54 protein-coding genes and 1 riboswitch (2 of these 55 cut by a window edge) are annotated in these 57,671 nt (G+C 42.0%); of the genes, 33 read left to right on the top strand and 21 right to left on the bottom strand.

Annotation, left to right across the window (positions count from 1 at the left end; all coding sequences use genetic code 11):
* Positions 1-214 carry the 3' portion of a signal peptidase I gene (gene lepB, locus AC3WTB_RS04505; RefSeq protein ID WP_492333385.1) on the top strand. Its footprint begins 299 nt before the window's first position, so 214 of the gene's 513 nt are visible here — the last part of the coding sequence; its start codon lies beyond the left edge, outside the window; the stop codon is at positions 212-214.
* Positions 215-252: 38 nt separating this feature from the next.
* On the opposite strand, the gene AC3WTB_RS04500 is transcribed toward lepB, so the two are convergent.
* Complete coding sequence (locus tag AC3WTB_RS04500; protein ID WP_492333436.1) at positions 253-1,398, bottom strand: AbrB family transcriptional regulator; 1,146 nt, start codon at positions 1,396-1,398, stop codon at positions 253-255.
* A 267-nt stretch (positions 1,399-1,665) separates the two neighbouring features.
* Here AC3WTB_RS04500 and AC3WTB_RS04495 point away from each other — a divergent pair, with 267 nt between their 5' ends.
* The 3 genes from AC3WTB_RS04495 to AC3WTB_RS04485 are packed head-to-tail and all read left to right on the top strand — an operon-like array spanning position 1,666 to position 3,388.
* On the top strand, positions 1,666-2,088 hold the full coding sequence (locus tag AC3WTB_RS04495) for a BlaI/MecI/CopY family transcriptional regulator (protein WP_024425495.1): 423 nt from the start codon (positions 1,666-1,668) through the stop codon (positions 2,086-2,088).
* Positions 2,081-2,920, top strand: coding sequence for a M56 family metallopeptidase (locus AC3WTB_RS04490; RefSeq protein ID WP_039177640.1), 840 nt, complete (start codon positions 2,081-2,083; stop codon positions 2,918-2,920). The genes AC3WTB_RS04495 and AC3WTB_RS04490 overlap by 8 nt, the downstream gene beginning before the upstream one ends.
* A 57-nt stretch (positions 2,921-2,977) precedes the next feature.
* Positions 2,978-3,388: a DoxX family protein gene (locus AC3WTB_RS04485; protein ID WP_039177642.1), complete on the top strand. Its 411-nt coding sequence runs from the start codon at positions 2,978-2,980 to the stop codon at positions 3,386-3,388.
* Between the two features lie 189 nt (positions 3,389-3,577).
* Here AC3WTB_RS04485 and AC3WTB_RS04480 read toward each other — a convergent pair whose 3' ends face one another.
* Positions 3,578-4,024 (bottom strand): ferritin-like domain-containing protein, encoded by a 447-nt coding sequence (locus tag AC3WTB_RS04480; protein WP_039177646.1) that lies wholly within the window; start codon positions 4,022-4,024, stop codon positions 3,578-3,580.
* A gap of 152 nt (positions 4,025-4,176) precedes the next feature.
* On the opposite strand from AC3WTB_RS04480, the gene addB reads away from it, so the two are divergent.
* The 5 genes from addB to hlpB are packed head-to-tail and all read left to right on the top strand — an operon-like array spanning position 4,177 to position 16,281.
* Positions 4,177-7,686 (top strand): helicase-exonuclease AddAB subunit AddB, encoded by a 3,510-nt coding sequence (gene addB, locus AC3WTB_RS04475; protein WP_247544379.1) that lies wholly within the window; start codon positions 4,177-4,179, stop codon positions 7,684-7,686.
* Entirely contained in the window at positions 7,664-11,368 is a 3,705-nt protein-coding gene (gene addA / locus AC3WTB_RS04470; protein WP_492333384.1) for a helicase-exonuclease AddAB subunit AddA, read from the top strand. The genes addB and addA overlap by 23 nt, the downstream gene beginning before the upstream one ends.
* Before the next feature lie 26 nt (positions 11,369-11,394).
* Positions 11,395-12,570: an exonuclease subunit SbcD gene (sbcD, locus tag AC3WTB_RS04465; RefSeq protein ID WP_410559731.1), complete on the top strand. Its 1,176-nt coding sequence runs from the start codon at positions 11,395-11,397 to the stop codon at positions 12,568-12,570.
* Entirely contained in the window at positions 12,567-15,962 is a 3,396-nt protein-coding gene (locus AC3WTB_RS04460; protein ID WP_492333383.1) for an AAA family ATPase, read from the top strand. The genes sbcD and AC3WTB_RS04460 overlap by 4 nt, the downstream gene beginning before the upstream one ends.
* 19 nt (positions 15,963-15,981) lie before the next feature.
* Complete coding sequence (hlpB, locus tag AC3WTB_RS04455; RefSeq protein WP_039177660.1) at positions 15,982-16,281, top strand: HNH nuclease-like protein HlpB; 300 nt, start codon at positions 15,982-15,984, stop codon at positions 16,279-16,281.
* Positions 16,282-16,328: 47 nt separating this feature from the next.
* Here hlpB and AC3WTB_RS04450 read toward each other — a convergent pair whose 3' ends face one another.
* The 8 genes from AC3WTB_RS04450 to AC3WTB_RS04415 form a co-directional block, all read right to left on the bottom strand.
* On the bottom strand, positions 16,329-16,547 hold the full coding sequence (locus AC3WTB_RS04450) for a spore germination protein (RefSeq protein WP_003211468.1): 219 nt from the start codon (positions 16,545-16,547) through the stop codon (positions 16,329-16,331).
* 22 nt (positions 16,548-16,569) lie between these two features.
* Positions 16,570-17,001, bottom strand: a complete 432-nt coding sequence (locus tag AC3WTB_RS04445; protein WP_024425504.1) for a spore germination protein GerPE — start codon at positions 16,999-17,001, stop codon at positions 16,570-16,572.
* Positions 17,001-17,177: a spore germination protein GerPD gene (locus AC3WTB_RS04440; protein WP_003210893.1), complete on the bottom strand. Its 177-nt coding sequence runs from the start codon at positions 17,175-17,177 to the stop codon at positions 17,001-17,003. Before AC3WTB_RS04440 ends, AC3WTB_RS04445 begins: the two co-directional genes overlap by 1 nt.
* Positions 17,174-17,788, bottom strand: coding sequence for a spore germination protein GerPC (locus tag AC3WTB_RS04435; protein WP_047202343.1), 615 nt, complete (start codon positions 17,786-17,788; stop codon positions 17,174-17,176). The genes AC3WTB_RS04440 and AC3WTB_RS04435 overlap by 4 nt, the downstream gene beginning before the upstream one ends.
* Positions 17,789-17,818: 30 nt before the next feature.
* Positions 17,819-18,052 carry a spore germination protein GerPB gene (locus AC3WTB_RS04430; protein WP_003210877.1) on the bottom strand — a complete coding sequence of 78 codons (234 nt, stop codon included), beginning with the start codon at positions 18,050-18,052 and terminating at the stop codon, positions 17,819-17,821.
* A 14-nt stretch (positions 18,053-18,066) separates the two neighbouring features.
* Positions 18,067-18,288, bottom strand: coding sequence for a spore germination protein (locus tag AC3WTB_RS04425; RefSeq protein WP_024425506.1), 222 nt, complete (start codon positions 18,286-18,288; stop codon positions 18,067-18,069).
* 127 nt (positions 18,289-18,415) lie between these two features.
* Positions 18,416-18,577, bottom strand: a complete 162-nt coding sequence (locus tag AC3WTB_RS04420) for an aspartyl-phosphate phosphatase Spo0E family protein (RefSeq protein WP_039177669.1) — start codon at positions 18,575-18,577, stop codon at positions 18,416-18,418.
* 122 nt (positions 18,578-18,699) lie between these two features.
* Positions 18,700-19,794, bottom strand: a complete 1,095-nt coding sequence (locus AC3WTB_RS04415) for a CotH kinase family protein (RefSeq protein WP_492333382.1) — start codon at positions 19,792-19,794, stop codon at positions 18,700-18,702.
* A 205-nt stretch (positions 19,795-19,999) separates the two neighbouring features.
* On the opposite strand from AC3WTB_RS04415, the gene AC3WTB_RS04410 reads away from it, so the two are divergent.
* The 3 genes from AC3WTB_RS04410 (at position 20,000) to AC3WTB_RS04400 (ending at position 22,140) form a co-directional block, all read left to right on the top strand.
* Complete coding sequence (locus AC3WTB_RS04410; protein WP_082672261.1) at positions 20,000-20,647, top strand: CotG/ExsB N-terminal domain-containing protein; 648 nt, start codon at positions 20,000-20,002, stop codon at positions 20,645-20,647.
* A 126-nt stretch (positions 20,648-20,773) separates the two neighbouring features.
* Positions 20,774-21,679 carry a fumarylacetoacetate hydrolase family protein gene (locus AC3WTB_RS04405; protein ID WP_064498271.1) on the top strand — a complete coding sequence of 302 codons (906 nt, stop codon included), beginning with the start codon at positions 20,774-20,776 and terminating at the stop codon, positions 21,677-21,679.
* 92 nt (positions 21,680-21,771) lie between these two features.
* Positions 21,772-22,140 carry a YisL family protein gene (locus AC3WTB_RS04400; protein ID WP_034282135.1) on the top strand — a complete coding sequence of 123 codons (369 nt, stop codon included), beginning with the start codon at positions 21,772-21,774 and terminating at the stop codon, positions 22,138-22,140.
* Between the two features lie 38 nt (positions 22,141-22,178).
* Here the strand turns inward: AC3WTB_RS04400 and AC3WTB_RS04395 are convergent, their stop codons facing one another.
* Positions 22,179-22,706 (bottom strand): DUF2777 family protein, encoded by a 528-nt coding sequence (locus tag AC3WTB_RS04395; protein WP_126682040.1) that lies wholly within the window; start codon positions 22,704-22,706, stop codon positions 22,179-22,181.
* Between the two features lie 154 nt (positions 22,707-22,860).
* Here AC3WTB_RS04395 and asnB point away from each other — a divergent pair, with 154 nt between their 5' ends.
* From asnB to AC3WTB_RS04375, 4 genes are all read left to right on the top strand, one after another.
* Positions 22,861-24,702, top strand: coding sequence for an asparagine synthase (glutamine-hydrolyzing) (gene asnB / locus AC3WTB_RS04390; RefSeq protein WP_106025290.1), 1,842 nt, complete (start codon positions 22,861-22,863; stop codon positions 24,700-24,702).
* 147 nt (positions 24,703-24,849) lie between these two features.
* Positions 24,850-26,367 (top strand): phytoene desaturase family protein, encoded by a 1,518-nt coding sequence (locus AC3WTB_RS04385; protein WP_492333381.1) that lies wholly within the window; start codon positions 24,850-24,852, stop codon positions 26,365-26,367.
* Complete coding sequence (locus AC3WTB_RS04380; protein WP_492333380.1) at positions 26,364-27,839, top strand: phytoene desaturase family protein; 1,476 nt, start codon at positions 26,364-26,366, stop codon at positions 27,837-27,839. The genes AC3WTB_RS04385 and AC3WTB_RS04380 overlap by 4 nt, the downstream gene beginning before the upstream one ends.
* Positions 27,832-28,671 carry a phytoene/squalene synthase family protein gene (locus AC3WTB_RS04375; RefSeq protein ID WP_339209272.1) on the top strand — a complete coding sequence of 280 codons (840 nt, stop codon included), beginning with the start codon at positions 27,832-27,834 and terminating at the stop codon, positions 28,669-28,671. The genes AC3WTB_RS04380 and AC3WTB_RS04375 overlap by 8 nt, the downstream gene beginning before the upstream one ends.
* Before the next feature lie 227 nt (positions 28,672-28,898).
* Here AC3WTB_RS04375 and AC3WTB_RS04370 read toward each other — a convergent pair whose 3' ends face one another.
* Positions 28,899-30,275, bottom strand: a complete 1,377-nt coding sequence (locus tag AC3WTB_RS04370; protein ID WP_341083480.1) for an MATE family efflux transporter — start codon at positions 30,273-30,275, stop codon at positions 28,899-28,901.
* A 113-nt stretch (positions 30,276-30,388) separates the two neighbouring features.
* Between AC3WTB_RS04370 and AC3WTB_RS04365 the strand changes: the two genes are divergently transcribed.
* From AC3WTB_RS04365 to AC3WTB_RS04350, 4 genes are all read left to right on the top strand, one after another.
* Positions 30,389-31,255, top strand: a complete 867-nt coding sequence (locus tag AC3WTB_RS04365) for an AraC family transcriptional regulator (RefSeq protein WP_286099025.1) — start codon at positions 30,389-30,391, stop codon at positions 31,253-31,255.
* 14 nt (positions 31,256-31,269) lie between these two features.
* Entirely contained in the window at positions 31,270-31,827 is a 558-nt protein-coding gene (locus AC3WTB_RS04360) for a GNAT family N-acetyltransferase (protein WP_058838824.1), read from the top strand.
* A gap of 62 nt (positions 31,828-31,889) precedes the next feature.
* Positions 31,890-32,165, top strand: a complete 276-nt coding sequence (locus tag AC3WTB_RS04355) for a hypothetical protein (RefSeq protein WP_059374898.1) — start codon at positions 31,890-31,892, stop codon at positions 32,163-32,165.
* Positions 32,166-32,199: 34 nt separating this feature from the next.
* Positions 32,200-32,457: a hypothetical protein gene (locus tag AC3WTB_RS04350; protein WP_039177699.1), complete on the top strand. Its 258-nt coding sequence runs from the start codon at positions 32,200-32,202 to the stop codon at positions 32,455-32,457.
* On the opposite strand, the gene AC3WTB_RS04345 is transcribed toward AC3WTB_RS04350, so the two are convergent.
* Positions 32,452-32,988 carry a serine O-acetyltransferase gene (locus AC3WTB_RS04345; protein ID WP_440602034.1) on the bottom strand — a complete coding sequence of 179 codons (537 nt, stop codon included), beginning with the start codon at positions 32,986-32,988 and terminating at the stop codon, positions 32,452-32,454. The genes AC3WTB_RS04350 and AC3WTB_RS04345 overlap by 6 nt on opposite strands.
* Before the next feature lie 387 nt (positions 32,989-33,375).
* Here AC3WTB_RS04345 and AC3WTB_RS04340 point away from each other — a divergent pair, with 387 nt between their 5' ends.
* From AC3WTB_RS04340 to AC3WTB_RS04315, 6 genes are read left to right on the top strand one after another with little or no spacing between them, the layout of a single operon-like run.
* On the top strand, positions 33,376-34,722 hold the full coding sequence (locus AC3WTB_RS04340) for an aspartate aminotransferase family protein (protein ID WP_039177704.1): 1,347 nt from the start codon (positions 33,376-33,378) through the stop codon (positions 34,720-34,722).
* Positions 34,709-36,196, top strand: a complete 1,488-nt coding sequence (locus tag AC3WTB_RS04335) for a pyridoxal phosphate-dependent decarboxylase family protein (RefSeq protein ID WP_492333379.1) — start codon at positions 34,709-34,711, stop codon at positions 36,194-36,196. Before AC3WTB_RS04340 ends, AC3WTB_RS04335 begins: the two co-directional genes overlap by 14 nt.
* Positions 36,193-37,974, top strand: coding sequence for an IucA/IucC family protein (locus tag AC3WTB_RS04330; protein ID WP_492333378.1), 1,782 nt, complete (start codon positions 36,193-36,195; stop codon positions 37,972-37,974). Before AC3WTB_RS04335 ends, AC3WTB_RS04330 begins: the two co-directional genes overlap by 4 nt.
* Positions 37,971-38,525, top strand: coding sequence for a GNAT family N-acetyltransferase (locus tag AC3WTB_RS04325; protein WP_492333377.1), 555 nt, complete (start codon positions 37,971-37,973; stop codon positions 38,523-38,525). The genes AC3WTB_RS04330 and AC3WTB_RS04325 overlap by 4 nt, the downstream gene beginning before the upstream one ends.
* The gene (locus AC3WTB_RS04320; RefSeq protein WP_492333376.1) at positions 38,500-39,849 is read left to right on the top strand and encodes a lysine N(6)-hydroxylase/L-ornithine N(5)-oxygenase family protein; all 1,350 of its coding nucleotides are present in this window, start codon (positions 38,500-38,502) and stop codon (positions 39,847-39,849) included. The genes AC3WTB_RS04325 and AC3WTB_RS04320 overlap by 26 nt, the downstream gene beginning before the upstream one ends.
* Positions 39,850-39,862: 13 nt before the next feature.
* Positions 39,863-41,677, top strand: a complete 1,815-nt coding sequence (locus tag AC3WTB_RS04315; RefSeq protein WP_492333375.1) for an IucA/IucC family protein — start codon at positions 39,863-39,865, stop codon at positions 41,675-41,677.
* Positions 41,678-41,894: 217 nt separating this feature from the next.
* Here the strand turns inward: AC3WTB_RS04315 and AC3WTB_RS04310 are convergent, their stop codons facing one another.
* The 4 genes from AC3WTB_RS04310 to AC3WTB_RS04295 all read right to left on the bottom strand — a co-directional run bounded on the left by AC3WTB_RS04310 (position 41,895) and on the right by AC3WTB_RS04295 (position 48,910).
* The gene (locus tag AC3WTB_RS04310) at positions 41,895-42,752 is read right to left on the bottom strand and encodes a GNAT family N-acetyltransferase (protein ID WP_492333374.1); all 858 of its coding nucleotides are present in this window, start codon (positions 42,750-42,752) and stop codon (positions 41,895-41,897) included.
* A gap of 134 nt (positions 42,753-42,886) precedes the next feature.
* The gene (metH, locus tag AC3WTB_RS04305; RefSeq protein WP_492333373.1) at positions 42,887-46,315 is read right to left on the bottom strand and encodes a methionine synthase; all 3,429 of its coding nucleotides are present in this window, start codon (positions 46,313-46,315) and stop codon (positions 42,887-42,889) included.
* A complete protein-coding gene (locus AC3WTB_RS04300) occupies positions 46,299-48,140 on the bottom strand; it encodes a bifunctional homocysteine S-methyltransferase/methylenetetrahydrofolate reductase (RefSeq protein ID WP_492333372.1) in 1,842 nt (613 codons plus the stop codon). The genes metH and AC3WTB_RS04300 overlap by 17 nt, the downstream gene beginning before the upstream one ends.
* A gap of 78 nt (positions 48,141-48,218) precedes the next feature.
* Positions 48,219-48,337: riboswitch (SAM riboswitch) on the bottom strand.
* 81 nt (positions 48,338-48,418) lie between these two features.
* Positions 48,419-48,910, bottom strand: a complete 492-nt coding sequence (locus AC3WTB_RS04295; RefSeq protein WP_012009527.1) for a YajQ family cyclic di-GMP-binding protein — start codon at positions 48,908-48,910, stop codon at positions 48,419-48,421.
* Between the two features lie 237 nt (positions 48,911-49,147).
* Here AC3WTB_RS04295 and AC3WTB_RS04290 point away from each other — a divergent pair, with 237 nt between their 5' ends.
* The 3 genes from AC3WTB_RS04290 (at position 49,148) to AC3WTB_RS04280 (ending at position 52,963) form a co-directional block, all read left to right on the top strand.
* Positions 49,148-49,996 (top strand): CvfB family protein, encoded by an 849-nt coding sequence (locus tag AC3WTB_RS04290; RefSeq protein ID WP_041089776.1) that lies wholly within the window; start codon positions 49,148-49,150, stop codon positions 49,994-49,996.
* Positions 49,997-50,339: 343 nt separating this feature from the next.
* Positions 50,340-51,317, top strand: a complete 978-nt coding sequence (locus AC3WTB_RS04285) for a BMP family lipoprotein (RefSeq protein ID WP_492333371.1) — start codon at positions 50,340-50,342, stop codon at positions 51,315-51,317.
* Positions 51,314-52,963 carry a methyl-accepting chemotaxis protein gene (locus tag AC3WTB_RS04280; RefSeq protein ID WP_144495216.1) on the top strand — a complete coding sequence of 550 codons (1,650 nt, stop codon included), beginning with the start codon at positions 51,314-51,316 and terminating at the stop codon, positions 52,961-52,963. The genes AC3WTB_RS04285 and AC3WTB_RS04280 overlap by 4 nt, the downstream gene beginning before the upstream one ends.
* A gap of 47 nt (positions 52,964-53,010) precedes the next feature.
* Here the strand turns inward: AC3WTB_RS04280 and AC3WTB_RS04275 are convergent, their stop codons facing one another.
* The gene (locus tag AC3WTB_RS04275) at positions 53,011-53,862 is read right to left on the bottom strand and encodes a DegV family protein (RefSeq protein WP_039177737.1); all 852 of its coding nucleotides are present in this window, start codon (positions 53,860-53,862) and stop codon (positions 53,011-53,013) included.
* A gap of 139 nt (positions 53,863-54,001) precedes the next feature.
* Here AC3WTB_RS04275 and AC3WTB_RS04270 point away from each other — a divergent pair, with 139 nt between their 5' ends.
* Both AC3WTB_RS04270 and AC3WTB_RS04265 read left to right on the top strand, forming a co-directional pair.
* Positions 54,002-54,844 carry a YitT family protein gene (locus AC3WTB_RS04270; RefSeq protein WP_039177740.1) on the top strand — a complete coding sequence of 281 codons (843 nt, stop codon included), beginning with the start codon at positions 54,002-54,004 and terminating at the stop codon, positions 54,842-54,844.
* Between the two features lie 14 nt (positions 54,845-54,858).
* Positions 54,859-55,314 carry a BsuPI-related putative proteinase inhibitor gene (locus AC3WTB_RS04265; protein ID WP_039177744.1) on the top strand — a complete coding sequence of 152 codons (456 nt, stop codon included), beginning with the start codon at positions 54,859-54,861 and terminating at the stop codon, positions 55,312-55,314.
* A gap of 50 nt (positions 55,315-55,364) precedes the next feature.
* On the opposite strand, the gene AC3WTB_RS04260 is transcribed toward AC3WTB_RS04265, so the two are convergent.
* From AC3WTB_RS04260 to AC3WTB_RS04250, 3 genes are all read right to left on the bottom strand, one after another.
* Positions 55,365-55,556: a DUF3813 domain-containing protein gene (locus AC3WTB_RS04260; RefSeq protein ID WP_024425070.1), complete on the bottom strand. Its 192-nt coding sequence runs from the start codon at positions 55,554-55,556 to the stop codon at positions 55,365-55,367.
* Entirely contained in the window at positions 55,553-55,702 is a 150-nt protein-coding gene (locus AC3WTB_RS04255; RefSeq protein ID WP_024425069.1) for a hypothetical protein, read from the bottom strand. Before AC3WTB_RS04255 ends, AC3WTB_RS04260 begins: the two co-directional genes overlap by 4 nt.
* An 88-nt stretch (positions 55,703-55,790) precedes the next feature.
* A complete protein-coding gene (locus tag AC3WTB_RS04250) occupies positions 55,791-56,603 on the bottom strand; it encodes a Cof-type HAD-IIB family hydrolase (protein ID WP_492333370.1) in 813 nt (270 codons plus the stop codon).
* A gap of 137 nt (positions 56,604-56,740) precedes the next feature.
* On the opposite strand from AC3WTB_RS04250, the gene AC3WTB_RS04245 reads away from it, so the two are divergent.
* Complete coding sequence (locus tag AC3WTB_RS04245) at positions 56,741-57,526, top strand: alpha/beta fold hydrolase (RefSeq protein WP_047201775.1); 786 nt, start codon at positions 56,741-56,743, stop codon at positions 57,524-57,526.
* A 46-nt stretch (positions 57,527-57,572) separates the two neighbouring features.
* Positions 57,573-57,671, top strand: the 5' portion of a protein-coding gene (locus AC3WTB_RS04240; protein ID WP_024425066.1) for a metal-sulfur cluster assembly factor. Its footprint extends 210 nt past the window's final position; 99 of the gene's 309 nt are visible here — the first part of the coding sequence; its start codon is at positions 57,573-57,575; its stop codon lies off the right edge, out of view.

Below are 57,671 nucleotides of genomic sequence, written 5' to 3'. Positions count from 1 at the left end.
GAAAGAACCCTATTTAAAAGAGCAGAAAAAAAATAAAATGGGGAATGTCCTGACAGGAGATTTTCAGCTGAAAGCACTCACAGGGCAAGATAAAATCAAAAAAAATCATTACTTCGTAATCGGAGATAACCGAATACATAGCTTCGACAGCCGGCATTTTGGAACGATTTCAAAGGATAAAGTAGTTGGTGTCAAAAGAAATCAGCATGAATAAAAAAAGAGACGCTCTGCACATGCAAAGCGTCTCTTTTTTTATTTTGCGGCTTTATAATCAGGATGTCTTTTTGCCCAGACATGATGTAAGAATCGAAAAAACGGTGGCAGCATAGCAATGACAAGAATGATTCTAACAACTTGTACAGCTACTACAAAGGTTGAGTCCTCATGGAGTGTGACTGCTGTTGTTGCCATTTCTGCAATACCGCCAGGCGAAAAGGCAAGAATGGCTGTAATGACAGAAATGCCTGTGACCTCTGCAATGGCAATTGAACTGAGAACCGTTGCAGCAATCAGTCCAGCTGAGCTGACGACGGCTACAATTAACGTGTTTTTAAGCCCGACAAACATCTGTTTATTCATTTTTGAACCGATGGTTGCACCTAGAAATACCTGTGATGCGATATTCGCTTGTGCTGGCCAATAAGGAATCAAATCATGACCTATGAGCGCACCTGCACCTACTTGAAGAGCTGCAACTCCTAACATGCTGCCGATCAGCCAAGGGGCAGGGAAATGAAGACGAACTGCCAGGCGTGACATAAGCCAGGCACCTAAAATAAGTGCAGCAGTCCACGAGATATTTGACAGGGTGAAAACGCCGGATGAAAAGGCGCTCCCTTGCACGCCTGCAGCTGCATCCGCTGGACTTTTTGTATTTAAATAGAACACCGTAAATGGGATGGTGAGTACCACCATTAATACACGTGTTGTTTGTACGAGACTGACAACGGCTGTATTTGCTCCAACCTCTTGGGCAATCCCTGGCATAGCTGATAGACCGCCTGGTGCTGTTCCGACAAAGCTGGTCAGCATATCTGTTTTACTCAGCTTCCATAAAGCAAAGCCAGAGAGCATCGCCAGTAGAATAGAAAAAACGAGCATGAAACTCACAGGGAGCCAATGTTCAGCGAAAATATGAAGAACTTTCATGTTCATTTTTTGTCCGAGTTCGATTCCGAGAATAAATTGACCAAGGAGTAGCCATCTGCTGTGAATACGCAAGGTGTTGTTTCCTTTACGCTGAAACAGGGTTGGACGTCGCATGGCAATAAATGCAGCTGTGATTAATGTACCGATCATCCAGCCAATAGACATTCCTGTTAAAGACAAAAGAAAACCACCTAAACCGCTTATTGCGATCAAAATGAGATCGGTTCGAAGGCTGTTTCCTTGTTTCATCACATGTAAACCTTCTTCCTATAATTTTGTTCAGTAAGTGAAATGTTGTTATCTTCACTATAATACAAAAGTCTCTATAAATAAAATACGAATTTTTTTACCATTTTCATAAGATTAACTTATCAAGAACCTGACAGCATCTTGATAAAAGTGAAGATATAATTTTTACCAAAAACAAAAACAAATATACAACGATTTTCCCCTATTTTTGTTATCAGTTGACTATCATTTTCAATTACACTACAATCCTTAGTGTGAGGTGATAACATGAAAATTCCTTCTTTTAAATATAATGAAAAGGGATTGAATCGTTTTTTCGGTCCTTTAGAGGGAAGAATTATGGAGATCCTTTATCAAGGTGAGGATATGCCGATTAAAGAAGTGCAGCAGAAGCTGTCAGATGAAAAGCCGATTAATTTCAACACGGTGATGACTGTGCTGAACCGCTTAACCGAAAAGGGAATTGTGGAGAAGAAAACAAAAGGGCGTTCATCTATTTATAATCCTATTTTAACAAAAGAAGAATTTCTAAATGAGCAGACAAAATGGATTACGCAAGGTCTGATGGACGATTTTGGTCCACTGGCAGTGAATCATATGGTGGATGCAATTGAAAGTGCTGACCCTGAATTACTCAAAGTGCTTGAAGCAAGGCTGGCATCCAAAAAAGAGGAGCAGCAAAATGAATAAAATGAAATCGAGCCTGCTATTTTTAGGCGGTATATTGATTGGTTTAACGATTTTTTATCAGATGGGGTATTACGTGCTTTCAAGCTTTTTTGGCTGGAATCAAGCATATAATCTCATTCATGTATGCCAATCTGTTCTCGAATTCTATGGATTCACTCCTTTGAAATATTTTCTAGATGCTTTAGTGCTCTATACACTGGGATTTGCGATTTTCTATATGACGAAGCAAATCAAAACGTACATTCAATTCAAGCAAAATCTCATGCTTGCAGTCAATCACGAGTCGACCGAATCTTTATCTGAGAAATATGCAAACGACATCGTTGTGTTTCATTGTCATGAACCGCTTGCTTTTGCCATGGGGATGCTTCACCCAAAGGTTTACCTATCAACGTCTCTCATGGACATGCTGGATGAAGAGGAGATTGACGCTGTTGTTCATCATGAATTGCACCACAAATACAGCTATGATCCTTTAAAGGCCTTCACATTCTCAATGCTCACAAAAGTTATTTGGTACATTCCAGTGTTAAAGCATATGAGACAAAGCTATTCCGTTTTTCGTGAAGTGATCGCAGATGACTATGCGATTCGGCAGACAGGCACTGAGCTTGGAGTAGGGCAAGCCCTTTTGAAACTCATTAAAAAGAGAACTCAGTTTCAAAAACAAACGAAGTTTGCGGTATCCTTTGGAGATCGGGCATTGAATTTAAGAATACAAAAGATCTTAAATCCAACATACAATATTCCTTTCAATGTACCCATCATTCCCATTGTCACATCAACCATTCTCATGGTGGTCTTGATGATTATGCTTAATCTAAATTACTAATTTTTTTTACTTATTAACATTACATTATGTAGTGTAAAAACAGGAGGAAATCACTATATGAAAACGAATCAAGAAATAGGAACACTTTTCGTGCGTGTTATTTTAGGTTTGATCTTCTTTCTACACGGACTTCAGGCATATCAAGGAGGTCTGGGAGGAACAGCGGCATTCTTTGGACAAATCGGTATACCGGAATTTATGGCCTATATTGTGAAGACAATTGAACTGGTCGGTGGTATCGCCTTGATTTTAGGTCTAGGAACACGTATTTTCGCAGCGCTATTTGTACCAATTATGGCTGTGGCGATTATGACGGTTGGTTTTTCTAAAGGATTTGTTGGCGGTTATGAATTTGAACTATCACTGCTTGTCATGGCGCTTTATTTAACACTTAGCGGCAGTAAGATGCTGTCCATTGATGGGCTGCTAAAACATCAGCAGCAAAGCAATGAAGCAAAATTTCATTAAACAATCATGAAAAAAACTCCTTCTGCTATGTGTGGCAGAGGAGTTTTTTTATTTATCAAATTGTCGTTTTCACGTTTGAAAAAGATGAGAGGTTTGCTGAAAATAGTCCTTTATTTTATAGATTGAATGAACAAAAAGACGATTTCATTTTTTGACGGAACATACGATCTCCTATTAAAATAGGACTATCTAAGACACATGGTGCGTTAAAAGATATAAAAACCATACAGCATGTTGCTGTTCATCTTGAGCAATACGTTTCATCAGCTCTTTTGTTCCTTGATCCCGGACATAATCTGATACCGTTAAGTAAAAATCGACCGTTCTTTGTTCATCTTTAAATGCGAAAAGAAGCCCTTCTCTAAATTGATCTGGACAAGGTTCTGTTACGCTTGGTTTGTGGTTTTTACCTGTTAAAGAATAATATAGCTTTGTAAATAGTTGATAGTGTCTGACTTCATCCTGGCGTATTTCTTGAATGATTTTTTTTGCCTCAGGAGTTTTTGCTCTTTGGGCAAGTTTTTCGTAGCATTGGATTGCAGAATATTCACCATTGATCGCTTTTTCAAGGTCAGAAATGATCCTTGTGTTTTGGCGCATGTCATATGGCGAGTAGTCATAATAACCGTAATACATGATATTGCCAGCCTCCTTTAAGTTCATGATGGTTTATGATATGAGAAGAGTTAGGAAAGGTGCCTATATCTTTTTAGGAAGGAGAAGGGGAAAATAGCTATTTAATTCTATTTTCGCTAGAATATGAGTACATAAGAAAGGTGTTGTGGAGCGTGGAGATTCAGTTTTTAGCAGGCAGATCGGGGAGTGGAAAAACGACTGCAATCTTAGAGGAAATCAAAGAACAGCTTCGGCTAGATCCGCTGGGTCCGCCAATCATTTTTTTAGTCCCGGATCAAATGACATTCTTAATGGAGTACGAGCTTGCAAAAACGTCTGAAGCTGGCGGGATGATCAGGGCCAAAGTATTTAGTTTCACGCGTCTTGCTTGGTCTATTTTACAGCAGACTGGCGGAGCGAACCGGCAATTTGTGACAAGCACAGGAATTCAAATGCTTTTAAGAAAAGTAATTGAAGAAGAGAAAGAAAAGTTTAAGGTATTCAAAAAAGCGAGTGATAAGCCAGGGTTTGTCGAGCAAATCGAAAAGACGATGGCTGAGTTCAAAAGATACTGCATGTTGCCGGAGGATATTGAAAAAATTTCATTATCGAGCATGCATTCAGAGTATACAGAAGAAAGACGGGCAGGCGAAAAATTGCATGATCTGCATGTTCTTTATCAGCAGATGGAGCAGCATTTACAAGATGAATATGTGCACTCAGAAGACTATTTGACGCTTCTCACGCAGCAAATTCCTCTATCTGAAGAAATAAAAGGAGCACATATTTATATAGATGGCTTTTATCAATTTACACCGCAGCAGCTTCTCGTCATTGAACAGCTTCTGCTTCATGCTGAGAAAATAACGGCTGCGTTCACAGTGGATCGTTCCTACCATGATAAGCAGCCAAATGAACTTGATTTATTTCGTATGACTGGTAAAACGTATTTCCAGCTCTATCAGCTTGCTAAAGAGTGCGGAGCGGCCATTTCTGAGCACATTTTGGAGAGAAATAACCGGCATCTTCATACGCCAGATCTTGCTTATTTAGAACGCCAATATGAGCAGAGACCGGTGCAGCCATATCAGGAAGTAACCCCTCATCTCACAGTGTCTAAAAGTGCGAGTAAACGAGCTGAAATTGAGGGAGTAGCGAGAGAAATTCTTCATTTAGTGAGAGAAGAAGGACTTAGACTGCGAGATATTTCAGTTGTCGCGCGGCATGTAGATGACTATAAAGATACGTTAAAAGAGGTTTTTCGAGATTACGATATTCCTTTTTTTATTGATGGAAATGAATCAATGCAGTATCATCCGCTCATTGAATTGATTCGTTCGAGCTTGGATGTCATAAAAGGAAACTGGCGGTATGAGGCCGTGTTTCGCTGCGTGAAAACAGAGTTCTTATTTCCGCTCGAACTTGCCAAAAACAAAGCGAGAGAACAGGCAGATCAGCTTGAAAACTACTGTATTGCTTATGGTGTAAAAGGAGAACGCTGGACAAACGGCTCCCGTTTCCACTACAGACGATTCCAATCTTTAGATGAGGATTTTGGACAAACAGATCAAGAAATTGAAATGGAACAGATGCTGAATGATGTAAAGGAATGGATTGCACCTCCGCTTTTCAAATTGCAAAAAAGGCTGAAAAAAGCGCAAAAGGTAAAAGACATGGTGGAGGCAGTCTATGTCTTTTTAGAGGAAATACAAGTGCCAGATAAACTTGAAAAAGCTAGGCTGGAAGCAGAAGAAGCAGGTAGATTAGCTGAAGCCATGCAGCATGGACAAGTATGGGATGCTGTTATTCAATTAATGGATGAATTTGTTGAAATGCTCGGTGAGGAGGAGCTCTCATTTCCTTTATTCCAGCAAATGATGGATACAGGATTGGCCTCTTTAAAATTCGCTTTAATTCCGCCTTCACTCGACCAAGTATTTATCGGAAGTATGGATTTATCAAGAATGTATCAAGTGAAGTGTATGTTTATCATTGGGGTAAATGATGGCGTTATTCCCGCACGCCCTTCTGACGAAAGTGTCTTGTCTGAGGATGACAGGGAATGGTTAAAGCGAGCAGGAGCAGAGCTGGCAGAGACAGGAAAGGAACGGCTGCTAGATGAGCAATTTTTAATTTACCAGGCGCTGTCGAGTCCATCTCATCATTTGTATCTGTCTTATTCAGTGTCAGATGAAGAGGGGCGCTCTTTATTGCCTTCAACTCTTATCAAGTATTGTCAGGAGCTTATGCCAAATCATCAGCATGCTTTGTATGTGTTAGACCCGGAACAGCTGGATGACGAGGAGCAATTAAAATTTGTAGCGAATGAGCATGTCTCGTTATCGTATACTGTCTCGCAGCTGCAGCAATGGCTCAACCAATATCCCATCAGTGGTGTATGGTGGAGTGTTTATAATTATTTGATAACGTCAACTCATCGGGATGTATCAAAAAACATCTTGTCGAGTTTGTTTTTTACAAATCGAGCAAAGCGCTTAAAACCAAACGTCACAAAAGAACTTTACGGTGATCACATTCAAGGCAGTGTTTCAAGAATGGAGAAATTCAATGCGTGTGCATTTTCTCACTTTGCTTCCCACGGGTTAAAACTAAAGGACCGGCAATTTTATAAATTGGAAGCACCCGATATCGGCCAGCTGTTTCACTCGGCTTTAAAGCATATTTCAGATACGCTTGTTGAACAAAAAAAGGATTGGAAAAACTTAACGAAGGATGACTGTGTCAACTATTCAAGACATGCAATCGAACAGCTTGCTCCGCGTCTTCAAAAGGAAATCCTCTTAAGCTCTAATCGGCATGCTTATATTAAAGAAAAACTCCAAAAAATCTTGATTCGGGTCTCTTCTATCTTAAGTGAGCATGCAAGAGTGAGTGGATTTTCTCCCGTTGGACTTGAGTTAGGGTTTGGCGGCCAAGGACCTCTTCCGCCGTTTACTTTTCAATTGAAAAATGGCTGCACGATGGAGCTTGTCGGAAGAATTGACCGCGTAGATAAAGCAGAAGGTTCAAAAGGGCTGTTGTTGAGAATCGTCGACTACAAATCGAGTGAGAAAGGTCTTGATCTAGCAGAGGTATACTATGGGCTGGCCTTGCAAATGCTCACTTACTTAGATTTAACCATTACGTATTCGAAGGAATGGCTCGGTGTAGAAGCAACGCCAGCTGGCATTTTATATTTCCATATCCATGATCCGCTTATTCAAGCACCGATTCCGCTTGCAGAGGATGAAATTGAGCAGGAAATATTCAAGAAATTTAAAATGAAAGGTCTATTGCTTGAAGATGTAGAAGCGGTAAAGCTAATGGATCAAACGCTTGAATCAGGAAGATCACAAGTCATTCAAGCCGGTTTGAAAAAGGACGGATCTTTCCGTTCTGACTCTGCTGTTTTAAGTGAAGATCATTTCCATATACTCACACAGCACGTTCGGCGCACATTTGAAGAAGCAGGCGAAAGAATTACAAATGGTGAAGTAGCCATTAATCCATATAAATTGAAGGATCAAACACCATGCCGCTTTTGTTCATTTAAGTCTATTTGCCAATTTGATGAATCGATAGAGGATAATGAATTTAGAGTGCTATCATCTGAAAAGGATGATGTTGTGATAGACCGGATCAAAAAAGAAGGGGATCAGTATGCAAATACCAAAACCGAATAACAGTACTTGGACGGATGACCAATGGGAAGCCATCGTTTCAGAAGGACAAGATATCCTTGTTGCGGCGGCAGCAGGGTCAGGTAAAACAGCTGTTTTGGTTGAACGGCTGATTCGAAAAATGACCCGTCCAGAAGATCCAGTTGATGTGGATCGTCTGCTCGTTGTGACTTTCACAAATGCATCTGCGGCAGAGATGAAGCATCGGATCACAGAAGCACTTGAAAAGGAATTAGCGAAAAACCCCGGGTCCCTTCATATGAGAAGACAGCTGTCGCTCATGAATCGTGCCAATATTTCTACCTTGCACTCCTTTTGTTTGCAGGTTCTGCGCACCTTTTATTATGAAATTGACCTTGATCCAGGCTTCCGGTTGGCTGATCAAACAGAAGGAGAATTATTAGGAGATGAAGTGTTAGATGAACTGTTTGAGGATGAATATAAGGCTGGAAAGCCATCGTTCTTTGAACTGGTTGATCGCTATACTTCTGACCGCCATGATTTAGACTTGCAATGGCTTGTGAAGAGAATTTATGAGTTTTCCAGATCTCACCCTTCACCTGAGCAATGGATGAGGGCATTTCTTTCTCTTTATGATGTAGATGCTCAAACAAAAGTAGAACAATTACCGTTTTACCCATATATCAAAGAGGATCTTTCTCTCGTTTTTCGAAGCTGTCTCGAACTACTCGAACGAGCTCTCGCCCTATCAAAAGAACCGGGCGGCCCGGCACCGAGAGCAGAAAATTTTATAGATGATTTAGAGCAAGTCAATGAATTAATCAGGCACCAAAATGATTTTGAAAAGCTTTACGAGCTTTTGCCAAACATCAATTTTAAAAGGCTCAAAACATGTAAAGGGGACGAATATGACCCTGTGCTGTTAGAAAAAGCCACAGATGCACGCAATCAAGCAAAAAAACAATTAGAAAAACTTAAAGATGAATACTTTATGCGCAGTCCAGCCCAGCATTTGAAAAGCTTAGCTGAAATGAAGCCGGTGGTCGAAACACTTGTGGAGCTTGTCATCCAATTTGGACAGCGTTTCGAAAAAGCGAAGCAAGAAAAATCAATCGTGGACTTTTCGGATTTAGAGCATTATTGCTTACGCATTTTAGCAGAGCAGGATGCGGAAGGAAATTTGATCGAAACAGAAGCGGCCAAGTACTATCAACAGCAGTTTGAAGAAGTGCTCGTTGATGAATACCAAGATACAAACCTTGTACAAGAAACGATTTTAAAACTTGTATCTAAAGGGGGACATGCCGCAGACGGCAACCTGTTTATGGTTGGTGATGTAAAGCAGTCCATTTATCGCTTTAGACTGGCTGAGCCCATGCTCTTTTTAAACAAATATAAACAATTTACACCAGACGGCAAAGAAACAGGGAAGAGAATCGATTTAAATAAAAACTTCCGCAGCCGTTCAGATGTGTTAGACAGTACGAACTTTTTGTTCAAACAGCTGATGGGGGAAACAGTTGGAGAAATTGAATATGATGAACAAGCTGAATTAAAGCTTGGAGCGAGTTATCCAGAAAGCGAAGATACAACGACAGAAATGCTTCTTGTCCATTTAGATCAACAGGAAGCAGAAACTGACGAAGAGCGAGAAGAACTAGAGACCGTACAGCTTGAAGCGAGAGTCATTGCTAAAAAAATAAGAGAATTGGTGGAGCAGCCATTTCAAGTGTACGATGCAAAACAGCAAATGACCCGTAACTTGCAGTATCGGGATATTGTGATTTTGCTTCGTTCTATGCCATGGGCCCCGCAAATGATGGAGGAATTGAAGAAACAGGGAATCCCTGTGTATGCGAATCTTTCTTCCGGTTATTTTGAAGCAACAGAGGTGTCTGTCATTCTTTCTCTGTTAAAAGTCATCGATAATCCATATCAGGATATCCCGCTTGCAGCTGTATTAAGATCACCACTTGTCCATTTAGACGAAAATGAAATGGCACTGATTCGCACGAGTGATAAAAAAGGCACTTATTATGATGCTGTGAAGGCATTTATGAGGGTGACTCATTCAGATCACCCTACATGCAAAAAACTAGAACGGTTTTTCAGGTTGCTGCGTAAATGGCGTGATTTCTCGATGAATCATTCAGTAGCGGAATTGATTTGGGAAGTATACCGCGATACGCATTATCTAGATTACGTTGGCGGGATGCCTGGAGGCAAGCAGAGACAGGCGAATCTCCGCGCTCTTTATGATCGATCAAAGCAGTATGAAAAAGCTGCCTTTAGAGGGCTGTTCCGTTTTCTTCGTTTTATCGAAAGAATGCAGGAGCGTGGAGATGATCTTGGTGCGGCAAAAACGTTCAGTGAAACAGAAGATGTTGTTCGCATGATGACAATTCACAGCAGTAAAGGGTTAGAATTTCCAATCGTCTTTACCGCAGGACTCGGCAGAAACTTTAATATGATGGACTTAAACCAGTCCTATTTACTTGATAAAGAGCTAGGTTTTGGAAGCAAGTATATCCATCCCGAGCTGAGAATTAGTTATGCAACATTACCGCTTGTAGCGATGAAAAAAAAGATGAGGAAAGAGCTGTTATCTGAAGAGCTGAGAGTTCTATATGTGGCGCTCACAAGGGCTAAGGAAAAATTATTTCTGGTCGGCTCTGTCAAAAATCAGGTGAAAGCATTAAGCAAATGGCAAAATGCTGCAACCGGAGAAGATTGGCTGCTCCCTGATTTTGAACGTTATCAATCGAAAACATACTTAGATTTTATTGGTCCTGCTCTCATCCGTCACCAAGCAATGTCATCTATTTTAGAAGAAACAGGTGATGTTGTTCTTTCGCATCCATCAGCATTCACAATCTCATTTACTCAAGCTTCCGATCTTCTAAAAGAAGATATGTCACTTGAAAAGGAGCAGCAAGACGAGGTGGTACAAGCTTTGATGGAGGGGCTGCCTGTTGAAGAATATGGTGATGCTGATGAGAAAGTAGCAGAGAGACTTTCATGGAGATACCCATATCTAGCGGCCTCACAAGTCGGCACAAAGCAGTCTGTTTCCGAGATAAAGAGAATGAAAGAAATACAGGATGAGTACAGTGTTCCTTCTTCTCTTCGAAAAGCTCGTGCCACGTTGTATGACCGGCCGGCTTTCATGAAGAAAAAAGCACTCACTGCCGCAGAGCAAGGCACCGCAATGCACACAGTCATGCAGCATATTGCGCTTCCTTCTGACGAGCCCTACGATGATTCACGTATACAGCAGCTGCTCGATTCCTTACAGCAGCGAGACTTGCTAACAAATGAGCAAGTCCAGTCAATTGATCAAGAAGGAATTGCAGCTTTCTTCTCTACTTCTATTGGTCAAAAGCTGCGAAAAGCGGACTGGGTAAAACGAGAAGTGTCATTTAGTATGGTATTACCTGTTAAAGAGGTATACAGCCATATTGATGCAGAGGGGGAGCCTGTCCTTATTCAAGGGATGATTGACTGTTTATTTGAAACGGACGGAAAGCTATATTTACTAGATTATAAAACCGATAGAGTGCAAGGCAGATTTACAGGCGGCCTTGAAGCAGCTGTGCCTATATTGAAAAAACGCTATGAAACTCAAATAGCGTTATATGCAAAAGCAGTAGAACGTTTAACAAACAGAACATTAGAGGAGAAAATTCTTTATTTCTTTGACGGGAATTTAGAAATTTCATTATAAATGTATCGGAATGAGAGGTGAATCACATGAGGATTCTGCATACGGCGGATTGGCATTTAGGAAAAACCCTTGAAGGTCGAAGCCGGCTTGATGAGCAAGCACAGTTTTTAGATGAGCTGTATCAAATCGTAAAAGACGAACACATTGATGTCATTGTCATGGCTGGAGACGCCTTTGATACAGTGAATCCGCCTGCTAGAGCAGAGCAGCTTTTTTATGAAAGTCTATCCGCCTTATCTGATAAAGGAAAACGTCAGGTCGTGGTCATCTCAGGCAACCATGATAATCCGGATCGACTATCCGCCGCATCTCCTTTAACAAATGATCAGGGGATTCATTTAATTGGATATCCGACAAATGATATCATCCGCGTCGATGTTCCTTCTTCGAGTGAACGTTTATCCATTGCAGCACTCGCTTATCCGTCTGAAGCGAGACTAAACGAGGTACTGGCTGAAACATTTGAAGAGAAAGTGCTTCGTGATCATTACAATTTAAAAATACAACAAGCATTCCAGCATTTAAGCACTCAATTTCAAGCCGATACGGTCAATATCGCGACGAGCCATATTTATGTGGCAGGAGGAAGTCAAACAGATTCAGAAAGACCGATTGAAGTAGGCGGTGCATATACCGTTGCGGCTGAAAGTCTGCCAGAAGCAGCCTGCTATGTGGCCCTTGGTCATTTGCACCGGCCGCAAACCATCAAGCGTGCCAAAACGATCGCCCGCTATTCCGGATCACCTCTTGCTTACAGCTTTTCTGAATCAGGATATGCCAAATCAGTCACGATTGTTGAAGCAAAACCTAATGAAAAAGCAAGATGGAAAGAAGTGTTGTTATCAAGCGGAAAACCACTTGTGAAATGGAAGGCGACAGAGGGACTAAGTCAAGTACACGAGTGGCTGGATGAAAAACGGGATCTTCAGGCATGGATTGATTTAGAGATTCATTTAACAGATCAGCTCTCTATAGAAGAGATCCATCAGCTCCGAAAGCAGCATAGCGGGTTTGTCCATATTAGACCAAAATTTAAAGAACTGCAGCAATTGGAAGAACAAAAGCAAATCGAAAAGCTCTCGATCGAAGAGCGGTTCGTGAAATTTTATGAGCGCCAGACAGGCGGCGGACTTCCTGATGAAAAAACAGTTAAGCTGTTTTTGGAGCTCGCCAATGAAATGCAAGAGGAGGAAGCGACTTGAAGCCGATTACGCTAACCATTAAAGGACTTCATAGCTTCAGAGAAGAACAAACAATTGACTTTAGCTCATTATGTGATGCAGGTGTGTTTGGCATTTTTGGACCGACAGGAAGCGGAAAATCGTCCATATTAGACGCGATGACCCTGGCACTCTATGGCAAAGTGGAACGGGCATTAAATAATACACATGGTATTTTGAACCAAGCGGAAGAGAAACTGTCAGTTTCCTTTACGTTCGCTTTGCAGAAGGAACATCATATTTCTTATAAAGTCGAACGTGCTTTTAAGCGGGCGGATGAAATGAAAGTCAGAACGACACTATGCCGTCTGATTGAAATTGGTGATACGCAGACAGTCCTTGCAGATAAAGCGAGTGAGGTCAATCGTAAAATAGAGGAATTACTCGGGTTAACCATCGATGATTTTACGCGTGCGGTTGTCTTGCCCCAAGGGAAGTTTGCAGAATTTCTTTCCTTAAAAGGAGCCGATAGACGACAAATGCTTCAGCGTTTGTTTAACCTGGAAAAGTATGGGGATCAGCTCGTCAAACGTTTGCGTGCAAAGGCGCAGAATCAGTATGGACAAAAAAATGAACTGCTTGCTGAGCTGAATGGTTTAGGTGAAGCTGGTCCAGAGGCGCTCGCAAAGGCAAAGGAAGCGGCAGAGCAGGCAAAGGCTATTTTTCATGAGAAAAAACAAGCGCGGGATGAGGCGTTCACTGCTTTTACAAAGGCGCAAACAATTTGGCATTATCAAAAAGAACAAGAAGCTTATGAGACGGAACTAAACCATCTGAATCAACTGGCACCATCAATGGAAGAAAAAAAGGCCAAGCTTCATATTGCTGAGCAGGCAGAGGCATTAAAGCCCTATGCGGATGCATTAACAAAGGCTGAAAATCAGCTTTCTCAAGCATTAAAAGAGAAGCAGGAAGCAGAAAATCAGCTTCTGCATCAACGAACGATCTATGATCAAATGACGCAGAACTATGAGCAAGCCAGACAAAAGAAAATAGAAACTGAGCCGGAACTTCTCCAAAAGAAAGAGCAGCTGATTCAGCTAAAGGAAATTGAACGAAAAAAAGAGGAGGCTCTTCAGGAAAAGACGGCAATCGAACAGAGAAAAAATAATACAGCGCAGCAATTATTACAAAAAAAAGAAGAAGCAGACAACCTCCAATCTTTGTTAGAACGTGCACTGGCAAAACAAACACAGCTGAAGCGTGAGCTGGAGCCATTACAAGTCTCTGTAAAAGAACGGAAAAGTGTACAGGATGCTTTGCGATTAAGCGAAAATGTTCAAAGAATACATCAAAGCATACACAAGGAAGAACAAAAGATGGAGGAGCTCAAAAAGCGATCAACACAGACCGCAGCAGCATTTGAAAAGCTTCAAAAACAGCAAAAAGACCATCATGAAAAAATAGACCAATCGTTTCAAGCGATTGAACAGCTCTATTTCTATGTATGTGAATTCGAACGGGCTTTTACAGAATGGAGTAAAAGAGAACAAAGTCAGAAGCTCGAAAAATTAAAACAGCGTGATGCTGTTAGGGCGGCGGAATTAAGAAAAGAATTAGCGGCAGAGCTTGTAGATGGTGAGCCATGTCCTGTTTGTGGATCGATTCATCATGACCCAAAGGCATTGGAAAACAATGACCATGAAGAAACAGTGGCACAAATCGATGAAGTGATTCAACGGATGGACACAGAGCTTAAGCAGGCAGAGGAATACACAAGAGACATGTATGCCGCAAAGCAGCTATTGGAAACGCACGCTAATCAATTAGTAAAACAATTTGCCTTTTTATCTCAGAAAGCTCCAGGTGCGGAAGTGGCAGCAGCAGTAGAAGCAGTGCAAAATCCGGAGTCCTTGCAGTATCTCATGCAAGAATGGAAAGGCTTGAAACAAGATATTCAAGAAGTTGATCGTAAACGAGCTCGTTTAATGGATGAAACACATGATCAAGCAGCAGAGATAAACAAGATAAAAGATCAAATGACATTTGAACAGCAGCGTATCGAAGAATTAGACGGGCTGATCAAGGAGCTTCAATCTGAGCTTTCAGAGCAAACATCTCAATTTGAACATGCCTTCCCGGACTTTACAGTGCATCAAGTACAAGAGATACAAAAGCAGATAGATGAAAAGGACCAGCAAGCGGAAGGCTATAAAGAGCGGATTGAGAAAAGTATTTCATTTTTGGAAGAAAAACAGCAGGCAAAAGAACAGCTGCAAACAGCCATATACGATGTGGAGAAGGAACTTGATAAACTAGCGCATCAGCTGGAAAGTCAGCAAAAGCTCATTCACCAATATGAAACAGATTTAGGGCGATATCCATTAAAAGCTGTCTCCATTTCTGAAGAGCTGATCGAGGTTGAACACACGCTTGCTCGTCTCAATGAAATGGAACAGCAATCGTTCAAGCAATTACAGCACGCGCAGGAGCTCTTTAGTCAGGCACAAAGCTATTTTTCAAGCAGTGAGCGTCAGCTTCAAGAGGCTGAACGAAGAAAACAAGAAGCACGAGCAGCATGGGATAAAGAATCGGAGTCTTCTCCTTTTGATAAGCCTCAAGAGATTGCATCTGCTTTCCTGAATCAGGCAGTACGTCAATCAGTTAAACAAGAAATTGATGAATTTGAGGATAAAAGAAAGCAATGTGCCGCAAACTTAAAGCGAATTTCTGAACTGCTGAAAGATGAGTCACTAGATGAAGAGCAGTGGACTGATATTCAACTGAGGAAAGAAGCGGCAGAAAAGGCATTAGAAGAAGCAACAGTGATGAGCGGCTCTGCTTATGAACATCTGCGTGTGACGGAAGAAAATCACCAGCGATTTGCAAGTATTCATGAACGCTTAGCGGAGCTGCAGCAAGAAATTGATCGGCTTGATAAGCTGCAAACCGTGTTTAAAGGAAATACATTTGTTGAGTTCTTAGCAGAAGAACAGCTGGAAAGTGTCAGTCGTGATGCATCTGCCCGTCTTGGTATTTTGACAAGACAAAGGTATGCGATTGAGGTGGATTCAGAAGGCGGCTTTGTCATGCGCGATGATGCGAATGGCGGTGTCAGACGTCCAGTGTCCAGCTTGTCCGGCGGGGAAACCTTCCTGACGTCGCTTGCGCTTGCACTAGCTCTTTCAGCGCAGATTCAGCTGAGAGGTGAGTTTCCGCTGCAATTCTTTTTCCTTGATGAAGGCTTTGGTACCCTTGATCAAGACTTGCTTGACACGGTCATTACCGCATTAGAGAAATTACAATCCCAAAACTTAGCTGTTGGTGTCATCAGCCATGTGGAAGAATTGAAAATGCGGCTGCCGAAGAAACTGATTGTCCATCCAGCAGATCCAAGCGGGAAAGGGACAACAGTCTCAATGGAATTAATGTAAATATTGAGGTGATGACACGGTGGCAAAGCAAACAATTGGATTATGTGAGCTGTGCGGAAGACAAGATGTCCTGCTCACAGAACATCACTTAACGCCAAGAGAAGAGGGTGGTGCTTTTTTACCGACTGCCTTCTTGTGCATCCCTTGTCATAAACAAGTACATGCCCTTTTTACAAACCAGGAGCTTGCCGCACGTTTGAACACAATTGATGCACTGAGGCAGGATGAAAAGCTTGCTTCGTACATCAAATGGATTCGGAAACAGCCGGCAAGCAAGCTGGTTAAAACAAAAAAATCGAGACAGCGCAGAAAGAAATAAGCATAAAAAAGCGCTCCTCTATTTGAAATGGGTGTAGAGGAGCTGCTTCATGCATTGCCTACCATATTCTGATCATTTAAGTCAGGATCCACATAGTTGGTGGCGCTAATGCCATTATTTAATATCAAGAAATCTCCGGTATTCCCCGCTCCAGAGCCTAAAGCAGATTTTGACGAACTTTTAGGCGACAGGTAGAATGAGTCACCGACGTTTACGACGCCTCCAGAAATAGAGTTAATGTAAATGGGTCCGACAATTGCTGGCATAATCGACATCCTTTATTCGAAGTCATATCACCATCATATGCGCAGGTAGGTCCATTTGTGAGTTTTGCGGACTTTCATCATTGCTAAATAGCTCCCTAATATGCTTCACTCGCGCAACGCCATTCATTCGACAAGTAGAGCCGATTTGATAGACAGAGGACGATGATACCCCTTCTACATGGATGGAAGACACTTTAATCACAGGCTTTTCGTGGTAAAAGGCTGTTCTCACTGATCGTTCTGGCAGCATCAATGGAATAGGCTCATAATACACTTCAAATTCTTTCGCATCTAAATTTTCTGCTTCATAGCCATAAAACAAACTAATGGTTCGTTGAACAGCTAACACCTTGACTTTCGGGCATAGCTCCTGAGTATCACCGATTTGAACCACACTCGAAATCCCGACAGAATTCACCTTTGAGAACTTCACTTGAGATGTGCGCTTGATCATTATCGAGGTGCTAGAGGAACAAACGGGCCAATAATCAGAGATTCTGGCGGTGTATCGAAAATTGAGGATAATTGTACATGATCTGTGTCCCCGATGATAAATAAGGAAGAAGATGATACCCCGACTACTTTAATGCTTCCGGTCTCAATATTGCGGTTGACAACTGTGAAATTCATCCGTTTTCCTCTCCTTTCGTTTCACTTGGAATATGGGCTAAAAAGTGCTCAATCGCCCGCTTTACATCATGCTTCACATATTCAGCAATTTGCTCTGAACGCTGCAACGGTGTCATATCTTCCCGGTGTGGCAGCTGTCCCGCATAGTATTTGATCCTGCTGTCAATTTGCTTGCGAATGTCCTCAATGATATGGTGTTTGTTGCTTTCATCGAGGGACCCTTCATATCGCTGCTCTAGTTCTTCAAGAAGTTCTGGAGCTTCTTCATTTAGAAATGCATCGACAAGCTGCCGTGTTTGATTGAAAAATTGATCAGCCATTTCTTGCTGCATCATTCCAATTCCCGGGGTTGTTGTTTGGCCCACTTCAAAGTTTTGAACACTGTTTGGATCAGATGGGTTGAGGCCGATATTCAGCGTCCCTTCCAGCCGTTCGATTTTCAGTTGATCAAATTGATAATCAATCCGTTCTATATTCGTTGTCGGTTTATCTTTGATCATTTGCATTTCCTGCTGAAGCTCGTTAAGCCTTTTTTCAAGCATCATGATTTGTTGCGATTGTTTTTGAATGATGCCATATACTTGTGAAGCGTTGCTCTGATAATCATACATTTACCTACACCTCCGGGGATTGCAGATGACTTAAGTTGTTGGTGACTGAAGCGGTACAAAAGGTGCTGTGCTTGCGCCTTGAGATTCTTCAATTCCTTGTGTACCTGCTGCGGCAGGCGCTGCTTCTACGTAGCTTCCCGTGTTATACAGGTTGGAAAGGGCTTTGATGGATCCAGCACTCCCAATTTGCAGAACAGAGGAGTTACTTACAGACTCCACACGTAAATAATTAATTTGTATCGCTTGATTAATATAGAAGTTCAACGGATCCTCACTCCTTACAAGTTACCAACAAGCGGTTGATCTATGACATCACTGTCGTACGTATTTGTCACACTTTTGTAGTTGCTAATTTGCAATTGATCACCTGTATTAAAACTGCCTGCGCCAGCAAACGTTTTAACCTGACTATTTGGAGAAATGGTGATACAGTCTCCAACATGAACGACTCCGCTCGTTCCGACGGCATTTACTTTAAAGGCTCCCACAATAGCCGGCATAGCGGTGCACATCCTTTATAAAATTAGGGCACTTTGTTTTTGGGCGTTTCACCATAGCTTATGATGGGTCTTTTAATGTGTGATTGTCTTTTTGAAAGCTTTTCATGAGAGGAATTAGATGTATGGCTTACCCTTTTTTTGAGCAATCTTTAGAGGTGGATTTGATGCCTTTATTTAAGAGCATGTCAAGCTCTTGACTGCATCTGATGGTTTCTTCGGCATTCATCCCGAATTTTTTTGCAGTCTCAATTAAATGTAATCTTTTTTGTTCAATTTCATAATTGATCATAACGGACGCCAACTCTCACATTTTTTATCAAATAGAAGGATATGGTTAGTATACCCTATTTTTCTATAAAAAAAGCTGTTTCGTCAATATGAGTAATAAAGTGACAAAATTCGAAAGTGTTCTTACGTGCCAAATTTCTCTTTTCTGATCTCAGCCTGTAAATAACGTCGTCTTTTGTTGATATACTGCCGGATTAAGTCTCGTTCAGATGGCAGGATGTCTTTTCGATCTTTCGTATATGGATCATCTCCAATTCGGTCCTCAATCGATTCATGCCATTTCTCGATGATTGGGCAGAGCCGGTCTTCTACAAAATGTGTATCGAGTACATGCTGGAAAAGTGTGTAATAGGCTTCTTTAAACGAAGGGATATCTAGTAATCTAGCAGTTAATGTATTAAAGCCGTTTACTGGGATGTAATCAAACGCCATTTCTTCACCATGAATGTCACGACCCCATGTTGCATCATAATCCCAAGGAAGTACTTGAAACCGTCCTTGTTCATTCACATAAAGAGCGTAGTTATGAACAAAACCATCAAAGTTTTGTGTGCATACCACACCGATGAGCCAGCGGAAATATTGTGTCACATCTAGGTATTGTTCAATTTTTTCTGCAAAAGTGTCATCTCTTGCTGTGTTGAGAAAGTAAATAAATTCACTCAGCTGCTGATCATGTTGAGACATCCCCGTTTTTTTCTCGTATCCGAGAAGAAGGTGCTTTTTTGGCTTTTTATCAAAAGAACTCAAAAGGGAGAAGTTCGCGTCGTCATCAACCGCATAATAAATGCCGCCTCCTGAAAGCTGCCGTTTTTGAAGAAAGAACTCATCGACGGATTCTATTTTCAAATAAATGCCTTCTTTTCTTCCGTTTATGGTGAGAAACACATGAGAAGCGGCTGGACTAAGCACCCCCATCTGCTCAAAGAAATAAAAAGATAGTCTGTTTCGGATAAACGAAGGGTCATTGTACTCTGCATTTAAATGAAAGATGGATTCGCCTTGTCTTTGTTTTGGCTTTCGGTATTCAATTTGATAGGATTTTTTCTTAAGCTTTCTAATGTGTGAACCGCGGTATGAAGCATAAATATGTGATTTGGTTTGGCCTGTTTTCAGAATAGCTTCAACAGGTTCATCGTTCCAAATGTCTTTTTTTAGTTCAATCAGGTCCTTTGGATGAATCCACATATCAAGTTGTTTTAAAGGTTCCGTGTTCATACGTTCATCAGCCTCCTATATGCTCTTCTTTACAATATGAAAGTGAAGGAATGTCCTGTACCGGCTGGTAGGTATTCATGGAGTTTTAAAGGAAAGAGGCATTCGTCACGAACACTTGTCTACCGAGTCTCGTAACATAAAGCAGAGAAGATAAACAGCTTTGTCTGTTTGTTTTGTCGAAGCATAGACTGGAGGGGAATTGTTCGTGAGTACATTTGATCATTCGCACATTGAACATGCAGTGGCTTCACTTCGAAGTGAGGGACGTGATCATCACTTAGATCGTGAACCAGAATCGAAACGTTCGCATAAGTCAGCTCGTTCTCGTCATTCAAATCGCGGTCATTGGTTCTTTGGCGGTGGTGGACGCCGTAAATCACGCCGTAGTAAAAAAAGCTACAGAAGCTATCGTTCAAAGAAAAGTTATCGCTCTAAGAAAAGCATGAAGAGTAAAAAGTCATATAAAAGCAAAAAATCTTGCAGAAGCAAAAAGAGCGAACCGAAAAAGTCATGTCGCAGCAAACACAGATCGCATCATAAGAAGAGCTGCCGCAAATCACATCGCAGTAAGCACAGATCGCATCATAAGAAAAGCTGCCGCAAGTCACATCGCAGCAAGCACAGATCGCATCATAAGAAAAGCTGCCGCAAGTCACATCGCAGCAAGCACAGATCCCATCATAAGAAGAGCCGCAAGTCACGCCGCAGTCATCGATCTAAACGTTCTCATCACCATAAACGCAGCCGATCTTGCCATAGATGTGGAAAGAAAAAGCATCGTTCTCAAAGAACAGGAAATGTTGAGCGTAAATGGGACCAAGGAAATATGTGGGAATACCGCCGTTTCCGCTAGGCATTCAATCATCATTTTTGAAACCCTTTTTAAAAGAGAGTATGATAAAAAAGGGTTTTTTTTATTTCATAGAGAAATAAAATGAGACATCATAACTTAGCGAAATGAAGATTGTGAGGGGAAGACATGAAGTTTTTTACAGGTGAGATACATAGCAGCATGTTTATTGGGGTAGTCATTGATGATGAATGGGTGATGGACGTCAAAAAGGCAGAAGCCAAATTATTTGAGCTTGAGACACTGCCAAACTCTTTATCTGAGTGCATCAAAATGGGGGACAAGTTTGTAGAACATGTGGGGCAGCTTCTTGATTGGGCTGAGAAAAAAGAAGAAGACCGCGGCTCTTATGTATATCCGCTTTCGGACGTGAAACTCCATGCCCCGATTCCAAAGCCGTCTAAAAACATCATGTGTGTCGGAAAGAATTATCAAGATCATGTTATGGAAATGGGAAGTGCGGCGGATATTCCTAAAGACGTGATGATTTTTACAAAGGCACCTACTTCTGTCATTGGACACGAAGATGAGATTCTTCTTCATGAAGATGTGACAAGTGAATTGGATTATGAAGGAGAGCTTGCTATCGTGATGGGCAAATCAGGGAAAAACATTGCTCCTGAAGAGGTACAAGATTATATATTCGGTTACACCATTTTAAATGATGTGACGGCAAGAGATTTGCAGAAAAAACACAAACAATTTTTCATTGGCAAAAGCTTAGATACAACCTGCCCGATAGGACCTTATATCGTTCATAAATCAATGATCGAGGATCATGGTGCGCTCCATGTGGAAACAAAGGTAAACGGAGAGGTTCGTCAGTCTGCCAGTACGGAATTAATGATCTTCACAATTGAGAACATCGTCTCCACTCTTTCAAAAGGGATGACGCTAGAAGCTGGTGACATCATTGCAACAGGTACACCTTCTGGGGTAGGGAAGGGCTTTGAACCGCCTAAGTTTTTAGCTTCTGGAGATCGAATTGACATCACGATTGAACCGATTGGGACGCTGACAAATCACGTCAAATAAAGCACATGATGACACAGGATTGTCGCTTTGTGTTCGACTTATTTCGTGGTACGATGAGAAGGTACTTGTTCTGATAAAGGGGGAAATCACAAATGGGAACACATTTACATATCACAGCATGGGTGCTGGGGATTATTTTATTCTTCGTAGCCTTTGCTCTAGCAGGTAAAAACGACAAAGGCGCTAAAATTGTGCACATGATCGTTCGCTTATTCTACTTGATCATTATCGCAACAGGCGTAGAGCTGTATGTTCGCACAGGAATGAAAATTCCAGGTTTCGGGGGCGAGTATATCGGAAAAATGATTCTCGGTATCCTAGTGATCGGTTTCATGGAAATGGTCCTAGTGCGCAAGAAAAAAGGAAAATCGGTGACTGGTGTGTTGATTGGTTTTATCGTATTTGCGATTGTGACCATTCTTCTCGGTTTACGTCTGCCGATCGGTTTCCATATCTTTTAATATAAAAAGGACATTGCTTATACGAAGCAGTGTCCTTTTTATGTGGCATCAAATTGTGAAACGATCCGTTGTCCATCTGAAGTGGTCCATTCAAAACGAATGTGACTGGAGGCAGGGTCATGGTGACATTGAAGTGCAAGTGATTGCGTATCTGCCGAAAACTGAAAGAAAGAGACGCGCTGCAATGAATGAAAGGAAGAGAAGACACAATCATAGACGGAAAAACCAAGCTGCTCTACCTGCTCAAGGATGTGATCAAAGACGTTCTCCGGTACGAACATGAGAAGATCGAGCCAGCCTTTGGCAAGGGACGCCGTATATTGAATTTTTTCTCCTCCTTGTACTTCTATTAGCTGCCCGTTTTCATGAAGAACCATGGAACCAAGCAATTCTCCTTTTGTCCATCGGTCATTTTCCTTCAAACAGATCATTGTGCTTTGAAGACTTTCTGGCAGCATGATCTCTCCTTCTTCATCTTCAATCAGACAATGTCCGTTTTCAATGAGCAAATACCCGTTACACCATCTTCTGCTGCAGCGTTCAAGCTGCTTCATTCGATTCTCCATTTGCAAAAGCTCCTTTCCTCTTTCTTTTCTTACCAAATCAAGCCTGTCCTATACGCCGGGAAAAAAGGACAAATCAACTATCAAGGAGACGATGCATAAACTAAGAAAGGCTGAATGAGAACACTTGAGGAAAAACGGATGGGAGCTGATGATGATGTGTGGAATTACAGGCTGGGCAGACTTTAAAAAGCAGCTCATCCAACAGGATCATGTAATCAATCAAATGACAGATACATTATCTAAAAGAGGGCCAGATGATACAAATACGTGGAAAAGTGAGCATGTTCTTTTCGGGCATAAAAGGTTAGCGGTGGTAGATGTAGAAGGCGGAAAGCAGCCGATGACATATACACATCAAAACCATGCTTATACGATTGTATACAATGGAGAGCTCTATAACACGGAGGATATAAGAAAAGAATTGTTAAAAAGGGGGCACCGCTTTCTTGGGCATTCTGATACAGAAGTTCTTCTTCATGCCTATACAGAATGGAAGGAAGAGTGTGTCTCCCATTTTAATGGCATTTTTGCATTTGTGATCTGGGATAGTGAGCGTGAATTGTTATTTGCAGGGAGAGATCGGCTCGGTGTCAAGCCATTTTTCTATACAGAACGTCATCATTCCTTCTTATTTGGTTCAGAGATTAAAGCACTTCTTGCTCACCCTGATATCAAAGCAAAAGTCGATCATGAAGGGCTGTCGGAGATCTTTGGCTTAGGGCCGTCAAGAACACCAGGCCAAGGAGTGTTTAAAGGGGTAAAAGAGCTGAGACCTGCACATGCCTTGACCTTTTCAAAAGACGGCCTGCGCGTGTGGAGATACTGGAATGTCAAAAGCAAGGAGCATACTGACTCACTTGATGACACCGCACAGCACATTAAGCATCTCTTTACAGATGCTGTGACAAGACAGCTTGTCTCTGATGTGCCTGTATGTACATTTTTATCTGGCGGCGTCGATTCTAGTGCCATTACTGCCATTGCCGCTAAGCACTTTGAGAAAATAGGGAAAGCACCGCTTCATACGTATTCCATTGACTACGAAGAAAATGATCAATTCTTTGAAGCAAGTCAATTCCAGCCGAATGCTGATGGCCCATGGATTGATCAAATGACCAAAGCGTTTCAAACGAATCATCACAACTGTATCATCGGTCAAAAAGAGCTGGCTGCTTATTTGAAGGAAGCTGTTGAGGTTCGAGATTTACCTGGGATGGCAGATATCGATTCTTCTTTACTTATATTCTGCCGAGAAATTAAAAAGGATTTCGTTGTTGGTTTATCAGGTGAGTGTGCTGATGAGATTTTTGGCGGCTATCCTTGGTTTCACATGGCAAATGAAACAAATAGTTTCCCTTGGATGAGATCGACAGAAGCAAGAACGCAGCTCCTGCAAGACTCTTGGCAAAAAAAGCTGTCACTTAAGGAATACGCACAAAGCAAATATGAAGAAACGGTGGCAGAAACGCCTCTTTTAGATGGAGAAACTGGAGTCGATAAAGCCCGGAGAGAACTTTTTTACTTAAATATGATCTGGTTTATGACAACACTGCTTGATCGAAAAGATCGAATGAGTATGGGTGCTAGTCTTGAGGTACGTGTGCCATTTGCAGATCATCGCCTTGTCGAATATGTGTGGAATATTCCTTGGGAAATGAAAATGCATGGAAATCGTGAAAAAGGGGTTTTGCGAAAAGCATTAGAGGGAATTTTACCGAATGAAGTGCTTTATCGAAAGAAGAGTCCTTACCCGAAAACACATCATCCAGCCTATACTCAGGCTGTGAAAGAGATGCTAACAAACTGTCTCGTGCAAAAAGATTCTGTACTTCACGAATTTTTAGATCCACATCAATTAAAGCAGCTGATTGAAACGGAAGGAGCTTCCTTTCATGTGCCTTGGTATGGCCAGCTCATGAAGGGCCCGCAGTTGATTGCCCATCTAGCACAGATTCATCATTGGTTTGAAACGTATCGAATTGATATAGAAGCGTAATAAAGGGTCGGCTTTCTTGTACTTGTTGAAAGGAAGCCGGCTTTTTTGATACATAACATGAGACTTTTTGAGCACATCAAAAGTTGATCTAGTCTTTCTAATTTGTATAATTAACTTAAAGTGAATTAATTTGGAGGAAAAAGGATAATGAAAATCATTGTGATCGGAGCGGGACCAGGGGGACTTGCGGCAGCTATGATGCTTCAAAGCAAAGGATATGAAGTTCATGTATACGAAAAACAGTCCTTTGTCGGCGGACGTAATGCTAAGTTTCAGCTTGGTGATTTCACGTTTGATACAGGTCCTACCTTTCTCAGCATGATTCATATTGCAGAGGAGCTGTTCACCTTTGCTGGTAAAAATCTTTATGATTATATCGATGTGATTGAATTAAAAGAGATGTATAGATTAATTTTTCAAGACAATCAGCTGGATATGATTCGAGATCGCGATGAAATGTACAAACGATTAGAAGCCTTTGCACCTGGTGAGGGCGAAGGATATCTAAGATTTATGAAGGATACAAAGCGCAAAATGGATCGGCTCACACCAATTTTACAAAGTAAAATGGACCGCTTTCATCATTACCTTCGCCCGAAGGTAATCAAAGCACTTCCACAGCTTTCGCTAAATAAAAGTTTGTATGATGTACTGTCAGACTATTTCTCGAATGAATCAGTGAAATATGCCTTTACATTTCAATCAAAGTACTTAGGAATGTCGCCGTGGGAATGCCCTGGTGCGTTCTCGATCCTTTCGTTTATGGAACATGACTCAGGTGTTTTCCATCCGAAGGGCGGTGTCAATCAGCTATCAGAAGCGATGGCAAAGGCGGCGGTTGAAGCTGGAGCAGAGATTCATCTGTCAGCTGGCGTCGACAAGCTGCTCACGGAGGGAAGGAAAGTAAAAGGCATTCGTTTAGAATCTGGGGAAGAAATACAAGCAGATGAGGTTGTCGTCAATGGAGACTTTGCACATGTGATGACAAGGCTTGTCGAGCCAGGTCTTTTAAAGAAATACAGTGAGAAAAAACTAAAAAAGAAAAAATTCTCATGCTCTACCTTTATGCTCTATTTAGGATTGGATACCATGTACGATGAACCGCATCATACCATTGTTTTTTCCGATGATTATGCTAGATTCGTCAAAGGCATTACGAAAACATATGAGCTGCCAGATGATCCGTCTATTTATATTCAAAATGCAAGTGTAACCGATGACTCACTTGCTCCAAAAGGAAAATCAGCTCTTTATGTGCTTGCTCCAGTTGCCAATAACCAAAGCGGTATTGACTGGGAAGCGCATCAAGATGAATTTAGAGAGCTTGTGCTGGATACATTGGAGCGGAAAACCGGCTTTCAGAATGTGAGACAGCATATAGAAGTTGAGCGGATGATCACACCGAAGCAATGGGAGGAAGACCTTTACGTATATGAAGGAGCTACATTTAACCTTGGCCACCAGCTGACGCAGATGATGGTTCTAAGGCCGCACAATGAATTTGATGAATTAAAGCACTGCTGGCTCGTTGGAGGAGGAACACATCCAGGAAGCGGACTGCCAACCATTTTAGAATCAGCGCGTATCACGACAAATGCCATTCTTTCAAAAGAGAAACATTCACACAAAACAATGCGGCATCAAGAAAAGGGGAGCGCCTCATGAAACAACATATATTGATTGCAGGTGGCGGTATTGGCGGAATGATCTCAGCGCTTTATTTGAAAAAAGCGGGACATGATGTCACCCTTGTCGAAAAAAATGAACGGCTTGGCGGGAGACTTGCTTTTGTACGTGAGAAAGGATATAAAGTAGATGAAGGTCCGACCATTGTCCTACTTCCTGACATGTTAAAAGGCATTTTACATGAGGTAGGTATTGACGAATCATCTCTTGATCTGTTGCAGCTTGATCCGCTGTACACAGTTCAATATCAAGATGGAACCTCCTATACGAAATACTCTGATGCACGTCGTCAGCTAGATGAAATCAGACGTGTATTTCCAAAAGAAGATCAAGGGTTCCAGAGGTTTATGGAAGAAATGACGGACCGGTTTCAAGAAGGGCAGAAAGCTTTTCTAGAAAAATCATTTCACGAAAAACGTACATTTTTTACAAAAGCCAATATGAAGATTTTAATGAAATTAAAGGCATATCGAACGGTACAAAGCGCTCTGAAAAAATATTTCTCAGACGAACGCCTGCGAGATGCATACGCACTTCAAACCCTCTATGTTGGGGGAAACCCGTATGAAGCATCGGCCATTTATTCGCTTGTTTCATATAGTGAGCACGCACATGGAATTTACTATTTAAAAGGCGGTTATGCAAGTTTAGTAGATATATTGGAAGGGCAGCTCATCAAAATGGGTGTGCATGTAAGAAAAAATGAAGAAGTCACGCAATTTGAGTTTGAGGGAAAACGGGCAGTCAAAGCAAAAGTGAATGATGAACATGTTGCCGCTGATGCATTTGTGATCAATGGAGATTATCCAGCTGCGCTAAAACAGTTTGGTTTAGACGAACAAGATCGCCGAAAATACGTACCGTCCTCTGGCTGTGTGATGGTGTATCTTGGTTTAAACAAGATGTATCATGAAGCACCTGTTCATCAATTTTTTATGGGAGAACACTTTGATCAGCATATGAAAGAGGTTTTTCAAACGAAAACGATTCCTCAAGACCCGTCATTTTATACATTTAATCCATCGATCATTGATCCATCTCTTGCCCCAGATGGCTGCAGTGTTCTATACATGCTCGTTCCCGTTCCTTCAGGAGATCATATCAACTGGGAAGAGGAGACAGATTTTGTCGAGAACATGGTGGGTGTCCTTGAAAAAAGAGGTTTTCCGGGATTGCGAGAGTCGATTGTCTGGCAAAAGGTCAGGACACCAAATGATTCCTTGCGAGAAGGATTGTTTGAAGGCGGCAGCTTTGGACTTGCGCCTAATTTGTTTCAATCAGGTGTCTTCCGCCCGCAAGTGAAGGTCAGTGAGACAGACAATCTTTATGCGGCAGGTGCTTCCATCCATCCGGGCGGCGGGGTGCCGATCGTGATGCAAAGTGCGAAGCTCATGACTTCTGTACTACTAAAAGATTTGAATGATAGAAAGGAAGTGAAACTAAGTGGTTGATGTACAAACAGCATTAAAAGTGTGTGAGGAAACCATTCAAACCCATTCAAAAACGTTTTACCGGGCCTTTTCCATGCTGCCTAAAAAGAAAAGACAGGCCGTCTGGGCCGTGTATTCCTTTTGCCGGAGAGCAGATGACATTGTAGATGAGTCGCCTTCGCCACAAGAGGACCTTGCATCCTTTCGGAAGACGTTTGATCAATTTTTAAAAGGTGAGGTAGACCGGAATGATCCGATATGGGTGGCGCTAGAGCATACATTTCAAGAGTTTCGGATGGATGAAGCCCCGTTTCGTGACCTGCTCCAAGGACAGGAGATGGATTTAGAGCAGCAGCGATACGAAACGTTAGATGAACTGCTCATCTATTCCTACCATGTTGCTAGTACCGTTGGACTCATGCTCCTTCCCATTATTGCACCGCGTAAAAAAGAGCAGCTAAAAGAAGCAGCCATTTCGTTAGGGATCGCTATGCAGCTAACCAACATTCTTCGAGATATCGGCGAAGATCAGGCTGAAAGAGACCGCATTTATTTGCCAAAGCAAGTGATGGATCAATTCGGGTACACAGAGCAAGAATTGAAGGAAGGGATTGTCAATCAAGCTTTTCAGCACGTCTGGGAGTACATTGCTTTTGAGGCAGAGGCATACTACGAGGAGTTTTTTGACCATCTTCATGAATTCCCGCTATATTCACGTATACCGGTGAAAGCAGCAGCCCACTTTTATAAAGCCATCTTAGATAAAACAAGAGAAAACGAATACCGCGTCTTTACAGAGCGAGCATTTATTTCAAAACAGGAAAAAGCACTTATTTTAGAAGATATTACGTAAAAAAGGACTGCACCCCGCAGTCCTTTCAGCGTGTAGACAAACCCTCGCATTCGTTGTCAGGTCTGCGCTCCGGTGCTCACGAATGTTAAATTCGCTCCACTCCGGTACTCGCCCTTCCTAGATTGCAAAGGTTTTCTATCACGCTGAAAAGAAGACAAAGGGCTAAAATCAAAATCATTTTAGCCCTTTGTCAACAATCTAAAAAGGACTGCACCCCGCAGTCCTTTTTATGTGGAAGAAAAACGATACTCCGTCCATACTCTGGAACGCCAGCGCCTATACATAAAGATGCCTCTGACCCATTCATCCACGATAAAAGAAATCCAAATCCCGATGAGCCCCATTTCAAGCTGAATGCCTAACAAGTAAGCGATCGGAAGCCCAATTCCCCACATTGAAATCATCGCCATATACACTGGAAACTTCGCGTCACCAGCAGCCCGCAATGAATTAATAATGACCATATTAAAAGAGCGTCCCGGCTCTAAAATGATCGTCAATAGGAGAAGTGTGGCGGCGATTTGAATGATTTCATGATTGCTAGTGAAAAACGTAAGCAAATGCGTCGATGATAAAGATAAAGCAGTGGAAGAAAGAAGAGAGATCGCAATGGCCCAGTATAAGCTTTTCATACATCTGCGGTAGGCCGCATCGAATTCTTTCGCTCCAATATGGCGCCCAATTAAAATCTGTGTCCCTTGGCTAATCGCTGCACCAAATAACATAATGAACATCATCAAATTTTGAGTGTAGACCTTTGCTGCTAAAGCCTGCGTCCCCATAAATGTAATAAACAATGTAATGATCATTTGAGAGCCGTTATAAGAAAGCTGCTCTCCAGCAGATGGAATGCCAATTTTCAGCAGCTTTTTTAAATGCGTCCGCTGGATGTGAAACATGCTCTTCAGCGAAAAACGCAATCCAATTCGGCGTCGGACAATGAGAATCATCGCCATCAATCCGATCAATCGAGCCAGCGAGGTTGAAAAGGCAACACCCATGACACCTAATACCGGAAAGCCAAACGGACCAAAGATGACCAAATAATTGCCGGCAACGTTTAGCAAATTCATTCCGATGGTGACATACATCGTGTCTCTTGTATATCCGTAGCTTTTTAAAATAGCACTATACGTCATAATAAGTGCTTGAATAAAAGAAAGCAGCCCGACAATTTGTAAAAAGACCGCCGCATCCGGCATGAGTTCACTTGATAAGCCCATCATGTGCAGAATTGGAACAGCTAACATAAACATGAGGAGACTAATGACAAAGCTGATCAAGAAGTTGGTCCCTAGTGAGACATAGGCGACTTGAGTCGCTTCCTGCTTGCGGTCAGCTCCTAGAAGCTGCGCAATCACAATGGTCGTTCCTGTTGTAATGAAGCTGAACATGACAATTAATAAATTCAGGAGCTGGTTGCTTACACCTACTGCGGCCACACTGTTATCAGAGTATTGGCTGAGCATAAGTGTATCAGCGCTTCCCATGAGCATATATAAAGAGATTTCGATAAAAATAGGCCAAGTTAATGCAAATAATGAAGGGTGCGTTTTCTCATCTTTGGCTTGAACCTTTTCATATGACAGGGTTTGAGATTTCATCACATAGCCCCCTTTCGTATAAATCCGATTTATAGTGTACCTTGCATCGACTATAATAAGAAGAGATGAAACCGAAACTTATTGGAGAAATACGACTTCATAAGGGGATGAATATGAATCGATTTATTACATTTACTGTACCGCCGTTTCCTATTTATATAGCTTCAGGTAAAGGGATATTTCATCAAGGAGAAAGACATATCTCAAGAACCTTCACTGTATTTGATCTTCTCTATGTCACAAAAGGTGAACTATGGATGACAGAGGACGAGGAGGCTTTTCACGTAAAAGAAGGTGAATATATGATTCTCTCACCGGGCCTGTCTCATGGCGGACATCTGCCATGTGAAGAGGATACCTACTATGAGTGGCTGCATTTCTCAATTGACCGATTTGAGCTGACGAACCGGCCAAGAGAACACTGGATTGATATGAAACAAAACCAAGCCACCTTCGAAAAGCCGGCAACATATGAATTTAGCCTGCCTCGTTTAGGAAAAGTGAAGGGACGAAGTGTGTTAGAAAAACACCTTTCAGCGATGAGCGCATTAAATCATGATGCATCTGAACTTCCGCTGAAAAAACAGCTTCTATTTGAGGAACTGCTCATTCACCTGCAAAAGGAAGCATTTCATATTCCAAGTGCAAAGGAGACTGTCGCATCAGAAGTGGTTCACTATCTTGAGCATCACTTTATGGAGAAATTGCATATGGAGCAGCTTGCAGAGAAACTGCACTATCATCCTGACTACATGACAAGGTGTATGCAGACGGTGTACGGATTGACGCCAAACCAGTACAGCCATCGTCTCAAGATCGAAAAAGCTAAAAGCATGCTCGCCTCAACAAATGAAAAAATCGCATCCATTGCAGAGCATGTAGGCATTGACGACCCTACTTATTTTTCTAAGCTGTTTCGGCAAAATGAAGGCATGACGCCGATTGAGTACCGTCATCTAGCAAAAAGAACGACAAAGTAAAGGAACGTGAACAGATGAAAAGAGAAAAGGAAGAGCTTGTAAACATACGTCCATTAACCGAAACGGATTTAGAGGCAGTGTGGCATTTAAAATTTAAAGCACCAGACCAGTCCTATCGAAAATGGAATGCCCCTTATTTTTATGAACACGAAATCCCGCTTTCTGCATTTAAGAAACGTTACTTACAGGATGAATCCATTCCCCAAAAGCTATATGGCATTGAAATAGACGGTGATATCAAAGGTACCGTATCATATTATTGGGAGAATGAACGTACACGGTGGCTTGAATGCGGCATTGTCATTTATGACTCACGCTTTTGGAGCGGGGGCATTGGGACAAAGGCATTAAATCTATGGATTGATGTATTATTTACGCATATTGATATCCCTCGAATTGGTCTAACCACTTGGTCAGGGAATGAACGGATGATGCGGTGCGCAGAGAAATGCGGATTTGTCCTTGAGGGGAGACTGAGAAAGGTCCGTTATTATCAAGGAGAGTATTATGATTCGATGCGCTACGGAATGCTGAGAGAAGAATGGCGAAGCCTCCCGCGCAATATCCTCTGAATCATTATTTTTTAGGAAAAAAGCATCGTATAATGGAATGAACTGAAGAAGAAGGGTGGCAGATGAATGTGGGCTGGATCACTGGATGGTTTGTTTCTATTTTAGTCGCAATCTATCTATTGATAGATGCACCAAAACATGGGAAAAATAAATGGTTATGGTCTATTTTAGGTCTTTTATTCGGGCTCTTTGCATTTGGGATATACCTCATCAAAACAGGAAGAAAAGGATTGGGCTGGACAGTTCTGATCGTGTCCATCATCATCTATTCTATTGTTATGCTAGTCTATGTCTTTTACTTCCTGTTGCTGATCATCGGATACTCAAACGCATCATAGAGAGCGCGTATACATAATAAGGGGGAGTTTAATCTTGAGAATAACGGGTCTATTCGTTTCACTTGCTGTTGCTATCTATTTATGGTTTGATGCGCCAAAGCATCACAAAGACAAATGGCTGTGGGCCATTTTAGGCGTGCTTTTTAGTACCATCGTACTCGGTATTTATTTGATCAAGACAGAGAGGAAGGGGCTGGGCTGGACGATCTTGATTTTAACCATCTTGTTTTATCTCATGCTGCTCATCTCTGTTTTAATCGGTGTAATTCTTTTTTATCAGGCGCCTTCATGAAGAAGGGCCTTTTTCTTTTACCTTTTGAGCCGGCACACCAGCAATAACGATCTGCTCTTCATGAAAGGAATGATTCACCACGGCATTTGCTCCAATTGAGATATGATTTGCGATATAAATGTCTCCAAACAGCTTAGCACCGGGCCCAATCCATACGTGATCTCCAATGGTTGGTACATCCTTTTCGGAATGGTTTTGACCAATATTCACCCCTTGATGAATATCACAAAATGCCCCAATTTTTGCGTGCTTATTCACAATTAAGAGGCCAGTATGATTGATTCTAAGGCCGGGGCCAAAGACGCCAATCGGGATATCAAAGCCAAGCTGCATCCCTTTCTTTTTATGTAAATAGCGGTAAAACCATTTGCGCAATGTAGCACCGCTATTAGAATAGTATTCATATTTTCGTAAATACCTTTGATATTTCCATATATCGTCCCCAAACCATTTTGGCCTTCTGTGCGTGATAGCTAATGCTTTCTTATCCTGCGTTAAGTAATGGTGAAGATCTTGCTTTGTTAAAATCATCAAAATTCCCCTCTCCATCCCCTTATGTTTCAGAGAAATTATACCATCCAAACCATTTATATCAAGAAAAAATAGTGTGATTTCTTCAATTTTCTACCTTCATTTCATCCAAATTTCTGCATAAAATGAGTGCTTTGAATTGAATAGAACAAATGAACCAGGAAAAATGATTTGTAATTTTTTTCAATGTCAATCCGTCTCATGCGTTCCATTTCCTTATGGCAGTAAGGTTTGTAAAAATTACTCGAAAATACTCATTAAAAAGAGAATATTGTATTCATATGCTTTTCGAATCATCTTTTTGAATACAATTGACTTTCCTATCTCACATCCTCTAGGCTAGTAAATGAAAATGATAATCTTTATCAATTGGAGGAGTGTTTTATTATGTCCATCAAAACCGTTTCTAAAAATCAGCAATTTTTAGAGCAGCAAAGTCAAAGAGAATCTAATGCAAGGTCTTACCCGAGACGGTTCCCATTAGCCATGCAAAAAGCCGAGGGCATGATCGTGACAGATGCGGATGGCAGAGAGTTTTATGACTGTCTAGCAGGCGCAGGAACACTTGCACTTGGCCACAATCATCCGGTTGTGATAGAAGCGATTGAACGTATGCTTCATGAAAAAAGGCCATTGCATACGTTGGACATAACCTCAGAAATTAAAGAAGAGTTTGTGAATGAAATTTTTTCTCACCTGCCAGAAGAGTTTGCAAAGAGAGCAAAAATTCAATTTTGTGGACCAACTGGCGGTGATGCCATAGAAGCTGCGATTAAATTAGTCAAGACAGCGACAGGAAATCGTTCCATTCTTTCTTTCCACGGTGCTTATCACGGTGCGACACATGGAACGATGTCATTAAGCGGGAATTTGTCTCCAAAGGAAAGAGTGCAAGGGTTAATCCCAGATGTGCATTTCATGCCTTATCCATATGAATATCGCTGCCCATTCGGAATTGGCGGGAAAGATTCACACCGCATTTCCAGCTCTTATATTGAGCGTGTATTAAATGATCCTGAAAGTGGAATTCTTCCGCCAGCAGGTATGATCTTTGAAGCAGTACAAGGTGAGGGAGGCTCAATTCCAGCATCTATTGAATGGATGCAAGAAATGAGAAGAATCACAAATGAAAAAGGCATTCCGCTCATTATCGATGAGGTTCAATCAGGCATTGGCCGAACTGGTAAGATGTTTGCTTTTGAACATGCAGGAATTGTGCCAGACGTCATTGTATTATCTAAAGCCATTGGTGGAAGCCTGCCGCTTTCAGTTGTGATTTATGATAAAGATTTGGATCAATGGAATCCAGGGGCACACATTGGCACATTTAGAGGAAATCAAATGGCAATGGCTGCAGGAACCGCTACGCTTAAATTTATAAAAGAAACGAATCTGCTTGATCATGTTGACCAGTTAGGGAATCGCATGCAGGCTCATCTAAAAGACATTCAAAAAAATGTACCTGCTATCGGTGATGTTCGAGGAAGAGGATTAATGATTGGTGCTGAAATAGTTAATCCAAATGAAAAGCAGGATGTGGATGGAAGTTATCCAGCAAATCCTGAGCTAGCCAGTCTCATTCAAAAGAATTGCTTCGATAAAGGCTTAATTGTAGAGACAGGAGGCCGTTTCGGCAGCGTCATTCGATTCTTACCGCCATTGATCATGACAGAAGAACAGCTTGAACAAGTTATCGCTATTTTCAAAGAGGCCGTATACGATGCAATCAACTAAAGCTTCTGTGGATTCATTATTTATCAATCAAAGCCAGCTTGGAAGAGAGTCCTTCCAAGCGGCTCTTCATACATCTCTCGACAGCTTACTGGACCAATGGCAAAAAGACCAAGGACCATACAGTGGAATATTGCCTGGGAAATTAGCGGCTAGTGTCGAATCATTATTTCAGTTTCAACCGTCTGGCGAATCAATTGAATCTGTCTTTCAAGATATAAAGCAGCACCTTTTGCCACATCTGGTTGATGTATCGCATCCTAAATGCTTGGCACATTTGCATTGCCCGCCGCTTATACCTGCGCTTGCCGCAGAGGTGATAGTAAGTTCATTTAACCAATCAATGGATTCCTTCGATCAAAGCGGTATTGCATCTTTGGTTGAGGAGGAAATTCTAAAGTGGCTATGTGCGAAGTTTTCTTATGGAAATCTAGCAGATGGGACATTTACGAGCGGTGGAACCCAATCTAACTACATGGGGCTGCTTCTTGCAAGAGATGCTTTTTGTGAAAACACATGGCAATGGAATGTTCAGCAGAAAGGCTTGCCGAGTGAGGCTCACCGCATGAGAATTCTTTGCTCTAAGAATGCTCACTTCACTGTGAAAAAATCTGCATCCCAGCTAGGCTTAGGGGAGCAGGCGGTTGTTCTGATAGAGACAGATGAGCATCACCGCATGGACCTCAACGATTTGAAGAAGAAACTTGTTGAGTTAAAGGAACAGGATCTCCTGCCTTTTGCGCTAGTGGCGACTTGCGGGACGACTGATTTTGGAAGTATTGACCCGGTTCGAGATGTGTATGACATCGTCAAACCATACGGTCTGTGGATACACGCAGATGCTGCCTATGGTGGAGCGCTTGTATTAAGTGAAAACTACCGACATAAATTAGACGGTATTGAGCTGGCTGATTCCATCACGATCGACTTTCATAAACAATTTTATCAGCCGATCTCCTGCGGAGCATTTCTGCTGAAGGATAAAAGGCATTTCGGCTTGATCAATTATCATGCAGATTATCTTAATCCAAAAGAAGATGAACTGGATGGAATACTACATCTCGTCCATAAATCTGTCCAAACGACGCGCCGTTTTGATGCACTGAAATTGCTTCTTTCTCTTCGTCTGATTGGGGAGGAAGGGTTTGGTGACATGATTGACCATACCATTGATTTTGCGAAGGATGTGGCTGCGCTTATCGAGAGCAATGATCACCTTGAAGTGATCAATCCTGAGCCAGAAATCAATGCAGTAGTGTTTCGATTTAAGGGTGCGGGTGACATCAATAAAATCATCCATCGAACGCTATTCACATCAGGAACTGCTGTCATTGCAAAAACAGTGGTGGATGGTCAAACATGCTTGAAATTCACTTTGTTAAATCCGAGAACGACAATTACACATATTGAGGAAATCCTTTCTGACATCGTTGATATCGGGATCGCTCATATTCAATCCGGGAGGGTACTACGTTGAGTCAATATAAACAAATGGCTGAAAATGCAACTATGCAAAGCTTTTTAAACTGTTTTTTACGTGAAACAGGAATCGATCGATCTGCAAAAAAAGAGACGAAAGCAGATGGTTCGCTTGTATTCGTGGCAAAACTAGCAAAGCAAGACCTTGAGCTTGTGATTCCGATCCGATACTTTTCATCTGTAGGCCGCCATCTCTTTGATTTTCCGATTCGCTTTCGTCCGAGTGGAAGCGAGCAAGAGGGGACGATCGTCGATTACACGACACTTGTTGCTTTATGTTCAAAGGAGCTTCTCATTGCATATGGCCGCACAGATGCAGAGGATGAATTCATGCTTCGCATCATTTTAAGCTGCAGAAATATTGAACGATTCTTAAGGGAGAGAGAAAGTGATCAAGCTGCTTTATCTCAAGCTGATTTTGAGTACATCGAGGCTGAACAGTCACTTCTCCTTGGACATTTAACACATCCAACACCAAAAAGCAGACAAGGGATGACAGAAGAGGAGGAAGCCGTCTATTCACCTGAGCTGAAAGGGGCTTTCCAGCTTCATTACTTTAAAGCGCACCATTCGATTGTGCTTCAGGATTCATCTATTTCACAACCTGCGGCAAGTCTCATGTTAGAAGAGCTTTCGCGTCAAGTGCCAGAAGAAACAGAGAGACTGAATAGGTTAACAGAAAACGGAGAATATGTGCTCATTCCAATTCATCCGCTGCAAGTCAAAGTGGTCATGGAGAAGACATTCGTGAAGCGGTATATAGAGGAGGGGAAACTGACTTATTTAGGACCGCTGGGGTCTGAATACACAGCGACCTCATCCTTTAGAACGGTCTATCAAAAGGATTCTGCTTACATGCTCAAATTCTCTGTTCCTGTGAAAATTACGAACTCGTTACGCATCAATAAACAAAAGGAACTGGATCGAGGAGTAGAGATGTCCCGCATCTTAAAAACAGAATTAGGCGTTTCTTTATATGAAAAATTCTCTGGATTCCGGGTCATTGAAGATCCTGCATATCTATCTATTCGAGGAGATGAAGCGGAATCTGGCTTTGAAGTGGTCATTCGTCAAAATCCATTCTTGCATCGTGAAAAAGGCGCAAGCTTAATTGCTGGGCTATGTCAGGATCATGCGTACGGAGGAAAATCAAGATTAGCAGGAATTATTCATAAACTTGCAGATGCAGAAGGCCGGTCAACAGAAGCGGTCAGCCAAGATTGGTTTAAACAATACTTAACCATTTCGTTAAAGCCGATGCTCTGGCTATTTGAAACGTATGGTCTTGCACTCGAGGCCCATCAGCAAAATGCTGTTGTGCAAATGAAGGATGGTTATCCAGACACCTTCTATTACCGTGATAACCAAGGCTACTATTATAGTGAATCAAAAAAAGATAAGCTCGCAAATCTAGTTCAAAACTTGAGCGTAAGAAGTGAAACCATTTGTGCGGATGATGTAGCCGTTGAGAGACTCCGTTATTATTTCTTCTTTAATCATTTATTTGGTCTCATTAATGGCTTTGGCACAGAAGGACTAGCAAAGGAAGAAGACTTGCTGGCACTCGTGAGAGATGCATTGATTGCTCATGAGGAGAAGTACGGAGCTTCTGATCTGACAAACAGCCTTCTCCGTTCAAAAGAACTTCCTTCAAAAGCGAATTTGCTGACACGATTTGAAGATATGGATGAGCTGACAGGTTCTTTGGAAACACAGTCTCGTTACACAGCTGTCTTGAATCCGCTCTTTTTACATAAGGAGGCGCTGATTGGATGAGGCATCGTATTAGGTTTATTCGTGCTGAATATGAAAGAGACGTCCAGCTTGTTCATAAGTGGATGCAAGAAGAGTATGTTCACCCATTTTGGCATTTGAATATTCCGTTTACTGATTTTGAAAAGCATTTTTATCAGGCAATACATGATCCGCATCAAACCCTTTATTTAGGCACGATTGATGGGACGCCAATGAGTTATTTTGAGGCTTATAACGTCAAAGGGGATGTCATTGAATTCTACTATGAGCCTTCTCCGCATGATCAAGGCATTCACCTGTTAATAGGGGAGCCGGATTATGTGGGAAAAGGATTTGCTGCGCCGCTCCTTCAGGCAATGACAGCATTTCAATTTGAGCAGAACAAACGAACAGAAAAAATCGTCGCTGAGCCGGATATTCGCAATGAAAAAATGATTCATGTATTTGAAAAATGCGGCTTTGAACGTGTAAAACCAGTCACTTTACCGGATAAAACAGGTCTTTTGATGTTTTGTGATCGAGAACGATTCGAAAGGAAGTATAACCATGACGCGGTTCAACAAGCAAAATAATATAGTGGATGTAATTGGGATCGGCATTGGCCCGTTTAATCTCGGACTTGCCGCATTATCTGAAGAGGTAAATGAAATAGACGCTTTGTTTTTTGAAAGAAGTGAAGCCTTTCACTGGCACCCAGGGATGCTCATTGAAGGAACGACACTGCAAGTCCCATTTTTAGCGGACCTTGTCAGTATGGTAGATGTGAAAAGCAAATATAGCTTTCTCAACTATTTGCAGGAACAAAACCGTTTGTATTCATTTTACTTTCTAGAGGACTTCCATATCCCGCGCAAGGAATACAGTCATTATTGCCGCTGGGTCGCTGATCAGTTAGACTCTTGCCGATTTGGCATGAACGTCGAATCTGTCTCACTGATTGAAAAGGCAGGGGAAAAGCGGTATGAAGTGCATGTCCGTCATGTGAAGGACCAAACTGTAGAGGTGTTTGAAAGCAAACATCTTGTCTTAGGAATTGGCACGCAGCCCGCAGTGCCAGCATCGCTCCAGCCAGCATTAGGAGAGAAGGTTTTTCACTCAGCTGACTATTTAAAACGAAAGAAAGAAGGCTGTTTCAAAGGGAAATCTGTCACAGTTATCGGCTCTGGTCAAAGTGCAGCAGAAGTGTTTTATGACATTTTATCAGATGATGAAGCGAAGGATATTCACTGGTTCACACGGTCAAAAGGATTTTTCCCAATGGAATATTCAAACCTAGGGCTTGAGTATTTCTCCCCTGACTATATTGATTTCTTTTATGAGCTTCCGCAAACAAAAAAGGATGCGTTATTAAAACAGCAAGACTTGCTGTATAAAGGCATCAGTTCGGCGATGATTCGTGATATTTATCATTTGCTTTATGAACGTTCTGCCTGCGGAACGCAGTTGAACACAGTGCTTCAAGCCATGACGGAGGTCAACTTGATTGAGGAAACAGCGGGCGGATTATCACTTTCCTGCACGCAATGGGTCAAGGAAGAATCATTTACGCATGAGACGAATATTGTTGTATTGGCGACTGGCTATCAATCCGTTCTGCCGCCATTTATCAACCCTATTTCTCACCACATTCAATGGGATGATCAAGGACGTTTCCAAGTTGAACGTGAATATCGTTTGAAAACAAATACGATGGGTGAAAATGATATTTTTGTACAAAATGCAGAGCTTCATACACATGGGGTCGGCGCTCCAGATTTGGGGCTGGGGGCTTATCGAAACAGTGTGATCATCAATGAACTTGCTCGTCAAACCGTGTATCCACTTTATCAAAAGCACGTCTTCCAGACATTTGGTACACACAAGAACGCACACACATTTGAAGAAATCAAAGGTTAAGGAGGATGAAGCGATGAGTGTACAAGACGAATTGAAAAAAGCGGTGAATCCTGCTGCTTGGAAAAAGGCAAACCAGCGTATGGTGGCAAAAATGCTGTCCGAATACATGTATGAGGACATGCTTCATCCTGTCGAGCTGGATCGTAAGGATGGCATTGCCCAGTATGAATTAATCATTCATGAACATAAGAAATATCGTTATCTGGCAAAACCTCGGTTGTTTGATAGTTTTGATACAATCGCTGAATCAATTGAGTGCTGTCAGGATGGAAAGTGGTCAAAGGATGTCAGTGCCATTGTGTTTTTACTAGACATTCAGCCGATCATTCCAATGTCCTCTGACACAACAGGCCATCTTATCAAAGAGCTTCACCATACTTTGTTAGCCGATGTCCATTTGCTGTCGAAAAAAGCGCTTCGTGCGGATGAGCTGACAGATACGGATTATGCATGGATTGAAGGAGAAATGACAGGCCATCCTTGGATTGTGTATAACAAAGGACGTATAGGATTCAGCTACGATGATTACTTAGCCTATGCACCAGAACGTCAAGAATGTGTGCAGCTGTCTTGGATTGCTGTTCACAGGGAACTTGCGACATTCCATGCAGTCGATCATGAAAAGTATGAGCAGGTGATCGCCAAAGAATTAGATGAAGTCACGATTCGTCAATTTCAACGTGTGTTAAAGGATGAAGGACTGAATGCAGCTGACTATTATATGATGCCTGTCCATCAGTGGCAGTGGACGCATATGATTATTCAGCATTTTCCGGAAGATTTGGCCTTGCGCCGGATTGTGTATTTAGGAGAGGGGCTGGATCAATATATCCCGCAGCAGTCGATCAGAACCTTTACAAATATCTCAAACAAAGGCAAGCATCATATTAAACTCCCAATGAGCATTTTAAATACACTTGTGTACCGTGGACTTCCATCAGAACGTACGGTCATTGCCCCGCGCATTACAGCGCATATTAAAGGGATTGCCGATCAAGACTCATTTTTATCTGATGTGTGCCGCGTCATTTTACCAGGTGAGAATGCAAGTATCAATGTCGATCATCCATACTACAGCAAACTGCCTGGTGCGCCGTATCAATATCTTGAGATGCTCGGTGTCATTTTTAGAGAAAGCATTTATACGTACTTAGAAGAAGGGGAGAGCCCTGTTACACTTGCGGCACTCACATATGAGGATCATGAAGGTGAGCCGTATATCAAGCAGTTGATTGAAAAATCAGGTCTCTCCGCAAAAGAATGGATGGCGAAGTTTTTCCATGTCGTGATGCCGCCGCTTTTGCACTTTATGTATCGATACGGCACAGTCTTTTCACCGCATGGTCAAAATACGATTCTTGTGTTAAAAAATCATCAGCCGCATCGTTTAGCGATCAAAGATTTCGTGGATGATGTGAATATAAGTGACCAGCCGCTGCCTGAATTAGCTTCACTAGAAGAAGATTTAAAAGAAGTGCTGCGCAGTGAGCCGCCAGAAGGTCTAGTACAATTTATCTTTACAGGATTATTTATTTGCAATCTGCGCTATGTATCCAACGTATTAGACAATCACGATCTGTTAGATGAAACGACTCTTTGGCGTTTGCTTGCTGAAGAAATTCAGCAGTATCAAAATCAATTCCCACAGCTAAAAGATCGTTTTGAATTATTTGATCTATTCCAGCCGAAGCTGACAAAGCTTTGCTTAAATCGTAATCGAATGATTGATTATGGCTATGGAGATGGAGATGACCGCCCGCATGCATCAGAGCATGGGAAGGTCACAAATGCACTCGCTCATGTTCTTTCGTCAGTTGGAGAGAAGTAATAGAAAAGCTGTAGACAAACCCTCGCATTCGGTGTCAGGTCTGCGTGCCGGTGCTCACGAATGTCACATTCGCTCCGCGCCGGTACTCGCCCTTCCTAGACTGCAAAGGTTTTCTATCACGCTGAAAAGAAGACAAAGGGCTAAAATAAAGATCATTTTAGCCCTTTGTCAACAATCTGAAGCTGTAGACATCAAGTGTCTACAGCTTGTTTGTTTTTTAAGAAAATGCTTGAGAGGCAAGGAAATAGAAAAGGGCGGGATCATTTAGTTTTTCTTTTCCGCGAATCATCATAAAATGAGCTACGTTTGTTTTTGTAAATCCTGCTTCAACAAGTGTTTCATGCAGGCGTTCAGCTGTTTCTTGCTGCATATCTAAACGAATTGCCCCTGAATAAGACGAGATGAGTGATTGGATGAGCGAGAGAGCGGTTTGTTCATCGTTTGCTGTAAGCGGTCCAATCATGAGATTAGCAGGGGTTTCGATGCCAAATGCAAAGCCAATTGTTTCATGATGTTCATTCTGTGCGATCAGCCGGAACGATGCTCGATCCATTCGCTTTCTTATAAAGCTTGATCGATTGGTACCTGCACCTTTTTCGTCAAGTGCTTCAATAGACGGGAGATGAGTTTCATCAGCGGGAGACAGATGAATCTTATCTGACACCTGAAGCGCAGTAGGATTTGTTTTCTGTGCTTTGTATGTATGAATGTAGCCGGCCGTTTGAAATCCGATTTTTTCATAAACGGGCTGTCCTTGTACAGTAGCGGTTAAAACGACAGGAACGCTTTGATCGCTCCGGCGAAGCAGGGTGTCAATCATTTTCCGCGCAAGGCCTAAGCCGCGATGCGTCTCAGATACAATAACTGCACCAATTGATGCTGCTTTTTCATATTGGAAAAGTCCCGCACATGAGATGACTTGTCCATCCGTTGTTGAAAAACCAGTAAAATATCCGTTTGTTAAAAGAGATGTAAGCTCATCCGCATTGTAATCAGGCCAGTCGACCTCTTTTGACAATTCGATAAGATCGGGTATGTCATCAAGTGTTAATGTTCGTTGTACAACGTTTTCCAATACACGCAACTCCTTCTTAGCTGATTTCATCTATATGTATCGTACCATAAGAAAGCATAAGAAAAAGGAAAAGGGAGATCCTTTTCCTCTCAGCGTGTATCAAAAAAGAACCCCCAATCACGGAGGTTCTAGACTTAATGAACATTAAAATATCGAGCTTCAGGGTGGGAGACGACGATCGCTGAAACAGATGCTTCAGGTTCCATCATGAATCCTTCTGTCAGGTGGATGCCGATTTTTTCAGGCTGAAGCAGCTTGAACAGCTTTTCTTGGTCCTCAAGATTTGGACACGCTGGATAACCAAAGGAATAGCGCTGCCCTTGATATTTCGCTTGAAATCGTTTTTCCATTGTAAAATCAACTGGGTCAGGGAAGCCCCATTTGTCACGAATCAATTGGTGGGTTCTTTCAGCTAATCCTTCTGCAAGCTCAAGTGCCAGAGCTTGGACAGCATGCATTTTTAAATAATCTCCTTCCTGCTTAAATTGCTGCGCGACTTTACTTATACGCGCGCCGGCTGTGACGGCGAATAAGGCAATATAATCTTTCTCGTTTTCATCACTTTTCCATACATAATCAGAAATGGAGCGGTACGGGAGCTTCTCCTGCCTTGGAAATTGGAACGTTTCAATGATGCGGTCAGGCTTTTCGGGATCATAAATATGCAAATCATTTCCGTCTGAACCGGCAGGGAAGAATTGATACACAAATGCTGGCGCAAACCAGTTTTTCTCTCTGCCTTCGTTTAGAAGATCTGTGACAAGCTGTTTTAATTCCAATGCTTTTGGATGCTGTTCAGCTAATAAGGTTTTGACCTTTCCCTTTAAGCCGAGATGATGACCAATGAGCATTTGTTCATTCACATAAGGCATAATATGATGCAAATCGATGTCCCTCACATAATGGCGTGCGGTATCTTCTGGCGTAAATACCGGTGCCTGAGGAAGGGCTGCGCGTTTTTCTAGTAATTCAATGACAGCTTTCGGCTGCTTTCCTTCTTTCTCCTTGAAAGGTGCCACTGGCTCCTCTTCGGGCTTTGTTTGAAATTGCAGTGGATTCACTTTTAACTCATTAGCTAATGACAGACCGTCCATGGCATCTTTTGCATAAAGAACAGGTCCATCATAATGAGGCGAAATTTTCATTTTCGTAAATTTGCGAGACAGGGCAGCACCGCCGACCAAAATAGGAACAGAAATATTGGCCTTTTGTAAATCCTGAGCGGTTAATACCATTTGCTGTGCGGACTTTACAAGTAAGCCTGATAATCCGATCATATCTGGTTTTTCCTTTTGCACAGCTTCAACCAATGTTTGAGGTGTCACCTTGATGCCGAGGTCGACTACTTGAAAGCCGTTATTGCTCAAAATGATGTCGACAAGGTTTTTCCCGATATCATGGACATCTCCTTTTACGGTCGCAAGAAGAATCTTTCCTTTCCCGCTGGCATGCTGCTTTTCCATATATTGCTCAAGGAACGAAACAGATGCTTTCATGACCTCTGCTGATTGAAGCACCTCGGCGACAATCAGTTCGTTTTGATTAAAAAGACGACCAACCTCAGCCATTCCCTGCATTAACGGACCATTGATAATATGAAGCGGCGATTCATATTGCTCCAAAGCAAGGGATAAATCATCGATGAGACCTTCTTTCGTTCCTTCGACGACGTAGAGCGCCAGCCTTTCATCAAGTGATAAGGAGACCTTTGGTTTTTTCTCCGTTTTCTTTTTGCCGCGGTAAAATTGGGTGAATTCAGCCAGTGTTTGGTCATTTGTTTCATAAAGTAAGGTTTCAGCTAGTTTGATTTCTTCCTTTGGAATGGAAGCGAAGCGTTCAAGCTTTTCTGTATTCACAATGGCATAATCAAGCCCTGCTTGCACGCAATGATATAAATAGACGGCATTTAAGATTTCTCTGCCTACAGGCGGAAGTCCGAAAGATACGTTGCTGATGCCTAAAATGGTGAGGCACTCAGGCAGGGTTTCCTTGATCATTTTAATGCCTTTGATCGTTTCTTCAGCGGCGCCAATATATTGCTCGTCTCCAGTGCCTACGGGAAAGACAAGCGGATCAAAAATGATGTCACTTGCAGGAATTCCATATTCCTTCGTTAACAAATCATGCGAACGTATAGCAATTTCAAGCTTTCGTTCTGCGGTCACAGCCATTCCTATTTCATCAATTGTGCCAACAACAAGTGCACCGCCATATAGCTTCACAAGAGGAAGAATCTCTTCAAAACGTTCCACGCCATCCTCAAGATTAATAGAATTGATGATGGCTTTCCCTTGAGAATAGGTGAGTGCCTTTTCGATCACGTGTTTATCCGTTGAATCAATGACAAAAGGGGCTTTCACCTTTTTCATGGCTTCTTGTAAAAAGCCTTCCATGTCTGCTGCCTCATCACGGTCTGGATCGGCGAGACACACATCAACGACGTGAGCGCCATTTTTCACCTGAGCACGAGCAATTTCTGCTGCTTCTTCAAACTTTTGTTCCGCAATGAGCCGTTTGAATTTGCGAGAACCAATGACATTGGTCCGTTCGCCTACAAAAAGAGGACGCATTGAATCCTCATAAATAAGAGGCTCAATTCCTGATACGGTATGCTGCGGTGATTCTCGAGTGATATGACGCGGCTGAATCGTGCGTACTTCATCTGACAATGCTTGAATATGTGCAGGTGTCGTTCCACAGCAGCCGCCGACAATATTTAACCAGCCTTCCTTAGCAAAGGCGGCGATTTTTTTAGCAAGAGAAGCAGGGGATTCATGATATTGGCCTTCTTCATCTGGGAGACCAGCATTCGGATAGCAGCTCACCGCTGACTTTGCGATGGAGGAGAGCGTGCGGATGTGGTCTGTCATAAATTCTGGACCAGTCGCACAGTTCAGGCCCACACTGATGGGTTTCATATGCTCAAGAGAGATATAAAAGGCTTCGATATCCTGACCAGCAAGGGTGGTGCCCATCGGTTCAATCGTTCCTGATACCATGAGTGGTAATTGAATGCCTGCCTTCTGAAAGGCTTCCTGAATTCCTTTGAAACCAGCTTTTACATTCAGCATGTCTTGGCTTGTTTCTAAAAGAAGGGCATCACACTTTCCGTCAATTAGAGCGCGGGCCTGTTCTTCATAGTTTCTGACGAGCTCACTGAAGGTTGTGCCGCCTGTTACAGATAATGTTTTCGTTGTTGGGCCCATTGCGCCTACAACAAAACGTGGCTTATCCGGTGTGGAGAAACGGTCTGCTTCAGCCTTTGCCAGCTGTGCAGCTCGAACATTGAGTTCATAGGCAAGGTGGCCAAGCCCATATTCATCAAGGACGAGCTTTGTCGCGCCGAACGTATTTGTTTCAATGAGATCGGCACTTGCTTCGAGGTATTCCCTATGGATCGCACGGATGATGTGAGGGGCTGTCACATTCAAATACTCGTTACAGCCCTCATACTCTTCTCCGCCAAAGTCCTCTGCTGTCAGGTTGGCGTTTTGAATCATTGTGCCCATTGCACCATCAAGGACGAGGATGCGTTTTTTGAGCTGTTCAGTGATAGTTGACATGGATGTTAGACTCCTTTTCTTTCTGATGGATGTAGGTGGTCAGTTCTGCTGTTAAATCTGATCGAAGGAAAGGAGTAATTAAATAAATGCCATTAAACAATTCGCAGGCTGTATCTAATAAAGAGCGGGCAATCGCTAAACCTTCTGCTCGCTGCTTTTCTTTATCCTCGCCAGCCTTAGCCATAATGTCACGAATAGAATCAGATAATTTGATGCCGGGAATTTCGTGATGAATAAACTCTGCATTTCGGCTGCTTGTTAACGGCATAATGCCGATGTAAATAGGTTTATCCAAGTGGCGGCTTTCCTCATGAATTTTCACAAGCTGTTCTTCAGAATAAACAGGCTGTGAAATAAAATAATCAGCGCCGTATTCGATTTTTTTCTCAAGACGTTTGACCGCTTTATCTATATGACGCACATTTGGGTTAAACGCGCCAGCCACTGAAAAATTGGTCTTTTTGCCAAGAGGCTTTCCTGAGAAAGAAAGGCCTTCATTAAATTGCTTGATGAGACGAATCAAATCAAAGGAGGTTAAATCATACACAGATGTTGCACCTGGGAAGTCTCCAATTTTAGATGGATCGCCTGTGATCGCTAAAATATCGGTTAATCCAAGAGTGTCGAGCCCCATTAAATGGGATTGTAGCCCAATCAAATTACGGTCGCGGCATGTGATATGAACAAGAGAACGCATATCAAGCTGCTGCTTTAATAATGCGCCGCAAGCGACATTGCTAATGCGCGGAGTTGCAAGAGAATTATCGGCTAACGTTAACGCATCAATGCCAGCATTCTTTAATTCATTTGCAGCGACGAGAAATCTTTCGAAGTTCAGCTTCTTCGGTGGATCGAGCTCTACGATAATCGATCGTTTTTTCACAGCCAGCTCATCAAGACCTGGTTCAGTGCGCTGATCTTGGATGGAAATGATTTCTTCTTTTAACACTTTCACTTCTTTTTCAGTGATCGGTGCTAAACCTTTGACCGCTTCAGCCATTGCGCTAATATGCTGAGGTGTTGTTCCACAGCAGCCGCCGATAATGCGTGCACCCTGATTTCTAAATTCAAGTGCACTTTTTCGGAAATAATCGTTATCTGTATCATAGACGAGTCTGCCTTCTTCAAGAGAGGGGAGACTGCTGTTAGGATAGACTGATAAATGCGAATTTTCTAAAAGTGGAACACCTTCGAGTGCCTGAATCATGTGATAAGGGCCCAGCCTGCAGTTGATGCCGACGACATCTGCACCAAGAGATGATAACTCAGATAAACCATCCTTCAGCGGGGTACCATCCTGCAAAACGCCTTGTTCATGCATAGAGACATTCATGACAATCGGGAGAGTCGTTTCTTTGCGAGCAATTTGGAGAACAGCCTTCGCTTCTTCTATGTCATAATACGTTTCAAGCAATAATCCGTCAGGCTCTTCATTTAATAGGATGTACAGCTGCTCTCTAAAGCTTCGTTTGATTTCTTCTATAGAGTAGGCATTTTTGTTAAACGTTCGAATGCCGCCAATTGTTCCGAGAACATAGGCAGAGCCAGCGGCTGCTTTTGCAATTTGTACCGCTTTTGTATTGATGCGTTTCGTTTCTTCCTCTAAGCCGTAGCGGGATAGTTTAATATAATTCGCACCGTATGTGTTCGTTTGGATGATGTCAGCGCCTGCCTGCACATATGCTTCGTGTACGCGTTTCACTTCATCCTCTTTCGATAAATTTAATTCTTCAAAACAGCGGTCAATGCCGTAAGAGTATAAAAGTGTTCCCATCGCTCCATCAGCTATCAGTACGCGATTTTGTAAGTCTTGTAATAGGCCCATTGTATTCCTCCTTATTTCTATGTAACAAAAAAAGCCTTCTGATAAGAAGAAGACTTTTTGGCTGTATCGTAATTCTTCTCCTTATCTTCCAAGCAGTTGCTTGCTGGATTTAGCACCTTGGTCATAGAAAATATATTTCTACTACACCGGTTGCTGAGGCTTCACAGGGCCAGTCCCTCTGCCTCTCTTGATAAGAAAGCAATATGAACATGTCAATGAATTGAACTTCCATCAACTGTAACGAAAAATGCAAAAATAATCAATGGAAAATTTGAAATTTATCGAAAATTTATAAATTGGACATCGATCGGCAAATCAGCCTTACGCATAAGAGAAATCACCTCTTGTAAATCATCTTTATTTTTCCCTGTCACACGCACTTGGTCATCCTGAAATTGTGATTTCACTTTGATGCCAGACTGCTTGATGAGTGCGTTGATCTTTTTAGCGTTGTCTTGATCAATCCCGCTGATCAGCTTCGCACGCTGGCGTACTGTACCGCCAAGAGCATGCTCGGTTTTTCCGTAATCGATATTTTTAGTTGGTACATTTCGTTTGATAAGCTTTGTCACAAGTACATCTTTTAGCTGCTCAAGCTTGAAGTCATCATCAGAAATGAGAACAAGTTCTTCTTTTTCGAGAGAAATGTCACTTTTACTTCCTTTAAAATCATAACGGTTTTTAATTTCTTTCAGCGCTGCTTGAACAGCGTTTTGCACCTCAGGCAGTTCGACTTTCGATACAATGTCAAATGAGCTTTCTTTTGCCATCACACATGACCTCCAAGTATTGATATTGCGTCTATTTTATCATGCCAATAGGCGAAGAAGAAACTTTATCGAAGAGATGAGGCAAAGAGTTCAGCCGGCTGCGGTATAAATCGTGTTCAGTTTGTCCACTTTAGCTAACAGAACTAGAGATGTTCATGCGGGGAGAAGTATAGTAGAATAAAGTGAATCAAAAGATGAACGAACGCTCTTTTATGGGCAGATAGGAAGGAAGAGAACATGAGACCAGGTGAGCAACTGACCTTGCAAATAGAGAACGAAATGGAATACGGCTACTTTTTGACAGATGGTGAAGATTCGGTCCTCCTGCACCGCAGTGAAATGACAGAGGATCTTGATGACCGAGATGAAGTAGAGGTCTATTTATATGTAGATCATGAAGAAAGACTAGCTGCCACAATGAAAATCCCTACAATTAACGCACATACATACGGCTGGGTAGAAGTTGTAGACGTGGTAGAAGACATGGGCGCATTTGTCGATGTTGGACTGTCAAAGGATGCACTTGTAGCAACAGAACACCTCCCGCCATTTGAGGAAGCATGGCCGAAAAAAGGAGACAAACTCTACTGTATGCTGAAAGTCACAAGTTACGGCAGAATGTTCGCAAAACCAGCCACAGAAGACGTGATCAGTGAATTGTTTACTGAGGCACCAGAAACCTTAATGAACAAAGAAATTACTGGAACAATCTATCGTTTAATTGCGACAGGTTCTTTTATGCTGACAGATACAGGCGTGCGAGGGTTTATTCACCGCACGGAACGAAAAGAAGAGCCAAGACTAGGATCGACCGTTACGGGACGAGTTATTGCAGTGAAAGAGGATGGAACCGTGAACGTTTCTCTGCTTCCTAGAAAACAGGATGCATTATCTGTCGATGCAGAAGAAATTTTAACCTATATGAGAACAAGAAACGGCGCCATGCCTTACGGAGACAAAAGTGATCCAGAGGATATCCGCGAAAGATTTCAAATGAGCAAAGCAGCCTTTAAACGAGCACTAGGTCATCTGATGAAAAATGATCTCGTTTATCAAAAAGAAGGCTGGACATACGAGAAAAAGTGAGCATTTGCTCACTTCAGCGTGCAGACAAACCCTCGCATTCGGTGTCAGTCCTGCGTGCCGGTGCTCACGAATGTCAAATTCGCTCCGCTCCGGTACTCGTCCTTCCTAGGGCTGCAAAGGTTTTCAGGTCACGCTGAAAAGAAGACAAAGTTCTAAAATAAAGTTCATTTTAGCCCTTTGTCAATGATCTAAAAGTGAGCATTTGCTCACTTTTTTATTTTTGTCTTAAATAATGGATTTTTTCTATGAAAAAAGTCATGAAAACCTTCACTATATCATTGAAACAACGCCCCTCAAATCCGATAAAAAAGGAGTAAGGATGATAAAAGGAGTGTGTTTTTGGATGAAAGTGAAGATTTCATTGCTTCTGATGGCAGCTATGCTTATGGTGCTCGCCGCATGCGGTAATCAACAGGAGGGGGCGCCAAAATCAACTGCGAAGCATATTGGCGTTATGCTCACAGATGATGGTCTTGGTGATCAATCATTTAACGATTCATCATTTAAAGGATTAGAAAAAGCACGTGATGAGCTTGGCATTGAATTTGATTATAGAGAAATTGCAGAAACTGATACATATGAAAAAGGGCTGACAGAACTCGTAAAAGATGGTAATGATCTCATTATCGGTGTAGGTTTTAGTATGCAAGAAGACCTAGAAAAAGTCGCGAAAAAATATCCGAAGAAGCAGTTCCTTCTGATTGATGCCGTATCTGAGCTGAAAAATGTGACTTCTGTGACGTTTAAAGAAGAGGAAGGCAGCTATTTAGCAGGTGCACTTGCTGCGATGACAACAAAAAGCGATGTCATTGGATTTGTTGGCGGTGTTGATGCAGACGTCATTCATCGTTTTGAAAAAGGGTTTCAAAAAGGCGCCAAATCAGTCAATCCCAAAATCAAAATCTTATCTACCTATGCCGGTACATTTAGTGATGCAGGCAAGGGCGGTAAAATAGCCAAAGATATGATCAAAAAGAAAGCAGACGTTTTATATGCTGCAGCCGGTTATTCAGGTGTTGGTGTATTAAAAGAAGCGCAATCGCAAGGCAAATATGCCATTGGTGTTGACAGCGATCAGTATTATACTGCGGAAAAAGCGGTCATTTCATCTATGGTGAAAAAAGTCGATGAAGTGGTTTATCAATTCAGCGAACAGGTCGTCAAGAACAATCAAATTAAAAGCGGACATGTTGTCTATGACTTAAGCAATGATGGAATCGATATGGCAAAAATCCGGATCTTGAAAAATGCTGAGACACTGACCAAAAAATTAAATGGTCTGAAGCAGACGCTTCTAAAAGAAGAGGGGGGCGCATCATGAGTTTACGCGTCAAAATTTTACTCAACTCACTTATCTCACTTCTTTTAGCAGTTGGCGTTATCGCCTTTATCATTGTCAGCATGACAAAGATCCAATCATCAAATGAAGCAGATGTCCAAACCTTATTAAACGTACAAAAAACGAAGGCAAGTTTTGAAAGTGTCGAGCAAGCGATGACCAATTATTCGATGACACTTTCAGATGAACAGCTAGAGATCGTTCAAAACGATATTTCTACAGCAAAAAAACAGCTGCAAACGTTAAACAAGCATGCAGGAAATTTGAACAAAGAGGCATTAACAAGGTTAAATTCAAAATATGACACATGGACCAAAGAAGCCAACAATGCCATTGGCGAAAAAAACGCCTCGGATGCAAGACGTGTGGCAGCAAGAATTGATGGCGTTTTAAATGATGTGCATACGATGAATAAAAGAGCAGAAGAAGCGTATAAACAAAATCTAGAGGATGCAGCAGACAATGTTCAATGGATTATTACAAGTGCACTCGTCTCAGCCCTCACACTGATTGTCATTGCCGTCTTTTTGAATATTGGACTAACGCGATCCATCGTGACACCTATCAAATCAATATCCTACAGAGCAAAGCAGATCGCAGAAGGAAATCTTGCTGTGGAGCGGACGGATATTCAGCGTAAGGATGAAATCGGAGGCTTGAATGAATCCTTTAATCAAATGACAGATCAGTTGATTAGTTTGATTAAAGAAATCAGCCATGTCTCAAGCCGAGTAGAGACATTCTCGATCCACCTGAATGATGAAAATAAAAAGATGATGGAATCTGCCAATCAAGTATCTGTCTCAACAGACGAAATGGCCAATGGGTCACAAGCGATTTCAGAAGATCTCCAGCATGGCGTCAGCTTGATTGAGAAAATGGACCAGCATGGACGTAAAAATTCCGAACGATCACAAACGGTCATCCGCAGTACAGAGGATGCCATCGAAGCCGTAGAAAGCGGAAAGCACACGTTAACAGAAACAAAATCAGCGATTGAAAAAAATACACATGCCACGAGACAAATCGAAGAATCAGCAGGAGAATTCACGCAATACGCCAGCGGAATCTCAGCCATGGCCAAAACGGTTTCTGACATTGCGGACCAAACAAACTTACTTTCCTTAAACGCAGCCATTGAAGCGGCAAGAGCAGGCGAAGCTGGAAAAGGCTTTGCCGTTGTAGCAGATGAAATTCGCAAGCTTGCCGATGAATCGTCTAATGCAACAAGACAAATTTTTGACATGGTCAGTCATATTGAAAGAGGGATTCAATCCATTAGTCAAACGGTTCAAGAAGGGGTCAAGCTTTCACTTCAGCAGCAGGATGCGATGGACAAAACCTCACACTCCTTTGAAGATATAGAAACAAAAGCGCAGCATATTAAACAAGAAATGGCGGTCTTAAATGACCAAATTATCCAATCAACAGAACTTGGCGGACAAGTACTGCACTCGATTGAAAATATTAGTGCAGTAGTAGAAGAAACAGCAGCTGGCAGCGAAGAAATTTCTGCCTCAGCCAATGAACAGCTGCAATCGTTCCATCAGATGAACAAACAGGTCGAAGAATTGATGAGTATGACGGCAAGGTTAAATGAAACCGTCCAGCGATTTAAACTTTCATAAGAAAAACACCCTTCCCGTGTTGTGTCAGGGAAGGGTGCTTTTTATGATCATTTGCCTGTAAAAAAGATCGCAAGCGTGCTAGGTCCTGAATGCGACCCAACAGCGGCGCCGATGATATGAATATCAATTTCTTTAGGATGAAATTCGTCTTCAATCAGTTGTTTCATGTCTTCTGCAAGTGCAGGATCATCACCATGACTAATGCCCACCGTTTGATTAGGCCAATCCGTTCCGCGTTCTTTCATTAGTTCGATAATGCGTTTCAGCAGCTTTTTACGTCCGCGGATTTTTTCTAGCGGGATGAGTTTTCCATCTTCGACATGTAAAATGGGTTTAATGCTTAACAAACCGCCCACAAATGCGGACGCTTTACTGATTCTTCCGCCTCTTGCTAAATACGTTAAATCGTCTACAGTAAAAATATGTTGTAAAGATTCACAAAAATGCTTTACAGACGTTTCAATTTCTTGTATTGTATTTCCGTCAATGGCAAGTGACTGAGCGTGTTTGACAGCAAGCCCATAGCCGAGTGAAGCGCATTTAGAATCAATGATTCGTAAATCAAAATCAGGATATTCTTCCTTCACTTCATTTGCCATCATCATAGCTGTCTGATATGTACCTGAAAGCTCTGATGAAAAAGCGACATAGATGGCAGATGTATGGGTTTGAGCGGCAGAGACAAAGGCTTCCTTGATTCGGTTTGGTGAAGCCTGTGACGTTTTTGGACTGGCTCCTTGTCTCATCGCATCAAATACTTGTTTTGGTTCAATGGTGATCAAATCCTCAAATTCCTGCTCGCCAAGCAACACGCGGAGCGGAATGAGTGTTATGTTATGTTCATCATAATAAGAAAGAGGCAGATCAGCAGCACTGTCTGCTATGATATGAACAGTCATATAAATCCCTTCTTTCTAAAAAATAAGCCATATTTTACATCTTTTTAGCCTAACTATATCATAGAAATCATCTTTTCGTGTTCAAATTCTAAATTTTAGGGAAAACCATAGAGAGAATGGTAAGTGGAGGAATGACAACATGTTCATTGGAGAAGCAAAAAAACTCATTGTCGTCGTTATTGGTGCATTACTCAATGCGATTGGACTGAATTTATTCTTAATCCCAGCTGACGTATATGCGAGCGGTTTTACAGGGGTAGCCCAGCTGCTATCCAGCTTAATCGATCAATATGCGCCATTTTATGTATCAACAGGGATTCTATTATTTATTTTAAACATTCCAGTCGGCATTTTAGGCTGGATGAAAGTTGGCCGTTCCTTTACTTTGTACAGCATCATCAGTGTTGCACTAACAACCATTTTCCTTGGCGTTTTACCAGAAACGAGTGTTTCCCATGATATTTTATTAAATGCTGTGTTTGGCGGTGTCATATCCGCCGTAGGGATTGGGATCACGCTCAAATACGGGGCATCGACAGGTGGACTCGACATCGTTGCTATGGTATTAGCAAAATGGAAAGACAAACCAGTTGGCACGTATTTCTTCATTTTAAATGGAATCATCATTTTTACAGCAGGATTATTACAAGGTTGGGAGAAAGCATTATATACGCTTGTCACATTATATGTGACCACAAGGGTCATTGATGCCATCCATACAAGACATGAGAAGCTGACCGCGATGATTGTGACGAAAAAAGCAGATGAAATCAAAGAAGCCATTTACGGAAAAATGGTCAGAGGTATTACAACTGTACCTGCAAAAGGCGCATTCACCAACGAGCAAAAGGAAATGATGGTGATCGTCATTACAAGGTATGAGCTGTATGAACTTGAACAAATTATTAAAGAAGTCGATCCAAAAGCCTTTACAAATATTGTGCAGACAACCAATATTCTTGGATTTTTCAGACGAGATTAAAAGGTGGGTAGCAGATGAAAAAAGGGTTGGTACTTCTTCTCATTCTATTGTTTTTAGCCGCTTGTGGACAACAAAAAAAGGATGAACCAGACAAGGAGGTTTCCGGTCAAATGGGAGAAAAAACGGTTGTACTCACAGTAGACCCCGTCCAGAAAGGTTCTTCAGTTCAATTTAACATGTCACTGAAAAATGAATCAGATCGAGATATTGAATTTACCTTTAACACAAGCCAAAAATTCGAGCTCAGTGTGTATGACGAAAACGGGAACGAACAATATCGCTATTCGAAAGACCGTATGTTCACACAGGCCATCCAAACTTTTGTGCTGAAAAAAGGCGAGGCCTATGATTTTCAAGACACGTGGTCAAACGGTGTAAAGCCCGGAACATACGAAGCGGTTGTAACGTTTAAAGGAAAAGCAGAAGGGCTGAAACAAATCACGGAGAAGAAAACATTCCAAGTCAAATAAGCAAGGGAATTAGAAAAAGCTGTCCATCAAATGTGGACAGCTTTTTTATGTCAGAGATCATCAAGCAAGTCTTGGAAGGTATGCAGCTGGTTTCTTTCTGCATCTGTCGAATTGGCAAATGCAGAGGATACGGCATTTTTCGCTCGTTTGACTGCCTGTTGACGCTCTAACCCAGATGAAAATGAAGAAGTAAGAGCTTCTTCAGTAAATGATTTGGCTTGATCAAAAAGTTCGTTTCTCACAATGAACCTCCAGAAGCATCAGTCTTCATATTTCCTCTGTCTGACGCTTCTTCAAGTGTCGAACGGTAAGGAAAACGTGCGTCATGAAGACTGACTGAATCTTTACCTTGTTGTATAAAGCGTTTCGATTTGCTTCTTTTACCCATTCGGAATCCGCCCCTTTACACAAGCTGACAGGACAACCTGTCTAACGGTAGTATGCCCGCTTCCATCTGCTATGTATGAATGGAAAAATTAAAGCGAGAAGTAATTCGTTAGAAACTTTGCAATCCCGTCTTGTTCATTTGTATCAGTGACTTCATTTGAGACATGTTTCACGGCATCAATTCCGTTGCCCATTGCCACACCGCATCCAGCAAATTCAAGCATTTCTAAATCGTTGTCTTCATCTCCGAATGCCACAATCCGCTCCTTAGGAACATCGTAATAATCACTGATCTTTTGCAGTCCAACAGCTTTGTTCATGCCTGTTTTAATGATTTCAATCACGTGCCACGGGGCAGCCCAGCGCCTGTGATCAATCACTTCTGCATGAACATCTGATAAATAGCTTCGAATAGCTCCGACGTCCTCTTCTTTTGCATGAATTAACACGCTCGTCACATTCTCTCCAAGGTTGTCCCTTAGGTCCCCAACAGTGACTTTGTTTGCATTCATATTAAAGATATCAATGAGTTTTTCATCATGATAATGGAAATACAAATCGTCTAACACTTCAGCTAACACATTGTGCACTTTATACTCTTCACTAATGTCTACAAGCTGTTTGACCACTTGAAGATCAAGTGACGTATGAAATCTGCCCCATTTCTCATCAAGAGGATGATGGACAAACGCTCCGTTAAAATTCACAATTGGTGAATCAAGCTGTAATTGCTGATAATAAGGAGAGCTGGATCGAAATGGCCGGCCTGTTGATATACAGACGTGATGCCCGCTGTCTCTCACTTTTTGAATGACGTCAAGTGTGTGCGCAGAAATGGTTTTATCATCTTTTAATAATGTGCCATCCAGGTCAAGTGCGATTAGATAAGGTTTAGTCTCCATAAAATCTCCTTTGATCTGTAAGTGATAGGAGGCAATTCATGTTAGCGCCTCTTTCTATAGTGTATCTTTATCACATCTTTGTTGTCTACATGTTAAAATAAACAAAGACGGGAATGATAAAGGAGGATTCATAGGCTGTGATCACCATTGATGAGCAAATTACGCGCGATATTCCATTTTTACATATCGTAAAAGCTGAAAATAAAGACAAACCGCTGCCGCTTGTATTTTTTATTCACGGATTTACAAGTGCACGAGAGCATAATTTACACTTCGCCTTCCATCTGGCGGAAAAAGGCATGAGAGTCATTTTGCCTGACTGTGCTTATCATGGTGTAAGATCAGAAAACCTCAGCTTAGAGGAACTGGCATCAAAGTTCTGGGAAATTGTCCTGAACGAAATTCGTGAAATCGATATACTCAAAACATACTTTCAAGAAAAACAATTGATTGAAGCCGATTTGATAGGCGTTGCAGGTACTTCCATGGGCGGCATCACTACCTTTGGTGCACTTGCCAAACATGACTGGATCAAAGCCGCTGTCAGCCTGATGGGGAGTCCGAACTATACGACGTTTCTAAAAGCACAGATCATGGACATGCGTCACAAAGGGTTGATGAAAGACATTACAGACGAAGAGGTTCATCTGCAATTAGACGCCCTGCGCCCATATGATTTAACGCTGCAAACGGATCGATTAAACAAAAGACCGCTGTTATTCTGGCATGCAGAAAATGATCCTGTGGTCCCGTACAGGCACGCAAAATCCCTATACGATGAGTTAGCGTCCACACAATATAAGCAGGATCCGCACCTGATTCGCTTTATCACTGATGGACAAGCTGGCCATAAGGTCTCAAGACAAGCGATGTTTGAAACGATTGACTGGTTTGTGACTCATCTGAAAAGCACAAACGTTTAGTCATAACAAAAAGTACGTTATACTAATGGAAAAAGGAGTGGATATCATGGATGAAGCATTGAAAGAAAATATTTTAGGCGCCCTAGAACAGGTGATTGACCCTGAGCTGAATGTCGACATCGTCAACCTTGGACTTGTCTATGAT

Source organism: Bacillus sp. EB106-04-04-XG123 (genome assembly GCF_058791855.1).
Note: the sequence above shows the minus strand (reverse complement) of the source record. Positions and strands in the feature narration are given on the sequence as shown.

Bases quoted from the DNA above. Each gene is read 5' to 3' on its own strand.
- AC3WTB_RS04365 (WP_286099025.1), top strand. From the start codon at position 30,389: ATGAATCGATTTATTACATTTACTGTACCGCCGTTTCCTATTTATATA.
- AC3WTB_RS04250 (WP_492333370.1), bottom strand. From the start codon at position 56,603: ATGGAGACTAAACCTTATCTAATCGCACTTGACCTGGATGGCACATTA.
- AC3WTB_RS04495 (WP_024425495.1), top strand. From the start codon at position 1,666: ATGAAAATTCCTTCTTTTAAATATAATGAAAAGGGATTGAATCGTTTT.
- AC3WTB_RS04315 (WP_492333375.1), top strand. From the start codon at position 39,863: ATGAGTGTACAAGACGAATTGAAAAAAGCGGTGAATCCTGCTGCTTGG.
- AC3WTB_RS04280 (WP_144495216.1), top strand. From the start codon at position 51,314: ATGAGTTTACGCGTCAAAATTTTACTCAACTCACTTATCTCACTTCTT.
- AC3WTB_RS04295 (WP_012009527.1), bottom strand. From the start codon at position 48,910: ATGGCAAAAGAAAGCTCATTTGACATTGTATCGAAAGTCGAACTGCCT.
- AC3WTB_RS04360 (WP_058838824.1), top strand. From the start codon at position 31,270: ATGAAAAGAGAAAAGGAAGAGCTTGTAAACATACGTCCATTAACCGAA.
- AC3WTB_RS04345 (WP_440602034.1), bottom strand. From the start codon at position 32,988: ATGATTTTAACAAAGCAAGATCTTCACCATTACTTAACGCAGGATAAG.
- AC3WTB_RS04285 (WP_492333371.1), top strand. From the start codon at position 50,340: ATGAAAGTGAAGATTTCATTGCTTCTGATGGCAGCTATGCTTATGGTG.
- AC3WTB_RS04480 (WP_039177646.1), bottom strand. From the start codon at position 4,024: ATGTATTACGGTTATTATGACTACTCGCCATATGACATGCGCCAAAAC.
- AC3WTB_RS04380 (WP_492333380.1), top strand. From the start codon at position 26,364: ATGAAACAACATATATTGATTGCAGGTGGCGGTATTGGCGGAATGATC.
- AC3WTB_RS04420 (WP_039177669.1), bottom strand. From the start codon at position 18,577: ATGATCAATTATGAAATTGAACAAAAAAGATTACATTTAATTGAGACT.
- AC3WTB_RS04325 (WP_492333377.1), top strand. From the start codon at position 37,971: ATGAGGCATCGTATTAGGTTTATTCGTGCTGAATATGAAAGAGACGTC.
- AC3WTB_RS04405 (WP_064498271.1), top strand. From the start codon at position 20,774: ATGAAGTTTTTTACAGGTGAGATACATAGCAGCATGTTTATTGGGGTA.
- AC3WTB_RS04270 (WP_039177740.1), top strand. From the start codon at position 54,002: ATGTTCATTGGAGAAGCAAAAAAACTCATTGTCGTCGTTATTGGTGCA.
- AC3WTB_RS04490 (WP_039177640.1), top strand. From the start codon at position 2,081: ATGAATAAAATGAAATCGAGCCTGCTATTTTTAGGCGGTATATTGATT.
- AC3WTB_RS04415 (WP_492333382.1), bottom strand. From the start codon at position 19,794: ATGAACACGGAACCTTTAAAACAACTTGATATGTGGATTCATCCAAAG.
- AC3WTB_RS04425 (WP_024425506.1), bottom strand. From the start codon at position 18,288: ATGCCGGCTATTGTGGGAGCCTTTAAAGTAAATGCCGTCGGAACGAGC.
- AC3WTB_RS04485 (WP_039177642.1), top strand. From the start codon at position 2,978: ATGAAAACGAATCAAGAAATAGGAACACTTTTCGTGCGTGTTATTTTA.
- addA (WP_492333384.1), top strand. From the start codon at position 7,664: ATGCAAATACCAAAACCGAATAACAGTACTTGGACGGATGACCAATGG.
- AC3WTB_RS04435 (WP_047202343.1), bottom strand. From the start codon at position 17,788: ATGTATGATTATCAGAGCAACGCTTCACAAGTATATGGCATCATTCAA.
- AC3WTB_RS04340 (WP_039177704.1), top strand. From the start codon at position 33,376: ATGTCCATCAAAACCGTTTCTAAAAATCAGCAATTTTTAGAGCAGCAA.
- AC3WTB_RS04450 (WP_003211468.1), bottom strand. From the start codon at position 16,547: ATGCCAGCAATTGTCGGACCCATTTACATTAACTCTATTTCTGGAGGC.
- AC3WTB_RS04370 (WP_341083480.1), bottom strand. From the start codon at position 30,275: ATGAAATCTCAAACCCTGTCATATGAAAAGGTTCAAGCCAAAGATGAG.
- AC3WTB_RS04335 (WP_492333379.1), top strand. From the start codon at position 34,709: ATGCAATCAACTAAAGCTTCTGTGGATTCATTATTTATCAATCAAAGC.
- AC3WTB_RS04440 (WP_003210893.1), bottom strand. From the start codon at position 17,177: ATGAATTTCACAGTTGTCAACCGCAATATTGAGACCGGAAGCATTAAA.
- AC3WTB_RS04290 (WP_041089776.1), top strand. From the start codon at position 49,148: ATGAGACCAGGTGAGCAACTGACCTTGCAAATAGAGAACGAAATGGAA.
- AC3WTB_RS04445 (WP_024425504.1), bottom strand. From the start codon at position 17,001: ATGATCAAGCGCACATCTCAAGTGAAGTTCTCAAAGGTGAATTCTGTC.
- metH (WP_492333373.1), bottom strand. From the start codon at position 46,315: ATGTCAACTATCACTGAACAGCTCAAAAAACGCATCCTCGTCCTTGAT.
- AC3WTB_RS04300 (WP_492333372.1), bottom strand. From the start codon at position 48,140: ATGGGCCTATTACAAGACTTACAAAATCGCGTACTGATAGCTGATGGA.
- AC3WTB_RS04275 (WP_039177737.1), bottom strand. From the start codon at position 53,862: ATGACTGTTCATATCATAGCAGACAGTGCTGCTGATCTGCCTCTTTCT.
- asnB (WP_106025290.1), top strand. From the start codon at position 22,861: ATGTGTGGAATTACAGGCTGGGCAGACTTTAAAAAGCAGCTCATCCAA.
- AC3WTB_RS04395 (WP_126682040.1), bottom strand. From the start codon at position 22,706: ATGGAGAATCGAATGAAGCAGCTTGAACGCTGCAGCAGAAGATGGTGT.
- AC3WTB_RS04400 (WP_034282135.1), top strand. From the start codon at position 21,772: ATGGGAACACATTTACATATCACAGCATGGGTGCTGGGGATTATTTTA.
- AC3WTB_RS04500 (WP_492333436.1), bottom strand. From the start codon at position 1,398: ATGAAACAAGGAAACAGCCTTCGAACCGATCTCATTTTGATCGCAATA.
- AC3WTB_RS04265 (WP_039177744.1), top strand. From the start codon at position 54,859: ATGAAAAAAGGGTTGGTACTTCTTCTCATTCTATTGTTTTTAGCCGCT.
- AC3WTB_RS04385 (WP_492333381.1), top strand. From the start codon at position 24,850: ATGAAAATCATTGTGATCGGAGCGGGACCAGGGGGACTTGCGGCAGCT.
- AC3WTB_RS04355 (WP_059374898.1), top strand. From the start codon at position 31,890: ATGAATGTGGGCTGGATCACTGGATGGTTTGTTTCTATTTTAGTCGCA.
- sbcD (WP_410559731.1), top strand. From the start codon at position 11,395: ATGAGGATTCTGCATACGGCGGATTGGCATTTAGGAAAAACCCTTGAA.
- AC3WTB_RS04320 (WP_492333376.1), top strand. From the start codon at position 38,500: ATGACGCGGTTCAACAAGCAAAATAATATAGTGGATGTAATTGGGATC.
- AC3WTB_RS04255 (WP_024425069.1), bottom strand. From the start codon at position 55,702: ATGGGTAAAAGAAGCAAATCGAAACGCTTTATACAACAAGGTAAAGAT.